Below are 57,671 nucleotides of genomic sequence, written 5' to 3' on the forward strand. Positions count from 1 at the left end.
GGCCCTTACGGGCCTTTTTTATATTCTGGTTTTTCTCACGCGATCCGCGTAAATCGACAACGTCTGCTTCAGCACGTCCAGCGTCACCGGCTTCGACAGACAGCTGTCCATGCCTGACTCCAGACAGCGCTGTTTCTCTTCCGCCAGCGCGTTCGCCGTTACGCCCACCACCGGCAGCGTCAGGCCCAGCTGTCGGATGCGCTGCGTCAGACGGTAGCCATCCATGTTTGGCATGTTGACGTCGCTAAGCACGATATCAATATGATTTTTACTCAGCACATTCAGCGCATCCACGCCGTCATTGGCCGTTTTGCACTGGTAGCCCAGCGATCCAAGCTGGTCAGCCAGCAGGCGGCGGTTAATCGGATGGTCATCCACCACCAGAATCATCATATCGTCATTCACCGACGCCAGAGAGTCCGGTGACGGCAACGCGCCTGCACCGTCGTTCTCTTCGAGCTCCACTTTGTAGATGCGCGCCAGCAGGCTCAACAGCTCGTGCGGCGTTGCGACACTGTGTACCCATTCCCCAGGCGCACGCTCGACAGGAATGCCAATGTGGCGACGACAGAAGAGCACCGCCCCTCTCCCCTGCCACGGCTGTTCCGGCATCTCGTCGGCGATCAGCACATCGTCAACATCCGGCGTTTGACCTTCATAGCGACACACTCTCACTCCGCTGTGGGCAAGCATCGCCGTCAGGTAGTCATTCAGCGAGGCGTTATGCACCGCCAGCCAGCAGCGCTTGTCGCTCAGCCCGTCCACCGTCGCTTTTGCCGGATACTGCGCCGAATAGAGCGGAATGCGGATGGTGAACTGGCTGCCCATGCCGGGCTCGGTATCCACGGAGATATCACCGTCCATCATGCTGACGAGCTTCTCACAAATCGCCAGCCCCAGTCCGGTCCCCTGGAAGTTACGCTGCACGCCGGTCCCGACCTGGAAGAATGGGTCGAACAGGCGAACCACTTCCTTCGCCGGGATGCCGACGCCCGTGTCGCGCACGCGAATGCTCAGGTAATCCCCCGCCCGGCAGACGTGCAACACGATACAGCCAACATCCGTGAATTTAATGGCGTTGCTGAGCAGGTTAGAGATGACCTGCTGCAGGCGCATCGGATCGCCGTGCAGCGTCAGCGGCACGTCCGGTTCGATAAAGCAGTAGAGCCCCAGCTGTTTACGCACCACCAGCGGCAGATAGTTGGCGCTGATATGGTTCATGACCTCGCGCGGCGAGAACTCCCGCGGCTCGATTTTCAGCTGCTCAGACTCAATTTTAGAGAAGTCGAGAATATCGCTGATGATTTTCAGCAGCAGGCTGGAGGAGTTGTTCATCGCCGTCACCAGCCTGTCGACCCCTTTCGGCAGCTCTTTGGTCTGCAGCAGGTCGAGGTTACCAATGATCCCGTACAGCGGCGTTCGCAGCTCGTGGCTGACGGTGGCAAGGAACATGGATTTCGACTGGCTGGCCTGCTCCGCGGCCTGCGCCATCTCCTGTAGCGACTCTTCCATCTTCACGCGCGCGGAAACATCCACCAGCACGCAAATCGCCACGTTTTCATTGCGATAGCGGGAATGGACAAAGCTGATCTGCAGGTTGGTGTGCGTGCTGGTGAGCACGTCGACAAAGTTAACCTGCTGACCGCAGATAATCTGCGTCAGCCTCTGCCGGTCTTCATGCGTCAGCATGTTCAGGTAGTTATGCGCCAGTTCGTTACTCAGGATATTGGTCCCGTCCTGGGTGCGCAGAATACAGATCCCCACCGGCGCCGAAGCGACAATCTTGCGGTTAAACTGCTCGTGTTCCTCGAGCCGCTGGGCGTCACTTTCGGCGGGAATAAAGATTTTCCGCTCATACATGCGCGCCAGCGTAAACAGCGCGCCACCCGCGATCAGGTTCAGCAGAATCGCATTCATGATGAGAATGCGTATGCGCTCAAGCACCATATCCACCGGCACCGAGTAGACAATGCTCAGCGAGGATGGCAGCAGGCTTTTTTTCAGCACCAGCTCGCGGAAGCCGGAGGTGTAACCAAACCATGACCGCTCCTGCATCCAGTGCGGTTCAACGTTTAACCGGTTATCCGGCCCGGCGAGTGAGATCAGCTGATGGCCGTTTTCATCCAGAATGGTCACCCCCATGGGCAGGCTGCCTGGGGTGAAGAAGTTTTCCATGCGGATGGTCTGCTCAATCCCCAGCAGCGCCTGCAGGCGATTGCCGAGATACACCGGCGTCAGAGCGTAGAAATAGCCCACGCCCGGGCGCGGGCCCTGGCTAACCCAGAAGATGTTATTCCCGCGCTCGTCCTGCGGCGCATTGCGATATTTCACAATACGCTCATGCAGGCTCTTCAGCGCATCGTCACGCTCAACGGGCACATCACGCAGGCCAAAGTCAGCCATGCAGAGATTTTCACTGCCAATCAGGAATACGCGATTCAGGTCGTAGGCGGCGGAGAAATTGTCGCGCCAGTAGCGCATAAACCAGGCAAGAGACTCCAGCGACCCGCGCCAGGTATTGCTCATGGTGGAGCAATCGGAGTCCGGGAACAGCGGCTGGAAGTCCGGGACTTCGGTTTTGTCATTACGCCCCCGAAGCGCAAGGATGCCGTTTTCCGCCGTCAGACGATTTTCGGCAATATACTTCAACTCCTTCATCACGTCAGACGTTCGCTGAATGTAGCGCTGGGCCTGGTCGGAGCTTAAGTTAAACTCCTGGCGGATCTCCGCTTCTTTCTGGTGCAGCGCGTTAACGATGTAAAACACCGAGAACAAGGCCACCAGCAGCCAGAGCAAGAGCGCCAGCGCCCGAAACAGATAGCGAGAGACTTTCAGCGTAGTACGAAAGGAGACGAGGTATTTCAAAGGGGCGAGGCTCCGCCGTCGGGGTCAAAAGAATGTGGTTAAGGTAGCGGTAAACGCGCCGGGTCGCAACGTTGACTTATCTGCTTCTGCAAAAGAAAAGGGCCGGAATCCGGCCCTTTTTGCTTCAGGAGTGATTACTCGTCAGCATCATCCGCTGCGTCATCGTCAGTGTCGGCTTCCGGCGCGATATCATCATCGCCTTCCGCAACGCTACCGTCGATGGAATCGAGCTCTTCGTCATCCACCGGCTCAGCAACGCGCTGCAGACCCACCACGTTTTCATCTTCCGCGGTACGGATGAGGATCACGCCCTGGGTGTTACGCCCCACCACGCTGATCTCAGACACGCGGGTACGCACCAGCGTACCGGCATCGGTGATCATCATGATCTGGTCGGCATCGTCTACCTGCACCGCGCCCACAACGGAACCGTTGCGCTCGGTCACTTTAATAGAGATAACGCCCTGCGTGCCGCGAGACTTGGTCGGGTATTCGCTTTCTGCCGTACGTTTACCGTAGCCATTCTGCGTCACGGTCAGGATTGCACCTTCGCCGCGCGGAACGATCAGGGAAACGACGCTGTCTTCGCCCGCCAGTTTGATACCACGAACGCCCGTAGCGGTACGACCCATTGCACGGACGGCGTTCTCTTTAAAGCGCACCACTTTACCGGCCGCAGAGAACAGCATCACTTCATCGGAACCGGAGGTCAGATCCACGCCGATCAGCTCGTCGCCTTCGTTCAGATTCACCGCAATGATCCCGGCGGAACGTGGGCGGCTGAACTCGGTCAGGGCGGTTTTCTTCACGGTACCGCTGGCGGTCGCCATAAAGACGTTCACGCCCTCTTCGTACTCGCGTACCGGCAGGATGGCGGTGATACGTTCGTTCGCTTCCAGCGGCAGCAGGTTAACGATTGGACGACCACGTGCACCGCGGCTTGCTTCCGGCAGCTGATAGACTTTCATCCAGTACAGACGACCGCGGCTTGAGAAGCAGAGGATCGTGTCATGGGTGTTTGCCACCAGCAGGCGGTCAATAAAGTCTTCTTCTTTAATACGTGCCGCAGATTTACCTTTACCGCCACGACGCTGTGCTTCGTAGTCGGTCAGCGGCTGATACTTCACATAGCCCTGGTGAGACAGGGTGACCACCACGTCTTCGCGATTGATCAGGTCTTCAATGTTGATATCAGAGCTGTTTGCGGTGATTTCGGTGCGGCGCGCATCGCCGAACTGATCGCGGACCAGTTCCAGCTCTTCACGGATCACTTCCATCAGGCGATCTGCGCTACCCAGGATATGCAGCAGCTCGGCAATCTGTTCCAGCAGCTCTTTATATTCATCGAGCAGTTTTTCGTGCTCAAGGCCGGTCAGTTTCTGCAGACGCAGATCCAGAATCGCCTGCGCCTGCTGTTCAGTCAGGTAGTACTGACCGTCACGCACGCCGAATTCAGGCTCCAGCCACTCAGGACGCGCCGCGTCATCGCCCGCACGTTCAAGCATGGCGGCCACGTTACCCAGCTCCCATGGACGCGCAATCAGGGCTGCTTTCGCTTCTGCCGGGGTCGGCGCACGGCGAATCAGCTCAATAATAGGGTCGATGTTGGCCAGTGCAACGGCCAGCGCTTCAAGGATATGGGCACGGTCACGCGCTTTGCGCAGTTCGAAGATAGTACGGCGGGTCACCACTTCACGGCGGTGACGCACGAACGCGCTCAGGATCTCTTTCAGGTTCATGATCTTCGGCTGACCATGGTGCAGCGCAACCATGTTGATGCCGAAGGAGACCTGAAGCTGAGTCTGGGAATACAGGTTGTTCAGCACAACCTCGCCCACCGCGTCGCGTTTAATCTCAATCACGATGCGCATACCGTCTTTGTCAGACTCGTCACGCAGCGCGCTGATGCCTTCAACGCGTTTTTCTTTTACCAGCTCGGCGATTTTTTCAATCAGACGCGCTTTGTTCACCTGATACGGGATCTCGTGAACAATGATGGTCTCACGGCCGGTCTTAGCGTCTGCTTCCACTTCGGCGCGGGCACGGATGTAAATCTTGCCGCGTCCGGTGCGGTACGCTTCTTCAATACCGCGACGACCGTTGATGATCGCCGCCGTCGGGAAGTCCGGGCCCGGGATGTGTTCCATCAGCCCTTCAATGCTGATGTCTTCATCGTCGATATAGGCCAGGCAGCCGTTGATCACTTCGGTAATGTTGTGCGGCGGAATGTTGGTTGCCATACCGACCGCGATACCAGACGAACCGTTAACCAGCAGGTTCGGGATCTTGGTTGGCATCACATCTGGGATGCGCTCGGTGCCGTCGTAGTTATCGACGAAATCAACGGTCTCTTTTTCCAGGTCGGCCATCAGCTCATGAGCGATTTTCGACATACGGATTTCCGTATAACGCATCGCCGCAGCGGAGTCGCCGTCGACTGAGCCAAAGTTACCCTGACCATCTACCAGCATGTAACGCAAGGAGAATGGCTGCGCCATACGAACGATGGTGTCATAAACGGCGGTATCACCATGCGGGTGATATTTACCGATAACGTCACCGACGACGCGGGCAGATTTTTTATAGGCTTTATTCCAGTCATTGCCCAATACGTTCATGGCGTATAGTACGCGACGGTGTACCGGCTTCAGGCCATCGCGGACATCCGGCAGCGCACGGCCAACAATGACCGACATCGCATAGTCCAGATAGGAGCTCTTCAGCTCTTCCTCGATGTTAACCGGTGTAATTTCTCTCGCAAGGTCGCTCATCTAACCGCTATCCCTCTACTGTATCCCGGATTCAAAGGTCGCAAATTATAACACAGCCGAGGTGATTGAGGTAAACCTATACGCTTTATTCACGGGGATTGCCTGATATACTCCTTTGTCTTGCTAAATAAGGAGTAAAAGCGCCCATGAATGCCGAAAAATCCCCGGTGGCTCACAACGTTGACCACGAAGAGATTGCCAAATTTGAAGCGGTGGCGTCCCGCTGGTGGGATCTCGAAGGTGAGTTCAAACCGCTGCATCGCATTAACCCGCTGCGTCTGGGCTATATCGCGGAGCGTTCCGGCGGTCTGTTCGGTAAGAAAGTGCTCGACGTCGGCTGCGGCGGCGGCATCCTGGCGGAGAGCATGGCGCGCGAAGGGGCCACCGTCACCGGCCTGGATATGGGCTTTGAACCGCTGCAGGTGGCCCGTCTTCACGCGCTGGAGTCCGGTATACAGGTGGAATACGTGCAGGAAACCGTGGAAGAGCACGCGGCGAAACACGCCCATCAGTACGATGTGGTGACCTGCATGGAGATGCTGGAGCACGTTCCCGATCCGCAGTCGGTGGTGCACGCCTGTGCAAAACTGGTGAAGCCGGGCGGCCAGGTCTTCTTCTCAACCATCAACCGCAACGGTAAAGCCTGGCTGATGGCCGTGGTCGGCGCAGAGTATGTGCTGCGCATGGTGCCGAAAGGGACGCACGACGTGAAGAAATTCATCAAGCCAGCCGAGTTGTTAAGCTGGGTTGATCAGACGTGGCTCAAAGAGCAGCACATCACCGGCCTGCACTACAATCCGCTGACCGATAAATTCAAGCTCGCACCGGGCGTTGATGTTAACTATATGTTGCACACCACCGCCAAAAACGACTAACGTCATTCGTTATTCTTATAAAGATTGCGCGACATCATGTTGCGCAATTCTGACCTCTCGTTGAAGAAATCAGCACTCGATCAAATTTTGAATTTTTTTTCTTAATTATTGACATGTCTTCCAGGCCTTACGGTACGAGGACTTAGCCTTTTTTACCCTTTCACAACCTCAATTTAACGTCAAAATCAACCCTTGTGCTGAAAAGATTCGATACTAGAATACTCACCATATAGCGTTTTTCTTATCGCAAACCCCCTATATGTAGTATTTATCCACAGAGTTAGTCACAAGACGGATCTGTGGATAAGCGGGGGATATTTTTTTATTTCACGGACAGGTAAACCCCACATGAATCAGAGTCTGCTGGTGACAAAGCGCGACGGTACTACCGAGCGTATCAATCTGGACAAAATCCATCGAGTTCTCGACTGGGCAGCAGAAGGACTGAACAACGTATCTATCTCCCAGGTTGAACTGCGTTCCCACATTCAGTTCTACGACGGCATCAAAACGTCTGATATCCACGAAACGATCATTAAAGCGGCGGCTGACCTCATCTCCCGCGAAGCACCGGATTATCAGTACCTCGCTGCACGTCTGGCGATTTTCCACCTGCGTAAAAAAGCCTACGGCCAGTTTGAGCCGCCGAAGCTTTACGATCACGTAGTGAAAATGGTTGAGCTGGGCAAATACGACACGCATCTGCTGGAAGACTATACGGAAGAAGAGTTCGAGCAGATGAACGGGTTTATCGATCACTGGCGCGACATGAACTTCTCCTACGCGGCGGTGAAGCAGCTCGAAGGCAAATACCTGGTTCAGAACCGCGTAACCGGTGAGATCTACGAAAGCGCCCAGTTCCTCTATATTCTGGTGGCCGCCTGCCTGTTCTCTAACTACCCGCGTGACACCCGTCTGGAATACGTGAAGCGTTTCTACGATGCGGTTTCCACGTTCAAGATTTCGCTGCCGACGCCAATCATGTCTGGCGTGCGCACCCCTACCCGTCAGTTCAGCTCCTGCGTACTGATCGAGTGTGGTGACAGCCTGGATTCCATCAACGCCACCTCCAGCGCCATCGTGAAATACGTTTCCCAGCGTGCCGGTATCGGCATCAACGCCGGTCGCATCCGTGCGCTGGGCAGCCCGATTCGCGGCGGTGAAGCGTTCCACACCGGCTGTATTCCGTTCTACAAGCACTTCCAGACGGCAGTAAAATCCTGCTCTCAGGGCGGCGTGCGCGGCGGTGCAGCGACCCTGTTCTACCCGATGTGGCACCTGGAAGTGGAAAGCCTGCTGGTTCTGAAGAACAACCGCGGCGTGGAAGGCAACCGCGTGCGTCACATGGACTACGGCGTGCAGATCAACAAGCTGATGTACACCCGTCTGCTGAAAGGTGAGGACATCACCCTGTTCAGCCCGTCCGACGTTCCGGGCCTGTATGACGCGTTCTTCGCCGATCAGGACGAGTTCGAGCGTCTGTACACCAAATACGAAAAAGACGACAGCATTCGTAAGCAGCGCGTGAAGGCGGTAGACCTGTTCTCCCTGATGATGCAGGAACGTGCCTCTACCGGCCGTATCTACATCCAGAACGTGGACCACTGCAACACCCACAGCCCGTTTGACCCGGTGGTTGCGCCAGTGCGCCAGTCCAACCTGTGCCTGGAGATCGCCCTGCCGACCAAACCGCTGGAAGACGTGAACGACGAAAACGGCGAAATCGCGCTGTGTACGCTGTCCGCGTTCAACCTGGGTGCGATTAAGAGCCTGGACGAGCTGGAAGAGCTGGCCGTGCTGGCAGTTCGCGCGCTTGACGCCCTGCTGGACTACCAGGATTACCCAATCCCGGCCGCTAAACGCGGTGCAATGGGCCGTCGCACCCTGGGTATCGGCGTGATCAACTTCGCCTACTGGCTGGCGAAAAACGGCAAGCGTTACTCCGACGGCAGCGCCAACAACCTGACGCACCAGACGTTCGAAGCGATTCAGTACTACCTGATGAAAGCGTCCAACGAGCTGGCGAAAGAGCAAGGCGCGTGCCCGTGGTTCAACGAAACCACCTACGCGAAAGGCATTCTGCCAATCGACACCTACAAGAAAGACCTGGATGCGATTGTCAGCGAGCCGCTGCATCTCGACTGGGAAGGCCTGCGCGAGTCCATCAAGACCCACGGCCTGCGTAACTCCACGCTCTCTGCCCTGATGCCGTCCGAGACCTCGTCGCAGATCTCCAACGCCACCAACGGTATTGAACCGCCGCGCGGCCACGTCAGCATCAAAGCGTCGAAAGACGGCGTGCTGCGTCAGGTGGTGCCGGATTACGAAACGCTGGGTAACAACTACGAGCTGCTGTGGGAAATGCCAAACAACGACGGCTACCTGCAGCTGGTGGGTATCATGCAGAAGTTTATCGACCAGTCGATCTCTGCCAACACCAACTATGACCCGACGCGCTTCCCGTCCGGCAAGGTACCAATGCAGCAGCTGTTGAAAGACCTGCTGACCGCCTATAAATTTGGCGTGAAAACGCTGTACTATCACAACACCCGTGACGGTGCGGAAGACGCGCAGGACGACATGGTGCCGTCAATTCAGGACGATGGCTGCGAAAGCGGCGCATGTAAGATCTAATGTAAATGCCGGGTGGCGCTACGCTTACCCGGCCTACGATTTTGTTTGCCCGACTGACAAAATCTCTCACAGGACACACTCATGGCTTATACCACCTTTTCACAGACGAAAAACGACCAGCTCAAAGAGCCGATGTTCTTCGGCCAGCCGGTCAACGTGGCACGCTACGATCAGCAAAAATATGACATCTTCGAAAAGCTGATTGAAAAGCAACTCTCTTTCTTCTGGCGCCCGGAAGAAGTGGACGTCTCCCGCGACCGTATTGATTACCAGTCGCTGCCGGATCACGAAAAGCATATCTTCATCAGCAACCTGAAGTACCAGACGCTACTGGACTCCATTCAGGGCCGTAGTCCGAACGTGGCGCTGCTGCCGCTGATCTCCATTCCTGAGCTGGAAACCTGGGTGGAAACCTGGGCGTTCTCCGAAACGATCCACTCCCGCTCTTATACCCACATCATCCGCAACATCGTGAACGATCCGGCGGTGGTGTTTGACGATATCGTCACCAACGAGCAGATCCAGAAGCGCGCGGAAGGCATTGCCCACTACTACGACGAGCTGATCGAGATGACCAGCTACTGGCATCTGCTGGGCGAAGGCACCCACAACGTGAACGGTAAAACCGTTACCGTGAACCTGCGCGCGCTGAAAAAACAGCTGTACCTGTGCCTGATGAGCGTCAACGCGCTGGAAGCGATTCGCTTCTACGTGAGCTTCGCCTGCTCCTTCGCCTTTGCCGAGCGCAAGCTGATGGAAGGCAACGCCAAAATCATCCGTCTGATCGCCCGCGATGAAGCCCTGCACCTGACCGGTACCCAGCACATGCTGAACCTGCTGCGCAGCGGTACGGACGATCCGGAGATGGCGGAAATCGCCGAAGAGTGCAAGCAGGAGTGCTACGACCTGTTCGTGCTGGCGGCCCAGCAGGAGAAAGAGTGGGCAGACTACCTGTTCCGCGACGGCTCCATGATTGGCCTGAACAAAGACATTCTGTGCCAGTACGTTGAGTACATCACCAACATCCGCATGCAGGCTGTCGGTCTCGACCTGCCGTTCCAGACGCGCTCTAACCCAATCCCGTGGATCAACACCTGGCTGGTGTCCGATAACGTGCAGGTGGCGCCGCAGGAAGTGGAAGTGAGTTCTTACCTGGTCGGTCAGATTGATTCTGAAGTCAACACTGACGACCTGAGCGACTTCCAGCTCTGATGTCACGCGTCACGTTAAGTCTTTCCGGCACTGAGGTACTGTGTCGGGAGGAGCACCCTTCTCTGCTGGTGGCGCTTGAGGCACATCAGGTAGAAGTAGAGTACCAGTGTCGTTCCGGCTACTGCGGCTCCTGCCGCTGCCGCCTGGTCGCCGGCCAGGTGGACTGGCTGACCGAACCGCTGGCCTTTATCAACGAAGGGGAAATTTTGCCCTGCTGCTGCCGGGCGAAAGGCGATATTGAGATCGAGATGTGATTGCGTCGGGTGGCGCTTCGCTTACCCGACCTACAAAACCGCAGTTCGTAGGCCGGGTAAGGCGCAGCCGCCACCCGGCAATTTCAGCGTTAATCCTTCAAAAAGCTCACCGCTTTATCCGGGAAATCCGTAAACAGTCCGTCCACGCCCGCCTGGTTATACAACACCTCATAAAGCTGATTCACGTCCGTGGCATACGGCGGCAGCTGGTCTGCACGCACGGTATACGGATGGACCTGCATCTTGCTGGCATGCGCCTCTTTTACCATCGCCGTCAGCTTCACGTGTCCCGGCGCTGAGCCTTCCGCCACCAGCATGTGGTAATCCGGCCCGATGCCGTCGGCGTACTGCGCAATCTGCTTCATCGCACCCGGCTTAAACATCCAGTCGTAGTTATAGTTAACCCACTTCCCGTCCGGCTGCTTCTCCTGGGTTTCATTCCAGTCGGTATAGGCAATCAGCTGTACCAGATTGAGATCCATCCCCATCTTCGGTTCCAGCTCGGTTTTGATGCGCTTCAGTTCGGCGGCGTCAAAACACTGCAGGTAGACTTTGTCCTTCTTGCTGGTGTAGCCGTACTGCTTCAGCACTTCCAGCGTCTTCGCGGCAATGTCTTTCCCTTCCTGATGGTGGAACCACGGCGCTTTGATCTCCGGGTAGATACCGATGTTTTTACCGGTGGAGTGGTTCAGGCCCTGAACAAATTCAATCTCTTCCTGGAAGGTATGAATGCGGAAGTCAGATTTGCCCATCGGGAAACGGCCCGGATAGACCTGCACCTTCTTGCCGTTTTCAATCTCGAAGCCTTCGGTAAACTTCAGGGAGCGAATCTCCGCCAGCGTGAAGTCGATGGCGTAGTAGCGGCCATCCTTACGGGCGCGGTCCGGGAAACGCTCCGCCACGTCCGTCACGCGGTCCAGATAGTGGTCATGCAGGACGACCAGCTGGTCGTCCTTCGTCATCACCAGATCCTGCTCCAGATAATCCGCGCCCTGGGCATAGGCCATCGCTTTCGCCGGCAGGGTATGCTCCGGCAGATAGCCGCTGGCGCCGCGGTGGGCGATAACGATTTTATCCGCCGCCAGCGCCGAGCCGGTCATCAGGCCCGCCAGCAGCAGGCCGGCTGTTACGTAAGATAATTTCATGGCATTGCTCCTTATTGACGACGCGCCTGCACTTCCGCGTGGTGACGTTTCTCACCGATCATCACAACAATCAGCAGCAGTACCGCCAGCACGCTACCGCCGATCATCACCATAAAGCCGCCGTCCCAGCCGAAGAAGTCAACGGTGTAGCCCACGATGGCGCTTGCCGCGACCGAACCGCCCAGATAGCCGAACAGACCGGTAAAGCCTGCCGCCGTGCCTGCCGCTTTTTTCGGTGCCAGCTCCAGCGCGTGCAGACCGATCAGCATTACCGGACCATAAATCAGGAAGCCGATGACGATCATGCAGGCCATATCTACTGACGGGTTGCCCGGCGGGTTGAGCCAGTAAACGACGGTGGCAATGGTCACCAGGGTCATAAAGAACACGCCCGTCGCACCGCGGTTGCCTTTGAACACCTTGTCCGACATCCAGCCGCAAAGCAGCGTGCCCGGGATCCCGGCATATTCATACAGGAAATAGGCCCAGGACGACTTATCCAGCGCGAAGTGCTTCACCTCTTTCAGGTAGGTCGGGGACCAGTCGAGGATGCCGTAGCGCAGCAGGTAAACGAACACGTTCGCCACCGCGATGTACCACAGCAGCTTGTTCGGCAGGACGTACTTCATGAAGATCTGTTTTGCGGTCAGCTCTTCTTCGTGCTCCTTGCTGTAATCATCCGGATAGTCGTTTTTGTACTCTTCAATCGGCGGCAGGCCGCAGGACTGAGGCGTGTCACGCATCAGCGCAAAAGCGAAAATCGCCACGACGATGGCGCCAAAGGCAGGCATATAGAGCGCAGCGTGCCAGTCGTTGAACCAGGCCATCCCCAGCAGGAACAGCAGCGGCGGAATACCGCCACCCACGTTATGCGCACAGTTCCACACCGACACGATGCCGCCGCGCTCCTTCTGCGACCACCAGTGCACCATGGTGCGCCCACAAGGCGGCCACCCCATCCCCTGGAACCAGCCGCAGAGGAACAGCAGCACGAACATAATCGCAATACTGGACGTCGCCCACGGCACAAAGCCCATGAACAGCATCACCGCCGCGGCCAGAATCAGACCGGCGGGCAGAAACACGCGCGGGTTAGAGCGGTCCGACACCGAACCCATGATGAATTTGGAAAAACCGTAGGCGATTGAGATCCCCGACAGCGCGAACCCCAGATCGCCGCGGGAGAAGCCCTGCTCCACCAGATACGGCATGGCGAGCGCGAAGTTTTTACGTACAAGGTAGTACGCAGCGTACCCGAAGAAGATCCCCAGGAAGATTTGCCAGCGCAGACGGCGGTATAGCGGATCAATTTCTGCCTCTGGCAGACGCGCCCGATGCGGCGCAGGTTTGAAGATACTGAGCATAACAGCCTCCGTGGCCTTGAATTGAATGAGCAGGTGGCTCGCACCTGAATTCCAGAGGCGGGGATGTTAAGAAATCACGGTGATTGTTACTGTGAATCAACGCACAGATTGTTACAGAAATATGACAGAATGCGCAAAAAAGCGCATGAAATCACGTTTTACTTTCGAATTTCGCGCGTTTATGTTCGAAATCAAACAAACCGCACGATTGATATGGCTAAATGATAAAAAAACGAACATAGAGGGTAAACAATGACCATTCACGATCCTCGCTACAGCGATGTGATAATCATTGGCGGTGGCGCAACCGGCGCCGGGATCGCACGCGATTGCGCCCTTCGCGGCTTAAGCGTCACGCTGCTGGAGCGTCACGATATCGCCACGGGCGCAACCGGGCGTAACCATGGCCTGCTGCACAGCGGCGCGCGGTATGCGGTTACCGACGGTGAATCCGCGCGCGAATGTATTGCTGAAAACCAGATCCTCAAGCGTATCGCCCGCCACTGCATTGAGCCGACCGACGGCCTCTTTATTACCCTTCCCGAAGATGACCTCGCCTTTCAGGAGACCTTTATTACCGCCTGCAATACAGCGGGCATTCAGGCTGAGGCCATGGACCCGGCGCTGGCACGGCGGCTGGAACCGTCGGTCAACCCGGCGCTGATCGGCGCGGTGAAGGTGCCTGACGGCACCGTTGATCCCTTCCGCCTGACCGCCGCCAATATGCTGGACGCCCGCGAACATGGCGCGCACATCCTGACCGGGCACGAAGTGACCGGGCTTATCCGCGAAGGTCACCGCATCTGCGGCGTGCGGATCGTTGATACACAATATAACGAACACAGCGAGCTGTATGCCGCCGTGGTGGTCAACGCGGCGGGGATCTGGGGGCAGCGCATCGCGGAATACGCGGACCTGTCGGTGCGCATGTTCCCGGCGAAAGGCTCGCTGCTGATCCTCGACCACCGCATCAATAACCACGTGATCAACCGCTGCCGCAAACCGTCTGATGCCGATATCCTCGTCCCGGGCGACACCATTTCGTTAATCGGTACCACCTCAACCCACGTCGACTACAGCGAGATTGACTATAACCGCGTAACCGCCGAAGAGGTGGACATCCTGCTGCGCGAAGGGGAAAAACTGGCCCCGGTGATGGCCCAGACGCGAATTCTGCGCGCCTACGCGGGCGTGCGTCCGCTGGTCGCCAGCGACAACGACCCGAGCGGGCGTAACGTCAGCCGGGGTATCGTGCTGCTCGATCACGCCGCGCGCGACGGCATGGACGGGTTTATCACCATCACCGGCGGCAAGCTGATGACCTACCGCCTGATGGCCGAGTGGGCGACCGATGCCGTCTGCCGCAAGCTGGGCAATACCGAACGGTGCGTGACGGCAGAGCAAGCCCTGCCCGGCTCGCGTCAGTCCACCGAAAAAACGCTGCAAAAAATTATCTCCCTGCCCGCGCCGCTGCGCGGGTCCGCTATTTACCGCCACGGCGACAGAACGCCGCAGTGGCTCGGTGAAGGACGCCTGAGCCGCAGCCTGGTATGCGAGTGCGAAGCCGTCACCGCCGGTGAGGTGCAGTACGCGGTGGAGAGCCTGACGGTCACAAGCCTGCTCGATCTTCGCCGCCGTACCCGCGTCGGAATGGGGACCTGTCAGGGCGAGCTGTGCGCCTGTCGTGCCGCCGGACTGCTGCAGCGTTTTCACACCACCACCGCCACCCAGTCGCTCGATCAGCTCAGCGCGTTTTTAAACGAGCGCTGGAAAGGCATTCAGCCTGTCGCCTGGGGCGATGCCCTGCGCGAAAGCGAATTTACCCGCTGGGTCTACCAGGGGCTTTGCGGTCTTGAGAAGGAGCAACGCGATGAAATTTGATACCGTCATCGTCGGCGGCGGGCTGGCAGGCCTGCTCTGCGGCATCAAGCTCACGAAGCAGGGGCTGCGCTGCGCCATTATCACACGGGGCCAGAGCGCCCTGCACTTCTCGTCGGGCTCGCTGGATCTGGTGGACGAAGCGTGCCGCGATACGCTGCCGCCGGAGCACCCGTATCACCTGATTGGCGCGCAGCACATTGACCGCTTTGCGCTGGAAACCGAAGCGCTGCTGGCGGACTGCGGCGCGCGTCTTAAGGGAAGCGCCCGGCTCAATCACCAGCGCGTCACGCCGCTCGGCACCCTGCGCTCTGCCTGGCTCAGCCCGGAAGAAGTGCCCGTAGCGCCCTTCAATGCCGCACGCGTGCGGGTCGTGGGCATTAGCGGCTTTCTGGATTTTCAGCCTCATCTCGCGGCGGCGTCACTCAGTCGCCAGGGCGTCAATGCCGAAACGGCAGAGATAGAGCTACCTGAACTGGATGTCCTGCGCGACAACCCGAGCGAGTTTCGCGCGGTGAATATCGCCCGTTTTCTGGATAACGAGGACAAATGGCCGCTGCTGTATGACGCGCTCAGGCCGCTCGGCGACGGCTGCGACGCCCTGCTGATGCCCGCCTGCTTTGGTTTACGCGATAACCGGCTCTGGCGCTGGCTCTCGGATCGGCTGCCCTGCTCGCTCGGCCTGCTGCCCACGCTGCCCCCTTCCGTACCCGGCATTCGCCTGCATACCCAGCTCCAGCGCCAGTTTGTCGCGCAGGGCGGCGTGTGGATGGCCGGTGATGAGGTGAAAAAAATCACCCTGACCGACGGCGCGGTGAGCGAAATCTGGACGCGTAACCACGACGATATTCCGCTTCGTGCCCGCTATACGGTGCTGGCAAGCGGCAGCTTCTTCAGCAACGGGCTGCTGAGCAGCCGGGAGGGCATCCGGGAAGCCATTATGGGGCTGGATGTTCGCCAGCGAGCCTCCCGCGCGGACTGGTATCAGAGTGATTTCTTCTCGCCGCAGCCCTGGCAGCAGTTCGGCGTGATTGTCGATAGCCAGCTGCATCCGCAACTTTCCGGTAAGCCCGTCAGTAATCTCTTTGCCATCGGCTCGCTGCTGGGCGGGTACGATCCCATTGCCCAGGGATGCGGTGGCGGGGTCTGCGCCGTCACGGCGCTGTATGTGGCAGAGCAGATTAGCCAGCGTACGGAGGCTGAACAATGAACGACACCCGTTTTGAAAGCTGCATTAAATGCACGGTGTGTACCACCGTCTGCCCGGTCAGCGGCGTGAACCCACGCTATCCCGGGCCAAAGCAGGCCGGACCGGACGGCGAGCGTCTGCGTCTGAAGGACGGCAAGCTGTACGACGAGGCGCTGAAATACTGCATTAACTGCAAACGCTGCGAAGTCGCCTGCCCGTCGGATGTTAAAATCGGCGATATTATCCAGCGCGCCCGGGCGCGCTACAGCACGCAAAAGCCGACGCTGCGGGACGCGATCCTGAGCCATACCGATCTGATGGGCAGCGTCTCGACGCCCTTTGCCCCGCTGGTGAATGCCGCGACCTCGCTCAAACCGGTGCGCCAGCTGCTGGATGCCACGCTGAAGATAGATCATCACCGCAGCCTGCCGAAATATTCTCACGGCACCTTCCGCCGCTGGTACAAATCCGTCGCGGCACAACAGGCGCAGTACGCCGACCAGGTGGCCTTTTTCCACGGCTGCTATGTGAACTACAACCACCCGCAGCTGGGTAAAGATCTGCTGAAGGTGCTGAACGCCATGGGAACGGGCGTTCAGCTACTGAACAAAGAGAAGTGCTGCGGCGTACCGCTGATTGCCAACGGGTTTACCGATAAAGCGCGCAGGCAGGCTCAAAGCAATGTCACCTCCCTGCGCGAAGCGATTGTCGATAAAGGGATTCCGGTGCTGGCGACCTCGTCCACCTGTACCTTCACCCTGCGCGACGAGTACCCGCATCTGCTGGACGTGGATAATACCGGCCTGCGCGAGCACATCGAGCTGGCGACACGCTTCCTGTGGCGCAAGCTGGATAGCGGGCAGACGCTGCCGCTGGGGACATTACCGCTGAAGGTGGTCTATCACACGCCGTGTCATATGGAGAAAATGGGCTGGTCGCTCTATACGCTTGAGCTGCTGCGGCTTATTCCAGGCCTGGAGCTGACGGTGCTGGATTCGCGCTGCTGCGGGATTGCGGGAACCTACGGCTTTAAGCGTGAAAACTACGAAACGTCACAGGCGATTGGCGCCCCGCTGTTCCGCCAGATTGAAGAGAGCGGCGCGGATATCGTGGTAACGGACTGCGAAACCTGCAAGTGGCAGATTGAGATGTCCACCAGCAAGCGCTGCGAGCATCCAATCACCCTGCTGGCGAAGGCGCTGGGCTGAACATGGCCGGGGCGAAAGGCCCCGGCACAGGTTTTACTCGATGAACAGCGACTCGACCACATGGATCCAGCCGTGCTCGCTGGCCACCTCTTTGCCATTCAGCCAGCGGCGCAGCATGTTCAACGCCATCATGGCGCAAACCTCCTGACGCACCGCCAGGCTGTGGCGGGTGATGCTCATTTTTACCCGCAGGGCCCAGGTGCCTTCCGGCGTCGCCAGCGCGAAGTTAAGGTATTCCTCGTCCAACCCGCCGACAAACAGCGCCAGACCGGCAAAATGCTTCACCCTTCTCTCGGAAGCCCAGCGGGCGGTTTGCGCCAGGGTCTCCTGCTGGAACGGCACCACTTCGCTGGCCAGCAGCGGCGCATTGACGCGCGACAGCTGCAGCGCCAGCAGGCCACCGGTGAACTGCTCGCTTAAGGTCACGCTCAGCTGACGCGACTGCAGATGCGTCGCAATCTGCGCCGGTAGCCCTTTCGTTCCTTCAAAGATCAGGCTTTCGCCCGCCACGCGCTGCACCTCGGGCCACAGAGCCAGCATCGCCTCTTTCTGCTCGGCCGGGCCTGTCAGCTTAAGCTCAATGATCGGCATGGAGGAGCGGTAGCCCATGGAGACGCCCGGCGGCAGCGGGAGAGGGTCAAGGCTCTGGGCCAGATCGCTTTCAGAGCGGCCAAAAGTGGTCAGACGCAGGCACAGCGGCGGTTCAGGCAGGGTAAAACGATCGCGAAGGCGCGGCAGGATCTGCTGCTCGACCATCACTTTAAATTCTGAGGGCACGCCCGGCGTAAAGAACATCAGGCAGCGGTTCAGCTGCATGGCAAACCCACACGCGGTACCCACCGGGTTATCGACCAGCTCGGCGCTGGCGGGAATTTCAGCCTGTTTGCGGTTGCTGGGGGCCATGATGCGGCCACGTTCGGAGAAAAAGCGCTCCATCTGCGAAAGCCACGCCTCGTGCAGCACCAGCCCTTCGCCTTTAGCGGTCGCGGCAGCCAGCGCGCTGAGATCGTCGCTGGTAGGGCCGAGCCCACCGTTCACAATCAGCACGTCGCAGTGTTCGCTGCGCTCGCGCAGAATAGCGACCAGCGACTCAAGATTGTCGCCCACCGTATTGCGGCGCGTTAACGGTAATCCTTGCTCAAAGAAAAGATCGGCAAGCCAGGCGGCATTGGTATCAATAATTTGTCCATGCAGCACTTCGTCGCCGGTGGATAACATCTCCACGTTAATCATTATGTTCTCCCGCTTATTTGGTCAAAACACTATAGCGCAAACGCGGGGTGGAGAAGAGAGAAACTGGCGCGGCAGGATGCCGCGCCGGAGTGGATTAGAAGCCTGCGCTGACGCCCACGTACGGGCCGTCGGCCAGCGCGTTGTCGCGGTTGCCGTCTTTACCGGCCAGGTTCAGATAGCGATAGCCCGCTTCGATGGTAATCGGACGCATGATGGTCCAGCGCGCGCCGGCGTTGGCCTCTTCATAGCTTTCGATACCGCTTGAGAGGGAGTCCGGCGAGTAGTAGTACTCACCAAACAGGCCGAAGCTGTCGCCAATTTTCCACTGCAGGCCGCCGCCCACTGCCGCCGCGTACCCTTCGTCACCGTCATTTGGGTTGGTATAGATACCTTTACCGCCGACGGTGGCCAGGAACGGGCCAAGAGGAATGTTGAGACCCAGGCCGAGGCTGGCCGCGTCGCCGTCGTCATCGTTATGCGTCCAGCCGCCGGTCATCGCCAGACCGGAAGTCTCGGTACCCATGCCAAAGCCCAGGTGGGTATAATCCTGACCCGCCGAGCCGTTAATGCTGATGGCGTTAGCCGCCGCAGATACAACCATCAGGCCGAAGCCCAGTAATGCCACTTTTTTCATTGTCGTGATCCCGCACAATTATTATAAAGAAGTCCCAAAACCGCGAGATTTTAACCGGAGTCTCCCGGGGATCAAGCACTCTGCGTGCGGCAGAACGGTAGATTGTAACTAATTGAAACGGCTACTATCCCTTCAGCGATGCGTTTACCCACTGCTGCAGCGCGCGGCGTGAGACTTTGATGCCGCCATTTTTGAGTTCGGTCGGCAACAGCAGCCAGCGGACGGGTTGCTCAAAACGCGCCACCTTATCCCTGACCCAGTCAGGCAAACAGGTGATATCTGTTCCCGGCTCGCACTCCACCACCGCCACCGGACGTTGCCCAAACTCGGCGTCGTCCAGCGGAACGATAAACACCTGGTTAATCTGCGGATGGCGGGCGATAACCCGCTCAAGGCTTTCCGGCTGGATCCCTTCTCCGCCGCTAAAGAAGAGGTTGTCCATGCGGCCCAGGATCGTCAGGCGGCCGTCATGCCATTCACCGCGATCGCGAGTGGCGAACCATCCCTGCGCGTTGGTCAGCGGAATCAGTTCACCGCCCCGCCAGTAGCCTGAGGCCATACTCTCTGCCCGGATCCAGACCTCACCGTTAACCACCTGCACCTCTCTGCCCGGCAGCGCATAGCCTACGTCCGGCTCGCCGTCCGCCGCTTTCGCGCAGACGGTAGAGGCAAACTCGGTCAGGCCGTAGCCGCAGAAGGTGTGAATCTCCTGCTCTCGCGCCTGCTGCGTCAATTCAACAGGGATGGCGGCCCCGCCCAGCAGCACCGCTTTCAGTGCGACAGGCTGGTGGGCATTAAGCAGGCGCCAGAGCTGGGTCGGCACCAGCGAGGCGTGCGTACAGCCGCGCAACGCCTGCGCCAGCGGCTGTTTCTCGCGCACGGTTAACCGCGCGCCGGCCTGCAGCCAGCGCCATAAAATCCCCTGCCCGGAAACGTGAAACAGCGGCAGCGAAAGCAGCCAGTCGTCGTCTTCACCGTAGGGCATCAGCGACAAAACGCCGCTCGCGCTGGCGAGATGGGCGGCGCAGGTATGCACCGCCGCTTTCGGCAGCCCGGTGGAGCCGGAGGTCAACGTCATGGACGCCAGCCGCGCAGGCTGCCACGCAACGCGATATTCACCCGCGCGCTCGCGCATGCTCAGGGCAGGAAGACCGTCGTAGCTGCCGTCCAGCGCCAGCGCAAAGCGCAGCGTCATCTGCGGGAGCAACACGTCCAGCAGCGGGCGCGGCAGCTGCGGGTTAACGGGAAGAATGCGCGCCCCGCACTGGAGCAGCGCCAGCCACGCCAGCAGGGTTTGCGGGTGATTATGGGCCAGCAGCAGCACGCCGTGGCCCTCCTCCACGCCCTGGAGGTGAAACTCTGCCGCAAGGCGGTCGACGCGTGTGCACAGCTGTTGCCAGCTCAGCACCTCGTCGTTCAGCCTGAGGGCCGGTTTATCAGCAAACTGCGCGCGCCAGTGCCGCCACGGCCAGTCGGTAAAACTCATCGCAGCGGCTCCAGCGCCGCGACGTAGAGGCACGGCAGCGCGCTGTCCGGCCACGTGCGGATAAGCTGAGCCTGCATCAGGTTCAGCGTGTCGAGACCAGGGATCGTGCCCGGCGTTAGCCAGGCGGCAATGCGCGCCAGCTGGGTCAGCCCAAGGCTGGACTCGATCGACGAGCTGATGACCGCCGTAAGTCCAAGCGCGTGCGCCGCCGCGACCTGCTCGCGCACCTTTGCCAGGCTGCCGGTCAGCGTCGGCTTAATCACCACCGCGCTGACGCCGGGCTCGGCGACAAATTCAAAATCGTCCTCGCGCAGGCTTTCATCCCAGGCGATGGCTATCCCCGTTTCGCGGGCAAACGCGCGCGAATCGTCGCGGGTTTTGCACGGCTCTTCGAGGAAGGCAATGCGGCTGCGGTACGCCGGGTTGACGTACTTTGCAAACTGCTGCGCCTTGAGCGGCGTCCAGGCGCGGTTAGCGTCAAGACGCAGATGAAGGTCGGGGATCGCCTCCAGCAGCAGGTTGGCGACCATGCCGTCGCGCACCGCTTCGTAGAGACCGACTTTAATTTTCGCCACCTTCTCGCCCGGCATGGCGGAGAGCAGCGCGAACAGCTCGTCAGGATCGCCCGTACAGAGCGGTGCCGCGCGGTAGTTAGCCTCTTCCGGCAGGCTACCGTCCAGCTCCGCCAGCGCGCAGCTGATTCCAAAAGCCGCGGAAGGCACGTCCGGCAACGCCGGATCCGCCCCCTCGCGCCACGCGTCCGCCCACGCCAGCAATGCTGACTGCGCGTCCTCCAGCGACTCCAGGCTAAAGCCCGGCAGAGGCGAAATCTCGCCCCAGCCTTCCCGCTCGCCCTGCTGCAGATGCACCAAGAAGCCGTCACGGGTTTTTAACCGCCGTTCACGCAGCACCACGCCCGCGTCCATCGGTATCTGCCAGCGGTAAACCTGCGCGCGACGCATTACGGGTTCCGTTTGTATTTGCTGAAGTCCGGCTGGCGTTTTTCGTTAAACGCGTTGCGCCCTTCCTGACCCTCTTCGGTCATGTAGAACAGCATGGTGGCGTTGCCCGCCAGCTCCTGCAGACCCGCCTGGCCGTCACAGTCGGCGTTGAGAGCGGCCTTCAGGCAGCGCAGCGCCATCGGGCTGTTTTGCAGCATTTCACGGCACCAGCGCACGGTCTCTTTTTCGAGATCGGCAATCGGTACCACGGTATTCACCAGGCCCATATCCAGCGCTTCCTGAGCGTTGTACTGACGGCACAGGAACCAGATTTCGCGGGCTTTTTTCTGCCCGACGATGCGCGCCATGTAGGAGGCACCCCAGCCGCCGTCGAAGGAGCCGACTTTCGGGCCAGTCTGGCCGAAGACGGCATTCTCTGCCGCAATGGTCAGATCGCACATCATGTGCAGCACGTGACCGCCGCCGATGGAGTAGCCTGCCACCATCGCCACCACCGGTTTTGGACAGGTGCGGATCTGACGCTGGAAATCGAGGACGTTCAGGTGGTGGGTACCCGCATCGTCCCGATATCCGCCGTAGTCGCCGCGCACTTTCTGATCGCCACCGGAGCAGAACGCTTTATCGCCTTCGCCGGTCAGGACAATCACGCCGATGTTGTCGTCGTAGCGCGCATCCGCCAGGGCCTGAATCATCTCTTTCACGGTCAGCGGACGGAAGGCGTTACGCACCTGCGGACGGTTGATGGTGATTTTGGCAATGCCGTCGGTGGATTTGTGGTAACGAATGTCGGTGTAGCCTTCGGAGCAGTCCTGCCATTCAACCGGGGCGTAAAGCATGTTTTCATCAGGATAGATCATAGAGTGTCCTTTATTCGATAACGCAGTATCTGAGCCAGACTCGCGATAACCGCATCGGGATTTTCCCGGTGGGCGTTGTGTCCGGCATTGGGAATGGCATGGCGAACGGCGTTCACTTCCGCGGCCAGGGCCGCGAACTTCTCATCACGTTCGCCATAGAGATAATCAAAAGAGAAATCGCGTGCGCTCAGCGCGGCGCGCAAATCGGGCTGCACGGCCAGCGAGGTCGCCTCAAGCATCGTCGCCAGCGTCGCGCCGCTGTTCTGGCTGCGAAGGGTAATCAGCGCGTCGCGCTGGGCGTTCGTGAGAGAGGTGAACACGGGCTGTTGGTACCAGTCAGCGAACACCTTCTCCAGCGGTTCAGTGCGAAAACGCGTTGCCCAGCGATGGTCAGATGCCCGCCGCGCATGTCGCGCCTCGGCATCCTGCAGGCCCGGATGTCCGCCTTCCACCACCACGCCCTGCAGGCCCTCTGGCTGCTGGCAGGCATGGAACATCGCAATGCGGCCGCCGAGGGAGTACCCGATGAGCCAGAATTTCAGTATGTTGTAACTAAGCAAGGTTCGGGTGAGCAGCGTGCTCATCTCCTCAAACCCCACCACGCCCAGATCCCGGGATCCACCGTGACCCGGCAGATCCAGATACAGCCGGGGGTAATCGCTGAGCCCTTCACCGACCCTCTGCCACTCGCGGCAGTCCCCGGAAAAGCCGTGCAAAAAGACCAGCCAGGGATAGCCTGGTTTTCCGGCTCTCTGCACGCCAGAGAGGATCACAGCTGGCTCACCTGCGCCAGCAGGCTTTGCAGGGCCTGCGCACCGTCAGCATCGTTCACCACCAGCTCAATCAGCGTCGCACCCGGCTGCTTCCAGGCGCTGCTTAACGCCGCGTCCAGCTGTTCCCAGCTTTCCGGGCGATGGTATTTCAGGCTAAACATCGCCGCGGCATGTTCAAACTGCACGTTCTGCGGCATCAGATAGAAGCGCTCGCGGTCGCTCTGCGGTGTTGGCAGCAGGGAGAAAATCTGCCCGCCGTTGTTGTTGACCACAATCAGCACGAACGGGGCTGACGCCTGACGCAGCAGCGCCAGCGCGTTGAGATCGTAGAGCGCGGAGAGATCCCCCACGATGGCCAGCGTCGATTTCGCGCTGGCGCGCTGCACGCCCGCCGCCGTGGAGATCAGCCCGTCGATGCCGCTGGCACCGCGGTTGCTGTACACCGGGTAGCCCGCGGGCAGCTTCGAAAAAGCGTCAATCAGCCGCACGACCAGGCTGTTGCCGACAAATAGCTGCCCCTGCTCAGGCAGGCACTGGCGAATACGGTGCGCCAGCCCGGCCTCGCTAAACGCTTCACAGTGCGCTTTGGTCAGCTCCCACGCCCGGCGCGAAAGGTCCGGGATGGCCACCGCCCAGGGCTTGCGTTTTTCAGCCGGATGCAGCGTCAGCCAGGCGTCGATGCTGCTGACCAGACGACGCCCGCGGTGGTGAGCCGGGTCAAGCCGTCCTTCCAGCGAATCCACCAGCCAGTACTCTTCCGGCTCGCAGGTAGCCTGCCACTGCAGTAAGCGTTTGCCGGTCAAACTCGAGCCAAGCTGGACCACAATCTGCGCCTGCGCCAGTTCGGTGACCGCTTTGGCATTACCCAGCCAGAGGTCGGCGCACGGCAGCGGCTGACCGGTCTGGGAAAGCACGTCGCCTATCAGCGGCCAGCCGAGGGTTTGCGCCCATTCGGCAACCAGCTTGCCTTCGGCAGCGCTCATGCGCCCGGCGATCACCACGCCGCGCTTCTGTCGCCAGAAGAACCAGTCGCGCTGCTTCGCGCTCTCAAGATGCGTCTGCTCGCGCAGCCACGGTTTTTCACTCTCCCACCAGTCGCCAAGGGACTGCTGCCAGTCAAGGCCCGTGTCGTCCAGCTCACCGTAGAGCGGCTCGGCAAACGGGCAGTTGATATGCAACGCCCCGGCGCGCAACGTCTCCATGGCATGATCGACGGTGGAGACAAGCCAGCTTGCCGGAATATCCTGGGTGGGACGCGGTAACGAAATCGTCTGCGAAGGATGAGAAGCAAAGAGCCCCGGCTGGCGAATGGCCTGATTAGCACCGCAGTCGATAAGCTCAGGGGGACGATCGGCCGTCAGTAAGATCAGTTTTTCACCGGTTAACCCGGCTTCAATCAGGGCCGGATAGAGGTTCGCCACGGCGGTACCGGAGGTGACGATCACCGCCACAGGTTCTTTGCTGACTTTCGCCAGCCCGAGCGCAAGATGGCCGAGACCGCGTTCATCAAAGTGGGTGTGGTGAATCAACGCCCGGTTTTCAGCGGCCGCCAGCGTCAGCGGCGTTGAGCGAGAACCCGGTGCAATACACACGTGCCTGACGCCATGGCGCGTCAGGGCTTCAAGGATCACCGCCGCCCAGCGTCGGTTAAAAGAACTTACTGACATGAGATTGTCCGGTATCAAGAATGCGACACAGTATAAATAATAGAAAAAATTGGAATTTTGATATGAATCGGGATTGCGCGATTCAGTATTAATCCCTTAGGAGCAGAGAACGCAATCCGGCAGCTTTGTTTTCGATCTCCTGCCACTCCTGCTCCGGGTCAGATCCGCTGACAATACCGGCGCCGGCGTAGAGCCGCAGAGAGTCCTCCAGAACGCGCGCGGAGCGCAACGCCACGCAGAACTCACTCTGTTCGGGGGATAAATACCCGGCCGAACCGGCGTACCACTCGCGGTTAAAGGGCTCAACCTTCTGGATAAACTCGCGGGCTGGCTGTCGGGGTAATCCGGCAACGGCCGCAGTCGGCTGCAGCATAAGCAGACACTGCTCATCATCGGCCTGTTTGAGCTCGGTCCAGATACAGCGGCGCAAATGCTGCACTTTACGCAGGCGCACCACCTGGGCGGGCAGTACCTCAAGCGTCTGCGTATGATGCTGAAGACGCTGGCAGATATCTTCCACGACCAGCATATTTTCGCGCTGGTTTTTATCATCGTTCAGCAGCCACTCGCCGAGACGCTGCGCCTGACGATCGTCGGTATGACTGGCGACGGTGCCCGCCAGCGCTTCCGTGCGCAGCAGCTTGCCGCGCCGCCGCCAGAGACGCTCGGGCGTAGAGCCAAGAAACGCATTGCTGGCGTCGAATACCATGCAGAAATGGTAGCAATGTAAATTGAGGGCGCGGCTGGCCGCCATCAGCGCGACGGGGTTAACGCGCTGCGTGAACTGCAGATCGGTTGCCCGGGCGAGAACCACTTTTTCAAAATCACCGCGCGCGATGGTCTCTGTCGCCGTGCGGATAAGCTTCAGCCACTCGGCCTGCTGCGGCTGATGGGTTTCGTGCTCAACATGAACGGACAGCGGACGGATAGACCTCGCAGGACGGAGCTGCTGTAAAAAATCCAGCGCGACGCGGGCATCCTCCACAAGCGAGCGGTCGCTCCACAGCTGCAGGCGCAGCGTGGCGTTGCCGGCGGTGCGTCGCCAGAGCAGTCTCGGTAAAAAGAGGCTGCCCTGTTCGGGATTAAAGGCGTTCAGGCCGCAGATACGGGTATCACTTGCTGCGTTTTGCTCGCGCAAAAACTGCGTGGCTAACGCCAGAGAGGAAAATTGGGTGACCGCCCCCAGCGCGGCCAGCTCTTCATCGCCGTTACGCTGCTGCCAGTAAAACTGCGGATAACACTGCTGCTCGCCCAGCCAGGCGAGGGGATCGAAGGCGTCGTTTAACGGGAAAGAGACATCGAAATGACGTATGCCGGGTGTGGCGGGTAACGCTTGCGAAAGCTGGGTACGCAGTTGCTCCAGCGCGAGGAAAATCGAATTCACGCGAACCTCTCCCTGTTAAAACGTCATATTATACGGGGTACTGGCCATAAATAGCAGTACCCACGTATAGGGAGTGGTTAAGCGGCTTAACGACGGGCTAACAGCAGCCCCAGCACCAGACCTACGGCAGCACCCACGCCAATGCCCTGCCACGGTTTTTCATGCACGTAATCATCGGCACGATACACCGCTTTTTTGGCACGGTAGTAGTAAGTATCTGACGCATGGCTGACGCGGTTTTTCACTTCATGCAGCGCCTGCTCGGCACGGGCTTTTAGCTCAATATATTTCTGATCGGCAGGGTCGCCCGAGGAACGTAACACCTCTTCCAGCGTTTCGCTCAGCAAGGCCAGGTCATCGTCGATACGGGTATCCCAGGATTGAAATGACATATTTTTCTCCATGTTAGTACACCAGTCCGCTAACTATAGCCAACGAGATGCCATTACGCCTGTTTCGTTTCCCGCGCCATGCCGATGTGGGGAATGCCATCTTCGTCATACACTTCCGTTACCGGCGTGAAGCCAAAGTGGGCATAGAACGACTGCAGGTGCGCCTGCGCGCCCAGGTATAACGCCTTGTCCGGCCACTGTTTCCGGCACGCCTCCAGCGTTTTTTCCATCAGCTGATAGCCCAGCTTTTCGCCGCGCGCCTTGCCGCTGATGATGACGCGACCAATGACGACAGGCTCAAAATCGTCCTCGCTTTTCAGAATCCTCGCATACGCCACCAGCTCGTTATCCCGCCAGCCGAGAATATGGCGGTTCTCGCCAACGAGGTCATCGCCGTCGATGTCCTGATACGGGCAGGTCTGTTCCACAACAAACACTTCGCAGCGCAGCTTCAGCAGGGCATAAAGTGAATGAACGGTGAGTTCGCTATTATGTAAATCTTGCCACTGGATCATGTCAGTCTCCTTCCTGGGGTTCATCACGTTATACTAAACCCCTCCCCGTTCGGCAAAGGGCTGATTGCGTTATGGAACTGATTTTTCTGGGTACGTCCGCTGGCGTGCCAACCCGCTCACGGAACGTGACGGCGATACTGCTGGATCTTAAGCACCCCACCCGCGGCGGGCTGTGGCTGTTTGACTGCGGTGAAGGGACGCAGCATCAGCTGTTACACACCGCTTATCACCCCGGCAAGCTGGATAAAATTTTTATCACCCATCTGCATGGCGACCATCTGTTTGGCCTTCCCGGCCTGCTGTGCAGCCGCTCGATGGCCGGTAACGCCAACCCGCTAACGATTTACGGGCCTGCGGGTATTCGTGAATTTGTTGAAGCTACGCTGCGCCTGAGCGGGTCGTGGACCGATTATCCGCTAGAGGTCGTTGAGATTACCGAAGGCCTGGTATTCGATGACGGGGATTATATCGTCACCGCCTCCCCGCTCAATCATCCTGTGGAGTGCTACGGCTATCGCATTGAGGCGCATGATAAACCCGGCGCGCTGGATGCCGCCGCGCTGATGGCCGACGGCGTAAAACCTGGGCCGCTGTTTCAGCGTCTGAAGCACGGAGAGAGCGTGACGCTGGAGGACGGGCGCGTTATTAACGGCCAGGATTATCTCGCCGCACCGCAGCCCGGCAAAAAACTGGCGATTTTTGGCGATACGGCTCCGTGCCCGGCGGCGCTCACGCTGGCCCAGGGCGTGGACGTGATGGTGCATGAAGCCACGCTCGAAACGGCGATGGAAGAGAAAGCCAACAGCCGGGGCCACAGCTCCACGCGTCAGGCGGCGCAGCTTGCCCGTGATGCGGGCGTCGGGAGACTGATCGTCACCCACGTCAGCTCGCGCTACGACGCGCGGGGATGCGCAAGCCTGCTGGCAGAGTGCCGCACGCTGTTCCCGGAATGTGAGCTGGCCGAAGATTTCGCTCAGGTCAGCGTTTAGTCCTTCATTTTTCCCTCAGGATGCCGATAACGATTAAAAGGTCAGCATTTCTCTCGAGGGTAGAATGGATAATTTCCAGAAAGATATTGATGACAGGGCGAATCTGACCCTGTCGAACCGTTTTGAACTGTTGCTGTTCCGTCTTGGCACCTCTCTGAACGAAAATAAATCCGAGCTGTTTGGCATTAACGTCTTTAAGCTGCGTGAAATTGTGCCGATGCCGGAATTCACGAAACCCGCCGGGATGAAGTCACCGCTGATGGGGATGGTGAATATTCGCGATCAGGTGATCCCGGTGATTGACCTGGCCGCCGTGGCGGGCTGTAAGCCCACCACCGGGCTGAACATCCTGCTGATCACCGAGTATGCGCGCAGCGTGCAGGCATTTGCCGTGGAATCGGTTGAGAACATCATGCGTCTGGACTGGAAGCAGGTGCACGCGGCGGAAACCGCTGTTAGCGGTCGCTACATCACCAGCATCGCGTGTCTTGACGAGAAGACCGATACCAACGATCTGGCGATGGTGCTGGACGTTGAGCAGATCCTGTATGACATCACCCCGGCTAATCACGATCTGCACGCCACGAACCTGAAGACCACCAAATTCCATATCAAACCGGGCGCTGTCGCCATCGTCGCGGAAGACTCCAAAGTGGCGCGCTCGATGCTGGAGAAAGGTCTGCAGGCGATGGAGATCCCGGCGCAGCTGCATATCACCGGCAAAGAGGCGTGGGAAAAAATTGGCGTGCTGGCGGCACAGGCTCAGGCGGAAGGGGTTCCCATCACCGATAAGATCGCTCTGGTACTGACCGACCTCGAAATGCCGGAGATGGACGGCTTTACGCTGACGCGCAAAATCAAAACCGACCCGTTCCTGAAGGACATTCCGGTGGTGATCCACTCTTCCCTCTCCGGCAACGCCAACGAAGACCATATTCGCAAGGTGAAGGCGGATGGGTATGTGGCGAAGTTTGAGCTGAACGAGCTGTCGTCGGTGATTGAGGAAGTGCTGGACCGCTCGATGAAGAAGATTGACGGGCCGTTGATTAGCAGGAAGCAACTGGCTTAGTCGGGTGGCGCTCCGCTTACCCGACCTACAAAACCCGTAGGCCCTGCAAGCGGAGCGCCGCTGGGCAAACCATAAAAAAACCCGCCGAGGCGGGTTTTTTGTTTTTACATCAGCGGCATTGCTCGCTGCACGATATCAATCAGCGGCTGCGGATAGATACCGAAGATCAGCACCAGCAGCGCGGAGATAAGCACTACGATACCCCCGGCGCTGTACTGCCAGTTGGATGGCGCATCACGGTTGAGCTGCTGAGGTGCGCTCAGGTACAGGCTCACTGCCACACGCAGGTAGTAGTAGAGACCAATCGCGGAGCCGATAACCACGCCCGCAGTCAGCCACCACAGGTGCGCCTGCACACCAACAGCCAGCACGTAGAACTTACCGATAAAGCCAAGCGTCATCGGGATACCTGCCAGAGAGAGCATCATCACGGTCATTACCGCGGACAGGATCGGACGGTGCCAGAACAGACCACGGTAGGAGAACAGTGAATCGGCATCTGGGCCACGGTACGGGCTGGACATCAGGCTCACTACGCCGAAGGCGCCGAGGCTGCTGAACAGGTAGCCGGCCAGATACACGCCCACGGCTTCCATCGACATCTCACCGCTCTGCAGCGCAATCAGCGCCACCATCAGGTAGCCCAGATGAGAGATAGATGAGTAGCCCAGCAGGCGCTTGATGTTGGTCTGGCTCAGCGCCATCAGGTTACCGAAGATGATGGAGACGAACGCGATAATGCCCAGCACCACGCGAACCGCTTCGCTGTCACCCACCGGCGCGTACAGGAACAGACGCATAACCACACCGAAGATAGCGATTTTGCTCGCCGTCGCCAGGAAGGTCGACACAGGAGCCGGAGCGCCCTGGTATACGTCTGGCGTCCACAGGTGGAACGGCACCAGAGAGAGTTTGAAGCCGAGGCCAACAATCATCATGCCCAGACCCGCCAGCAGCAGCGGCTCATGCAGCATGCCGTCGCCGAGGCTCTTGCCGAGCGCCATGAAGGAGAGATTACCGGACTGTGCGTACAGCAGCGCAATACCAAACAGCAGGAACGAGGACGCAGCAGCAGACAGAATGGTGTACTTGATGCTTGCTTCCAGCGAGCGCTTCTGACGGAAGGCGTAACCAATCAGGCCGAACAGCGGCAGAGAGATCAGCTCAATGCCGAGGAACAGCGCGGCCAGGTGGTTCGCATTCGCCAGCAGAATGCCGCCCAGCGCGGCTATCAGAACCAGCAGGTAAAACTCTTCTTTATTGTCGTTGTAGCCTTCGAGCCACGGGTACGCAAAGGTACAGGTTGCCAGGCTCGCCAGCAGCACCAGACCGGTATACAGCATGGCGTAACCGTCAACGCGCATCAGCGGGGTGACGTCCATCGCCCCACCCTGGCCAACAAACCAGAGAGAAACTAACGCGGCGTTCAGGCCGATGACCGACAGCGTGGCATTCAGGAAGTGATTGCGTCGCCACGCAATGGAGAGCATCACAACCACCACCGTCAATCCGACGATCAGCAGCGGTAGCAGCGCGATCAGTTGTTGTGGAGTTATTGTCATGGCGAATTACGGCCTTGTAGTAGAAGCAGAATTAACAAACCACTGCTGGATGTTACCCATCGCGCTATGCGAGGTATCCAGAATCGGCTGCGGGAAGAAGCCCAGCAGCACCAGCAGTACGACCAGCAGCAGGATGATGAACAGCTCGCGCAGCGACATCCCCGGCAGTTCTTGTGCAGCAATTTCGCTCTTCGCTTTACCGAAGTAAGCGCGGTGCAGCATCGCCAGCGAGTAGACGGAAGCGAACACCAGACCAAAGGTGGAGATCACGGTAATCACCGGTACCACTTTGAAGCTGCCGAACAGAATCATAAATTCGCCGACGAAGTTACCGGTACCCGGCATCCCCAGGGTGGCAACAGCGAAGAACATGGAGAGCGCTGGCAGCCACTTAATTTTGCTCCACAGACCGCCCATCATGCGCATGTCGCGGGTATGCAGACGTTCGTACAGCTGGCCGCACAGGATGAAGAGACCGGCTGCGGACAGACCGTGCGCAATCATCTGGATCACCGCGCCCTGGTACGCCAGCTGGCTGCCGGTGTAGATAGCAATCAGCACGAAGCCCATGTGGGAAACGGAGGTGTAGGCAATCAGACGCTTGATGTCGTACTGCGTGAAGGCCATCCAGGCACCGTAGAAGATACCGATCACACCCAGCCACATGGCAATCGGTGCGAACTCTGCGGAGGCATTCGGGAACAACGGCAGAGCGAAACGCAGCAGACCGTAGGCCGCCGTTTTCAGCAAAATGCCCGCCAGGTCAACGGAACCCGCCGTTGGTGCCTGAGAGTGCGCGTCTGGAAGCCAGCCGTGCAAAGGAACCACCGGCATTTTCACCGCGAACGCGATGAAGAAGCCCAGCATCAGCAGGTATTCAACGCCGTGGGACATCGGGGTCTTCAGCAGCTCTTCGTAGTTGAAGGTCCAGGTGCCGGTCGCGTTGTGGTGAACAAACACCAGCGCCAGAATAGCAATCAGCATCACCAGACCACTCGCCTGGGTATAGATGAAGAACTTGGTTGCCGCCGTGATACGCGTTTTACCGTCGGACGCCTTGTGGCCCCACAGCGCGATCAGGAAGTACATCGGCACCAGCATCATCTCCCAGAAGAAGAAGAACAGGAACATGTCGATGGCAAGGAACACGCCGATCACACCGCCCAGGATCCACATCAGGTTCAGGTGGAAGAAGCCCTGGTATTTTTCGATTTCACGCCAGGAGCAGAGTACCGCCAGAACGCCGAGCAGACCGGTCAGCACCACCATCAGCAGCGACAGACCGTCAATCGCCAGGTGGATCGTAATCCCGAAACGCGGGATCCACGGCAGGATGAACTCAGACTGCCACTGCGGAATGCCCGCAGACTGGGTCAGTGAGTAACCGCCCTGCAACCATAGTTGCAGGCCAAGCGCGAGCGTCAATCCCATGGTGATCAGCGCGATCCAGCGCGGCATCTTCACGCCAAAGCGTTCAGTCTGCCAGCACAGGAAGCCGCCGATGAAGGGAATTAATATTAGCCAGGGTAGTAACATGGCGATTTACATTCCTTTTTAAGGCCCCCAGCAGGGGCCTGATTTTCAACGAATTCGAATAAAATTCACTTAACGATCAACGCAACACCATCAGCAGCGCCAGCACGACAACCGCACCGATGCTCATGGACGCCACATACCAGCGCAGATAACCGTTCTCGCTGTACAGCAGGCCTTTACCTGCAAAGCGGGAGAGGATCGCCGGGATATTCATCAGGCTGTTCAGTGGATCGCGTTTCAGCAGCCACGCAATGCCCAGGAACGGCTTAACGAAGATCATGTCGTACAGCCAGTCGAAGCCCCACGCGTTGTACCACCAGGTGCCCAGCAGACGGCCCGGCGCGCTGTTGGCAACGGCAGTCACCAGCGTACGTTTGCCCAGCCACAGCCATGCTGCAATCAGGATGCCCGCGATAGCGACCACACCGGAGGTGATTTCAAGCGTCAGAACGCGACCGTGCTCAAGCTCGGTTGTCGCCGGGAGTACGCCCTGCAGCGGTGGCACAATCATCGCGCCAACGAAGGTGGACAGTACCAGCAGCACAATCAGCGGCAGGTGATGGGTGATCCCCTTCCCTGCGTGAGCGTGAATTTGTTCTTTACCGTGGAATACGATGAAAATCATACGGAAGGTATACAGGGAGGTCATGAACGCACCGACCAGACCCGCAACCATCAGATTGATATGACCATTCGCCATGGCACCCGCAAGGATTTCGTCCTTACTGAAGAAGCCCGCGGTGATCAGCGGCAGTGCCGCCAGCGCCGCGCCGCCCACCAGGAAGCAGACATAAACCAGCGGGATGGACTTACGCAGTCCGCCCATCTTGAAGATGTTCTGCTCGTGGTGGCAGGCCAGGATCACGGAACCAGATGACAGGAACAGCAGCGCTTTAAAGAACGCGTGCGTCATCAGGTGGAAAATGGCTGCGTCCCATGCCTGAACGCCGAGCGCCAGGAACATGTAACCAATCTGGCTCATGGTGGAGTACGCGAGAACGCGTTTGATGTCGGTCTGCACCAGCGCGGCAAAGCCTGCCAGCACCAGCGTGACCGCACCAACGATACCCACCAGATGCAGAATTTCCGGGGTCATCAGGAACAGACCATGGGTACGCGCAATCAGGTAGACGCCGGCGGTGACCATGGTCGCGGCATGGATCAGCGCGGAGACAGGGGTAGGACCCGCCATCGCGTCGGCCAGCCATGTCTGCAACGGCAGCTGCGCGGATTTACCCACGGCACCACCCAGCAGCATCAGCGTTGCCCACCACAGCATGTTGTTGCCTGCGGCGAAGTGCGCAGGCGCCAGTTCCACCATTTCGCGGAAGTTCAGCGTGCCCAGTTCGTTGTAGAGAATGAACAGCGCGAAAGCGAGGAAGACGTCACCCACGCGGGTCACGACGAACGCTTTCATGGCCGCTGCGCCATTCTTCTGATCGGTGTAGTAGAAACCGATCAGCAGGTAAGAACACAGACCCACGCCTTCCCAGCCCAGATACATCAGCAGCAGGTTATCGGCCAGAACCAATACCACCATGCTGGCGATAAACAGGTTGGTGTAGGCAAAGAAGCGGGAGTAACCCTCTTCACCGCGCATGTACCAGGAAGCGAACATGTGGATCAGGAAGCCAACGCCGGTGACCACGGAGAGCATGGTCAGCGAGAGGCCGTCCAGCACCAGGTTGAAGCCGATGTTGAAATCACCGACCGACATCCAGGTCCACAGCGGCACGCTGAATGGCTGACGTCCGTTGTTAAAGAAGTCGATACCCGCATACGCCGTCACCAGCGCAGCCAGGCCGATAGAGCCAATGCCCACAGTTGCAGACAGATTCTCAGACCAGCGGCCGCGAGAAAACGCCAGCAGCACGAAGCCAATCAGCGGAAAAATAATGGTTAAGGCAAGCATGTTCATCCACGCAACTCACTTACTGAATCGATGTTCAGGTTCTGGCGGCGACGATGGAGCTGCAGCAACAGCGCCAGGCCAATACTCGCTTCGGCAGCCGCGAGGCTGATGGCGAGAATGTACATCACCTGACCATCGGTCTGGCCCCAGTAGCTTCCGGCGACCACGAAGGCCAGCGCGGAGGCGTTAATCATGATTTCCAGACCGATCAGCATAAACAGCAGATTGCGGCGGATAACCAGACCGGTCAAACCCAGGACGAATAAAATCGCAGCGAGGATCAGTCCATGTGTTAAGGGGATCATGCGCGCTCCTCCATTTTTCTTTTCGCGCGGTCGTCAGTGCGGTTGCTCAGCACCTCGCCAGCACGCTCTTCGCGGCCAACGTGGAAAGCAACCACCAGACCTGCCAGCAGCAGCATTGAGGCCAGTTCAACCGCCAGAACGTATGGGCCAAAGAGCGTAATACCGACCTCTTTCGCGCCAATTGGCGTCCCGTCGATGCCCTGATCGTTTACGCCCAGAATGGCGTAAACGATCACCACCAGCATGATGGCCGACAAAATTGCCGGGCCAATCCACACCTGCGGTTTTAACCACTGACGTTCCTGCTCAATTTCAGAGCCGCCCAGGTTCAGCATCATCACCACAAACACGAACAGCACCATAATGGCCCCGGCGTAGACGATGATTTCCAGCGCACCGGCGAAGTGCGCGCCCAGTGCGAAGAACACCCCGGAAATGGCCAGCAGCGAGATGATTAAGTACAGCAGCGCATGCACCGGATTGGTGTGCGTGATCACTCGCAGCGTAGCCAGGATGGCGATAAGGCCACAGATATAAAAAGCGAATTCCATTGCCCTCTCCTTACGGTAACAGGCTCTTGACGTCGATAGGCTTAGCTTCGTTCTCTGCTTCGCCCTTATCTTTGCCGTCGATTGCCATACCCGCCATCCGGTAGAAGTTATATTCCGGGTATTTGCCCGGACCGGAAATCAGCAGATCCTCTTTCTCGTACACCAGATCCTGACGCTTGTACTCACCCAGCTCGAAGTCTGGAGTCAGCTGAATCGCCGTGGTTGGGCACGCTTCTTCACACAGACCGCAGAAAATGCAGCGTGAGAAGTTGATGCGGAAGAACTCAGGGTACCAGCGGCCGTCTACCGTCTCTGCTTTCTGCAGAGAAATACAGCCTACCGGACACGCTACCGCACACAGGTTACAGGCAACGCAGCGCTCGGAACCGTCCGGATCGCGCGTCAGCACGATACGGCCACGGTAGCGCGGCGGCAGATATACCGGCTCTTCCGGGTACATCCGGGTTTCGCGTTTGGCAAACGCGTGCAGGCCGATCATCCAGATACTGCGTACCTGGGTACCGAAGCCTACCAGTAATTCTTTTAAGGTCATGGTCTATAGCCCCTTATGGCTGCTGCCAGAGAATGACAGCGGCCGTTACCAACAAGTTGACGAGCGTCAGCGGCAGGCACACTTTCCAGCCGAAGGACATTACCTGGTCATAACGCGGACGCGGTAACGCTGCGCGAATCAAAATGAACATCATCATGAAGAACGCGGTTTTCAGCGCGAACCAGATGAACGGCGGTAAGAACGGGCCATGCCAGCCACCGAAGAACAGCGTTACCATCAACGCGGAAATGGTGACGATACCGATGTACTCGCCCACGAAGAACAGACCGAATTTCATACCGGAATATTCAATGTGGTAACCGTCGGCCAGTTCCTGTTCGGCTTCTGGCTGGTCAAACGGGTGACGGTGACACACCGCCACGCCCGCGATAGCAAAGGTAATAAACCCAAAGAACTGCGGGATAACGTTCCAGATGTCGGCCTGGTTATTGACGATGTCGGTCATGTTGAATGAACCGGCCTGCGCCACCACGCCCATCAGGGAGAGACCCAGGAACACTTCGTAGCTCAGGGTCTGCGCGGAAGCACGCATCGCACCCAGCAGCGAGTATTTGTTGTTGCTGGACCAGCCTGCGAACAGCACCGCGTAAACCGCGAGGCCTGCCATCATCAGGAAGAACAGAATGCCGATGTTCAGGTCAGCGACCACCCAGGTCGGGCTGACCGGAACGATAGCAAACGCCAGCAGCAGCGAGGTGAAGGCGATCATCGGTGCCAGAGTAAAGATCACGCGGTCCGAGAAGCGCGGGATCCAGTCCTCTTTAAAGAACATCTTGATCATGTCCGCGACCAGCTGGAGTGAACCACCCCAGCCCACGCGGTTCGGTCCGTAACGGTTCTGGAACAGACCGAGCAGACGGCGTTCACCAAAGCTCATGAACGCGCCGCAGGTGACCACCACCAGCAGGATAACAATCGCTTTCAGAATGCTCAGCAGGATGTCGATAAGATCCGGCGTTAACCAACTCATGCTTTTGCCTCCTGCAGATTATCAAGACGCGCACCCGCCAGTACCGGCGCGATGCCAGGCATACCCATCGGCAGACCCACCTGCCCTGCTGTCAGACCTTCGGAGATAATCAGCGGCAGGCTGATTGTCTGGCCGTCATAGCTAAAGGCAATGTTTGCGCCAGCGTTAACGCCAAGCTTCGCGGCATCCGCCGGGTTGAGCTTGATGTACGGCTGCGGCATACGGGTCTGGAAGACCGGAGAACGCTGAGACAGCTCGTCGCTACCGAACAGATGGTAGTACGGCGCGATACGCCAGTTGCCGTCCTGCGCCTGGAAGCTCGCCGGTACGGTGGTAAAGAAGTCCAGACCGGTTTCGGAGGCTTCAATCAGACGCACGCCCGGATCGCCGTGGCGCAGGGAGCCGCCCACTTCAGCCTGGAACTTGTTCCATGCCTGCGGGGAGTTCCAGCCCGGCGCCCATGCGAATGGGATTTGCGAACGCGGCGCAGACGGCTGGTTGTTCCCTTCCATGGAGAAGGCGAACATGGTGTCTTTATCCTGCGGCTGGCGCGGTTCGTGCACGCTGATGTTGGCGCGCATCGCGGTACGGCCGCTGTAGCGGTGCGGTTCACGCGCCAGTTTCTGGCCGCGGATGCGGAAGCTTGCTTCAGGCGCGGCATCTTTAATGCCTGCCAGCTGAGGCAGTTTTTCGACTACCGCGTCGATAACGTGGTCGAGCTGCGTCCAGTCCACTTCACGGCTCTGCACGGTGCTGTGCAGGGAGTGCAGCCAGCGCCAGCTTTCCAGCATCACGGTGTTGCTGTCGTAGTACGCCGGGTCATAAACCTGGAAGAAACGCTGCGCGCGGCCTTCGTTGTTGATTACGGTACCGTCGCTTTCTGCGAAGCTTGCCGCAGAGAGCACCAGGTGCGCTTTGTCCATGATCGCGGTGCGCTGATGGTCAATGACCATCACCAGCGGCGCTTTGGAGAGTGCGGTGTCAACGCGAGCGGCAGAGGCGTGGCGGTGCAGGTCGTTTTCCAGCACCACAACGGCGTCAGCGGCACCGGATTCCAGTTCGCTTAACGCTTCTTCCAGCGAGCCGCCGCCGATCATGCCCAGACCGATGCTGTTCACCGCACGGGCAATCATGGTCACGCCGACGTCAGCACCGCGGCCCTTCAGGGCTTTGGCAACGTTGGCTGCCGCCTGAATGATCTCGGCGCTGCCGGCGTTAGTCCCGGAAACAATCAGCGGTTTCTTCGCACCCGCCAGAGCCTGAACAATCACGTCAACCTTGTTCTGCAGGTCGCGATCCAGTTCTACCGCCGGAGAGTTGCTGTCCAGCGCATGGGCAATCGCAAAACCGAGGCGCGCCTGATCTTCAACCGGCGCGCAGTAGGTCCACGCCGCGATGTCGTCCAGACGGGTGTTGTCGACGTTGGTCACAAACAGTGGATGCTTCGCGCGCTGCCCGATGTTCAGGATCGCCGCAATCTGCCAGTCGGCCACTTTCTGCGCGGCTGCCATTTCACGTGCTTTACCCTTCACCGCCTGACGAACCGCCAGAGCCGCGCGTGCGCCGGTCTGCGTCAGGTCTTCACCCAGCACCAGAACCGCATCATAGGATTCAATTTCGCGCAGCGCAGGGGTATGAATACCGCCTTCACGCAGCACTTTCAGTACCAGCTGCAGACGTTCCTGCTCGCCCTGGGCGATACCGGTATAGAAGTTTTCCGCGCCAACCAGCTCGCGCAACGCGAAGTTGCTTTCGATGCTGGCGCGCGGGGAGCCGATACCGATCACTTTCTTCGACTGGCGCAGAATATCGGCCGCGCCCTGCATCGCCTGTTCAGCGTTCAGGGTAATGAAGTCATCGCCACGGCGCTGAACCGGCTGACGCGGACGGTCTTTCAGGTTCACATAGCCATAGCCGAAACGACCGCGGTCGCACAGGAAGTAGTGGTTAACGGTGCCGTTGTAACGGTTTTCGATACGACGCAGTTCGCCGTAACGCTCACCCGGGCTGGTGTTACAGCCGAGGGAACATTGCTGGCAGATGCTTGGCGCAAACTGCATGTCCCATTTACGGTTGTAACGCTCGGAGTGGGTTTTATCGGTGAATACGCCGGTCGGGCAGATTTCTACCAGGTTACCGGAGAATTCGCTTTCCAGCACGCCGTCTTCCGGGCGACCGAAGTAGACGTTATCGTGCGCGCCGTATACGCCCAGATCCTGACCGTCCGCGTAGTCTTTGTAGTAACGCACGCAGCGGTAGCAGGCGATGCAGCGGTTCATTTCGTGAGAGATGAACGGCCCCAGGTCCTGGTTGCGGTGGGTACGCTTGGTAAAGCGATAGCGACGGAAGCTGTGGCCGGTCATCACGGTCATATCCTGAAGGTGGCAGTTACCGCCCTCTTCACAGACCGGACAGTCGTGCGGGTGGTTGGTCATCAACCATTCCACAACGCTTTCGCGGAACTGTTTCGCTTCTTCGTCATCAATCGAAATAAAAGTGCCTTCGGTGGCTGGCGTCATACAGGACATCACCAGGCGACCACGCGTGTCTTCCGCGTTTTGATATTGCTTCACCGCACACTGGCGGCAAGCACCGACGCTGCCCAGCGCCGGATGCCAGCAAAAGTACGGAATATCGAGGCCAAGAGACAGACAAGCTTCCAGCAGGTTATCCGCCCCGTTGACTTCGTATTCTTTGCCGTCTACATGAATCGTAGCCATTAGCATGCTTCCAGTTGGCTCGGTCGAAACCGAGCGTTAATCAAAATTCTTGTCGTTACCAGCGCGCTTTAAGCAGGTTCGGCTGAATCCCATTAATCGCATGGGTATTGCTGAACGGCTGCTTGATGCCTGCTTCGAACTCGTCGCGGAAATATTTGATCGCGCTCTGCAGAGGTTCGACGGCACCCGGTGCGTGGGCGCAGAAGGTTTTACCCGGACCTAAGAATCGACACAGTTGCTCAAGCGTCTCGATATCCCCAGGCTGGCCTTCGCCACGTTCGATTGCACGCAGGATCTTCACGCTCCACGGCAGACCATCACGACACGGTGTACACCAGCCGCAGGACTCGCGGGCGAAGAACTCTTCCAGGTTACGCACCAGCGAGACCATGCCGATCTCGTGGTCGACGGCCATCGCCAGCGCCGTACCCAGACGGCTGCCTGCTTTACCAATGCTTTCGAATTCCATTGGCAGGTCAAGGTGGGCTTCGGTCAGGAAGTCAGTCCCTGCCCCACCCGGCTGCCAGGCTTTAAATTTCAGGCCATCGCGCATGCCGCCGGCGTAGTCTTCAAGAATTTCGCGCGCGGTGGTACCGAACGGCAGTTCCCAGACGCCAGGATTTTTAACGCGACCGGAGAAGCCCATCAGCTTGGTTCCGGCATCTTTGCTTGAAGAGATGCCCTGATACCATTCCACGCCGTTGGCGAGAATCGCAGGAACGTTACACAGGGTTTCGACGTTGTTTACGCAGGTCGGTTTACCCCATACGCCGGAGCTTGCCGGGAACGGTGGCTTGGAACGCGGGTTCGCGCGGCGGCCTTCCAGGGAGTTAATCAGCGCGGTTTCTTCACCGCAGATGTAACGCCCTGCACCGGTGTGCACGAACAGCTCGAAGTCAAACCCGGTGCCCAGGATGTTTTTGCCCAGCAGTCCCGCTTCGGTCGCTTCCGCAATCGCGCGACGCAGGTTTTCCGCCGCTTCGATGTACTCACCGCGCAGGAAGATGTAGCCACGGTACGCTTTCAGCGCGAACGCGGAGATCAGCATGCCTTCCACCAGCAGGTGCGGCAGCTGTTCCATCAGCAGGCGGTCTTTATAGGTGCCCGGCTCCATTTCATCGGCGTTACACAGCAGGTAACGGATGTTCATGGATTCGTCTTTCGGCATCAGGCTCCACTTCAAACCGGTGGAGAAACCTGCGCCGCCGCGCCCTTTCAGGCCGGAGTCTTTCACCGCATTAACGATGTCATCCGGCGCCATGCCGCCAAGGGCTTTACGCGCACCGGCATAGCCGTTTTTGCTCTGGTATTCGTCGAGCCATACCGGCTGTTTGTCATCGCGCAGACGCCAGGTCAGCGGATGCGTCTCAGCAGTACGAATTACAGTTTTCATTTGTACTGCTCCAGCAGGTCAGGAATCGCTTCCGGCGTCAGATGGCTGTGAGTGTCCTCATCAATCATCATGGTCGGCCCCTTGTCGCAGTTACCCAGGCAGCAGGTTGGCAGCAGAGTAAAGCGTCCATCGAACGTGGTCTGGCCCGGCTTGATATTGAGCTTCTTCTCAATCGCAGCCTGAATGCCCTGATAACCGGTGATGTGGCAGACAACGCTGTCACAGTAGCGGATCACATGGCGGCCAACCGGCTGACGGAAGATCTGGCTGTAGAACGTAGCTACGCCTTCTACGTCACTTGCCGGAATACCCAGCACTTTCGCAATCTCGTAGATCGCCCCATCCGGCACCCAACCACGCTGTTTCTGTACGATTTTCAGCGCTTCAATGGACGCCGCACGCGGGTCTTCGTAGTGGTGCATCTCGTGCTCAATGGCGGCACGTTCTGCTTCACTCAGCTCAAAAGCCTCGGTTTGTGGTTGTTGATTCTCGTGCATAATTAGCGGTCCACATCTGACATAACAAAATCGATACTACCCAGATACACAATCAGGTCGGAGACCAGACTGCCGCGGATGGCGGACGGGATCTGCTGCAGGTGCGCAAAGCTCGGGGTACGCACGCGGGTACGGTAGCTCATGGTGCTGCCGTCACTGGTCAGGTAGTAACTGTTAATACCCTTGGTCGCTTCAATCATCTGGAAGGATTCTTGCGCCGGCATGACCGGACCCCAGGAAACCTGCAGGAAGTGGGTGATCAGGGTTTCGATATGCTGCAGCGTGCGCTCTTTCGGCGGCGGCGTCGTCAGCGGATGATCCGCCTTGAACGGGCCTTCCGGCATGTTGTTGAGGCACTGCTCAAGGATGCGCAGACTCTGGCGCAGCTCTTCTACTTTCAGCATCACGCGGGTGTAGCAGTCGGAAACACCGCCGCCCACCGGGACTTCAAAGTCGAAGTTCTCATAGCCAGAGTAAGGACGGGCTTTACGCACGTCGAAATCAATACCGGTCGCACGCAGACCTGCACCTGTCGTACCCCATTCCAGCGCTTCTTTCGCACCGTAGGCAGCAACGCCCTGGGAACGGCCTTTCAGGATGGTGTTGCGCAGCGCGGCTTTCTCGTAGGACGCCAGACGTTTTGGCATCCAGTCGAGGAATTCACGCAGCAGACGGTCCCAGCCGCGCGGCAGATCGTGTGCCACACCGCCGATACGGAACCAGGCCGGGTGCATACGGAAGCCGGTAATCGCTTCGACCAGATCGTAGATTTTCTGACGGTCGGTAAAGGCGAAGAAGACCGGGGTCATCGCGCCGACGTCCTGAATGAACGTGGAGATGTACAGCAGGTGGCTGTTAATACGGAACAGCTCTGACAGCATGACGCGAATCACGTTAACGCGATCCGGCGTAACGATACCCGCCAGTTTCTCAACGGCCAGCACGTATGGCATTTCGTTGACGCAGCCGCCGAGGTACTCGATACGGTCGGTATACGGAATGTAACTGTGCCAGGACTGACGCTCGCCCATCTTCTCAGCACCACGGTGGTGGTAGCCGATGTCCGGTACGCAGTCGACAATCTCTTCGCCATCAAGCTGAAGAATAATACGGAATGCACCGTGCGCAGACGGGTGGTTCGGACCGAGGTTAAGGAACATGAAGTCCTCGTTGTCGGTACCGCGCTTCATGCCCCAGTCTTCCGGCTTGAAGGTCAGCGCTTCCATCTCCAGATCCTGCTTGGCTTTGGTCAGCTCAAACGGATCGAATTCGGTGGCACGTGCCGGGTAGTCTTTACGCAACGGATGGCCTGTCCAGGTCTGCGGCATCATGATGCGCGTCAGGTGCGGGTGGCCGTCAAAGGTCATGCCGAACATTTCCCAGGTTTCACGCTCGTACCAGTTGGCGTTCGGGAAAAGTTTGGTGATCGTCGGCAGATGCATGTCGTTTTCAGACAATGCCACCTTGAGCATGATATCCGTATTACGGTCTATTGAGATCAGGTGGTAGAAAACGGAAAAATCCGCAGCAGGGAGACCCTGGCGGTGGGTACGCAGACGTTCATCCATGCCGTGTAAGTCAAACAGCATGACGTACGGTTTTGGCAATTTCTTGAGGAAATCGACAACTTCCAGCAATTGCTCACGCTTCACCCAAACAACGGGTACCCCGGTGCGGGTAGCCTGAACAGTAAAGGCATCCGGCCCAAAACGGTTGCGCAGTTCGCCAATGACGGGGTCATCCAGATGATCCCTTGTCTGCCAGGCGGCTTCTTGCGCGGTTAAGTCGGTCATATTGTTCACCATTGCAAATGGTCCGTGGTGACTGTTGAGCCTGGCTTCGCGCTATTTGAGTAGTGATATGCGAAGGTGTTCTCCAGGCCTACAGGCGCAAATTAAATTTCGTCAGGCGTACGCAGATTGGTGACGGCAATACGTTCACCACGTTTACGCTCGCGCTCAGATTGCATGTTCGCGCGATACACACCCTGATCGCCAACAACCCACGACAGTGGGCGACGCTCTTTACCGATAGACTCCTGCAGCAGCATCAGCGCCTGCATGTAAGCTTCCGGACGTGGCGGACAACCCGGGATGTACACATCCACTGGAATAAACTTATCTACGCCCTGCACGACGGAATAAATGTCGTACATACCGCCAGAGTTTGCACATGCGCCCATGGAAATAACCCATTTAGGCTCCAGCATCTGGTCATAAAGACGCTGAATTACAGGTGCCATCTTAGTAAAGCACGTACCGGCTACCACCATCAGGTCAGCCTGACGTGGGGAAGCACGCAGTACCTCTGCCCCAAAACGCGCAACGTCATGCACCGCAGTGAATGACGTCACCATTTCAACGTAGCAGCAAGAAAGGCCAAAGTTGTATGGCCAGATGGAGTTCTTACGACCCCAGTTGACCATATCGTGCATGGCATGTTCGAGTTTGCCCATGTACACGCTTTTATTGACTTCTTGCTCCAGGGGGTCGGTTACGATCTCCTGTTTTTGCAGGGGGTAACGGTCATTCTCACCGTTAGGATCTATGCGGGTGAGCGTATAATCCATCTTATTGCCTCGCTGTTACTGCTGACGATTAGAGATACTGTTTTCCGGGTTGATGTGTTCACGGCGTGAACGCACAGGTGTCCAGTCCAGCGCGCCGATGCGCACCAGATAAACCAGACCGGCCAGTAGCACTAAAATGAAAATTGCGGCCTCGACAAAGCCCACCCAACCACTTTCGCGAATGGAGGTAGACCACGCGAAGAGGTAAAGCGCTTCCACGTCGAAGATGACGAAGAACATGGCTACCAGGTAGAACTTGGCAGACAGGCGTAAGCGAGCGGTACCTACTGAATCAATACCTGATTCGAAAGGTGTGTTTTTGTGCCTTGCGCGGGCGCGACCGCCCAGGAACCAGCCGCCGACTAACATCAGGCAGCACAGGCCAATGGCTACAATAAGAAAGATTGCGAATGCCCAGTGATGAGCGATGACTTCTGTGGATGTTGACATACTCATTGCTTACTCATCAAAAGTGATACCAACGACACTGCTCTTGCTGGCAGATGGGCATCACATCGATTCATGGGGAGGAACAAATAACCTTACACTAACTGTCAGAAATGAGACGTAGACAGCAAAATGATGGGGTTTTTTACTCCTTTCTATAACCTATTGTCAACTTTAACAAAGGTTTCTTCACATTAAATTACATCGAGCGATTCTCATTAACATTTGGTGCCCTTTAACCCTGGTGGGTGCATGACTTTCCGTCAAATGTATGTTGTTGAATCGTGTCCGTTTCGGAAGTAAAAAAAATAACCCTCCTATTTTGACAGGATTTGCCAACGATTCCTCCCCCCAAATAGGAGTATTTTCTTGATCTGAGACACGCTTTTGTTAATTCAACCTGGAAAACGGCAACATATTTCCTGTTTTTTTAACATGAGAGGGATGTGGATGAAGTTAGAACGGAAAACGGACAAGTTTTAAGCAAAAGCATTTAGCTTATTGATAAATACAGAATATCCTGAAAATCCATGCGCCATAAGCGGGTATTTTTGCTAAAAAAAAGCCACTGCATGTCAAAATCACACGAGTGGCTTTTTTTTACACTTACATTTTGTTACCAGAATTTTGAGCTATCGATCACTCAAAGTCCCCTTCAACGATCAGGGAGTCGTCCCCCCCTTCGGAGGTAACGCGCTCGAACTGCCACGGGTTATGGTAGTTTTCCATCGCCTCGAACACCACTTTGGCCAACTCGTTATGACTGGACGAATTGTGGCAGAGCAGATACTCCGTATCCGGCAGCGCAGGAAGACCATCGGATTTACCCAGAACGCGCAGATCGGGGCTCATCATCTCTACCGGACGGGCCGTTACACCCAGACCGGCCTTCACGGCGGCACGGACCGCTGGCAGCGTGGAAGCCACATACGCCAGACGCCACGGAATGTTGGCCTCATTCAGCGCCGTCAGCACCATATCGCGGAACGGGCTCGGGTCATCCAGTAAGACCAGTGGAACCGGCTCACCTTTTTGCAGCACGTATTCGGCTGCGCAATACCAGTGCGTAGGGGATGTACGCAGCGTCAGGCAATCAAACTGCCCGGGACGATGCGTCGTCACCACCAGGTCGACTTTATTCTCATTTAACATCTCAACCATAAAGGCATTACGCTTTACGCTAACGTCCAGCGCAAGCTTCGGATAAACCGAACTAATTCGATTGAGAAGAAACGGCAATATAGTATCCGCTGACTCATCAGATGCGCCTAACGTTAGCACCCCTTGAAGGTTGCTAAACATTAATGACATACATGCTTCATCATTAAAGCGAAGAATTTTCCTGGCATAACCCAGAAGCTGAATACCGTGTTCCGTTAAGAGCTTATTACGCCCATGACGCGCAAAAAGCTCTTTACCAACCAGTTGCTCCAGCCGCTGCATTTGCTGGCTGACGGCAGACTGAGTTCGGCAAACGGCGGCAGCAGCTGCTGCAAAAGTGTTGAGATCGGCGACCGCAACAAACGTTCTCAGCAGATCGAGGTCGAGATTCATTATCGGACGATTTGCATTTATCATATCAATTCACTTTCAGGTTGCTCGTGCGGAGCTGCCCGGGTTGAAGCTGTGTGTGTACAGTTAAGCAATTCCCTCTGAAGATTTTCCCTCGCATCCCGGCCCGGCAGACTGCCTGACAGATAGTTATTGTGCTGCTTTATATCAACAGTCAGAAAGCACGTTTCATGACGTTATTTTTATTCTCTTAAACGTTCAGGATATTTAGATGTTCGCAGGTTTATGTAAATTACATTAAAGGTGTAACACCTTTTCTGCCATCTTTATCGCAGCGCTGTCAACGTAGCAGGAGATGTTCGACACATTCCAGCCAGAGATAACTCTAACAATAACAATCAATTAATTCGGAAAACCAGTGTCAGATATACAAAAAGCTGGTATCTGACCTCTGCTTTCCTGAAAGACATCTTAACCCAAATCCACTTTATTTATAAGTCTTATTGCAATATTGAGGATTAAAGAAGAATGTTAAGCTTCTAAACTAATTTTATTAGAATTAACTAAAGTTGCATTTTTTAGGTTAATAATAAATAAATTTTAATTTAGATTAAGACCATTCATTAATGGCACTTAACATTAATTTCACATGAGTAACTTTTAGCCACAGCATGCTATTACAGGAACATGTATCAAGCATTCAGGTTTAACGAAATGTCACTCAGGGTGATTGCCACCTTTGCCCTGCTCGCCACTTATTTTTACCAGCACAATATACACAATTTTGACAAATGAATAGCACATTTAACCTAACATAGCACTGTGCGCACAACTTTACGCCAGCATAAAAGCGCACACGCAGCAAAAAAGATTTATCAAAATTTTGCCCCCGGCACAAAATCTTCTACTGCACACCCTTCAAAACGAAGCGAGGGGGGAGTACATTATTCCGTGCTGACTTCCACGGCAGGGAGTGGCAATAATAGCGAAAAGGTTAAAGGTTCATGTCCCCTATCGAAAAATCCAGCAAGCTAGATAACGTCTGTTATGACATCCGAGGCCCGGTTCTGAAAGAGGCAAAACGCCTTGAAGAAGAAGGCAACAAGGTTCTGAAACTCAACATTGGTAACCCTGCGCCATTTGGTTTTGAAGCGCCGGATGAAATTCTGGTTGATGTGATCCGCAACCTTCCTACTGCACAAGGCTATTGCGATTCAAAAGGACTTTACTCTGCACGTAAAGCCATCATGCAGCACTACCAGGCACGCGGTATGCGTGATGTTACCGTTGAAGACATTTATATCGGCAACGGCGTCTCTGAACTGATCGTGCAGGCGATGCAGGCGCTGCTGAACAGCGGGGATGAAATGCTGGTACCCGCGCCGGATTATCCGCTGTGGACGGCTGCCGTATCACTGTCCAGCGGTAAGGCCGTGCACTATCTGTGCGACGAGTCCTCTGACTGGTTCCCGGACCTCGATGATATTCGCGCGAAAATTACGCCCCGCACGCGCGGCATCGTGATCATTAACCCGAACAACCCAACGGGCGCGGTGTACTCAAAAGAGCTGCTGATGGAGATCGTCGAGCTCGCCCGCCAGCACAACCTGATCATCTTTGCCGACGAAATCTACGACAAGATCCTGTATGACGCGGCACAGCACCACTCAATCGCTGCGCTGGCCCCGGATCTGCTGACCGTCACGTTTAACGGCCTGTCTAAAACCTACCGCGTGGCCGGTTTTCGTCAGGGCTGGATGGTACTGAACGGTCCCAAAAAGCACGCCAAAGGCTATATTGAAGGGCTGGAGATGCTGGCCTCCATGCGTTTATGTGCCAACGTTCCGGCGCAGCACGCGATCCAGACGGCGCTCGGCGGCTATCAGAGCATTAGCGAGTTCATCGTTCCCGGTGGTCGCCTGTACGAACAGCGCAACCGCGCGTGGGAGCTGATCAACGATATCCCGGGCGTCTCCTGCGTGAAGCCGAACGGCGCGCTCTATATGTTCCCGAAAATTGACGCGAAGCGCTTCAATATTCACGACGACCAGAAAATGGTGCTCGATTTCCTGCTGCAGGAAAAAGTGCTGCTGGTTCAGGGTACGGCGTTTAACTGGCCGTGGCCGGATCACGTGCGTATCGTGACGCTGCCGCGCGAAGACGATCTCGAAATGGCCATCAGCCGCTTCGGGCGCTTCCTGTCCGGTTATCATCAGTAACGCTGGCTTTCTGCCGGGTGGCGCTGCGCTTACCCGGCCTACAACACCTTCAAATTTGCATCTTCCCTCCCCTCCCCGCACAATGAACGCCTGTCGCAGTGAAGACAAAAGGTAACCTATGAGCCAGAGTCATTTCTTTGCCCACCTCTCCCGCCTGAAACTCATCAACCGCTGGCCGCTGATGCGCAATGTCCGCACGGAAAATGTGTCAGAGCACAGTCTGCAGGTTGCGATGGTCGCTCACGCGCTGGCCGCCATTAAAAACCGCAAATTCAACGGTCAGGTCAATCCAGAGCGCATCGCCCTGCTGGCGATGTACCACGATGCGTCAGAAGTGCTGACCGGCGACCTGCCTACGCCGGTGAAATATTTCAACTCGCAGATTGCGCAGGAATATAAGGCCATCGAGAAGATTGCCCAGCAGAAGCTGATTGACATGGTGCCGGACGAGCTGCGCGACATCTTTGAGCCGCTCATTGATGAGCATCAGTACACGGAAGATGAAAAATCGCTGGTCAAACAGGCCGACGCGCTCTGCGCCTACCTGAAGTGCCTGGAAGAGCTGTCTGCGGGAAATAACGAATTTTTACTGGCAAAAACGCGTCTGGAAAAAACGCTGGAATCCCGCCGCAGCGAAGAGATGGACTACTTTATGCAGGTGTTTGTACCGAGCTTCCATTTATCGCTGGATGAGATTAGCCAGGATTCTCCGTTGTGATTTTTTCGCCGGGTGACGGCTTCGCCTTACCCGGCCTACATTTCTGCGCTCACGCTAAAACGGGAACAGGACCGGTATCAACACCACGCATACCAGCATCACCAGCACGGTGAACGGCACGCCCAGCTTCACGAAATCACTGAACCTGTAATTCCCGGGCCCCAGTACCAGCGTATTCACCGGTGAAGAAACGGGCGTCATAAATGCCGCGGAGGCTGCCATTGCGACCATCATCGCAAAGGGATACGGCGACACGCCCATGGATTTGGCCATCGCCAGCGCAATCGGGGCCATCAGTACCGCCGTTGCGGTATTGGAGATAAACAGACCGATGGTGGCGCACATGATAAACAGACAGACCAGCATCATGTACGGCCCATACCCACCGCCAACGTCCATTAAACCTTTAACGATCAAATCCACCCCGCCGGTTTTTTGCAGCGCCAGGGCGAAGGGCATCATCCCGACGATGAGAATAATGCTCGGCCAGTGAATGGCTTTATACGCGCTTTCGGCGTCAATGCAGCGGAATTTGCCCATCAACAGGCAGGCGATAATGGCCGCGACCGGATTGGGGATCTCGTCGGTCAGCATCAGCGCCACCATCAGCACCAGACAAAAAATCGCGTGGGGCGCCTGGCTGTGCGCCGGGGAGGCGTCGCTCTCCTCGACAGGCATGTTGAGCACCACAAAATCGCGCCCTTTTTGCCCGAGCTGGCTAATCAGCTTCCAGTTACCGACAACCAGGAAGATATCGCCCAGCAGGATCGGCTCATCCACCACCGCCCCTTCCATCGCCACACCATCGCGCTTCAGCCCCACGACATTCAGGCCATAGCGGGTTCGGAACCCCATTTCCCGCACGGTTTTACCCAACAGTTCCGATTCCGGGATCAGCGATACTTCGGCCATGCCGACATCCAGCGCCTGATCGGAGAAGTACTCCCCGCGCAGCACCATCGGTTCCAGCTGCTGTTCGCTGCAAAACTCGCGCAGATCCACGTCCGCGGTGGACATATCAATCAGCAGGACGTCCCGCGCGCGGAATTCCGACACTCCGTTGACGTTGACGATCACCCGGCGAAAACGACGCCAGCGCTCTACGCCGATCACGTTCGCGCCATAGCGCTCACGTAGCTTCAGGTCGTCAAGGCGCTGTCCCACCATCGGCGATCCGGGGCGAATAGCCAGGCGGCGCGCGCGCCCGGTGAGGCGGTACTCTTTAATCAGATCGCGGAAGGTGCGTCGCTTCCACCCTTCTTTATTTTTGTCCTGTTTTTCACCTTTCAGGGCAAACCGGGTCAGCAGCATGTAGACCACGCCCAACACCAGAATGAACAGCCCAAGCGGGGTGACGCTGAAAAAACTGAAGCCCTGGAATCCTTCCCGGATAAGCTCGCTGTTGACGACCAGGTTCGGCGGCGTGGCCACCAGCGTCATCATGCCGCTGATCAAACCGGCAAAACTCAGGGGCATCATCAGGCGCGACGGTGAGATCTGCATCCGCATGGAGACGCTCAGCACCACCGGGATAAAGATGGCGACCACGCCCGTTGAGCTCATAAACGCCCCCAGCCCGGCGACGGTCACCATCAGGTAGATTAGCATTTTGGTTTCGCTGCTACCGGCCACCTTGACCAGCCACGACCCCATGATGGTTGCGACGCCAGTACGCACCAGCCCATCACCAATAATAAACAGGGCGGCAATCAGGATAACGTTAGGATCGCTAAACCCGGAGAAGGCTTCCGGCAGCGTGAGCGTACCGCTCAGCACAAACGCGACGATGACAAACAAGGCGACGGCGTCCATGCGCACCTTGCCCGTTGCAAAAAGAAGGATGGCGATTAAAAGCAGGCTCAGGACCCAAATCAGTTCACCGTTCACAACATGTCCTTGTCAGTGGGAGAGGAGAAATTGTGCCATAAAAAAGCCCCAGCAATGTGGGGCTATATCATGTGATTACATTTTTAGCGAGACGGTTACAACCCCGTCAGAGGCTTTCGAAACCGCCAGCGCCGTCAGTGAATCCAGCACAAGGTCTGCCTCCTCCAGGCGGGGGGATCCCGCCGGAACATTCACCGCGATAACGTGGCTTCCGGCGTTCAGCCCGGCCAGTACGCCAGCGGCCGCATCTTCTACTACCACACACTCTGCGGGGGCGAGGCCCAGCAGTTCAGCGCCCAGTAAAAACGAGTCGGGCTCCGGTTTACCGCGCTTAACGCGCTCCGCCGTGATAAACACTTCCGGCTTCGGTAAACCTGCCGCCTTATGACGGGCGTGGGCGACGGGAATGGAGCCTGAGGTGACGATAGCCCACGGGATCTGCGCTTCGTTCAGATGCTCAAGCAGTTCACGCGCGCCCGGTAAGGCAGTGATGCCGTCCGTATCCGTGGCTTCAATGTGTTCCAGGTATTTGAACTCCGCCTGAATGTCGTCCTCAGAGCGTCCGGCCAGGAAGTGCCGTAGCGAGGTGATGGCCTGTTTGCCATGGATAAAATTCAGCACGTCCTGATGGTCGATGCCATGTCGGTCAGCCCAATGGCACCATGAACGCTCCACAACCGGCAGCGAATCCACCAGCGTACCGTCCAGATCAAACAGAAAACCTCTACACTGCACACGCACCTCCGTCAGGCATTAATGATTTGTTGAATTTCGTTGCTGCTTAAATGGTACTGACGCGGGCAGGCGTGCCACGCGCTCAGCATACGCTGATATTTATCCCACATTGGGGTCTGCGCGTTGAAGCCGTGGGTGCCCGCGTCAAAGTGGGTATAACGCCCTTCTGTATTCACCATAAAGCGAACATAGCTCAGATAACGCGCTTCCGTTGCGGCATCAAAGCCTAAGAAGGTCACGCGGCGCTCGTCAATGGACTGCTGATCTTTGAGATTCGTCCAGGACACGTGCAGGGCGTGATACATCTCCATAATGTCGATCACGATGCGACAGGTTTCTTCTTTCAGCTCGCCAAACTCGCGGTCCAGTTCGCGCATTTGCAAACCAAAACCGCGTTCTACGATGGTTTGCAGGCGGCTGTAGCGCGCAGCGTTATCGGGATCAAGCATAGTCATCATCTTGTACTGGTTAGACAAAATCAGACGTTGAGCATGGGTCATTTCCATCTTTCGACTCCTGTAGCGCATTGCACTTTAAAAAAAAGACACGGTAACTGATTGTTACTGTGCCTTCTTTTCGTCGTCGTTTCGATGATCAATCACAAGTCATCGAGGAATGTTTTATCCAGTTGCTTAAAAGCGCGCTTTAACGTGTCTGCCAGCGCCTGGTAATCCGGCTTGCCTTCAACAGGGGCGAGCGCCTGCCCGGCCTCCTCCAGTTTTCCGCGCACTTCATAAAACCAGTGTAAAATAGAAGGGGGAAGCGGGGTGATGGAGCGTTTACCTAACCACCACAGGCCCTGCATGGGCAGGCTTAGCGCGAAGAGCGCCGTCGCGACGGCAGGACCAAGCTGCCCGCCTAACGCAATCTGCCAGCACAGCGTAAAGACAGCGACAGGCGGCATAAAGCGAATCGCATAGCGCGTGGCGCGGATGGTGCGATTCTCAATGAACATCGGCGCAAGGCGCTTTTCCATCGGCCACGTCTTTGCGTAATGCTGTCCCCGACGAAACAGACTAAAGAAATTTACGGACGGGTTCTCTGGTGTCGACATGGCTGTACCTCAACTTCACATATAAAAATTAAAATTTTCGTGCAAAACCACAACAAGCTATGACAACGTTCAAAATATTTTGTCATCTCTACCCCGTATCGGGTATCCTGTGCCAGCCTGATAGGGCCATAGACGAGAATCATTAACTCGTCAAATTATTGCATATTATGCCATTGGCTGAAAATTGTGCAAAATGGCATAAAATCATAGTTATTTCTTTCATCATGCCACAATGTTCGTTTGGCATGATGTTAATCATAAATGTCTGAGTCGTCATGCGTTACGCTGTTAGACTCACTGACGTTTTTTTAGCCACGTATCAATTATAGGTACTTCCATGTCGAGTAAGTTAGTACTGGTTCTGAACTGCGGTAGCTCCTCACTGAAATTCGCCATCATCGATGCGCTCAACGGTGACGAATACCTCTCTGGTTTGGCCGAATGTTTCCATCTGCCTGAAGCACGTATCAAGTGGAAGATGGACGGCAGCAAACAAGAAGCGGCTTTAGGTGCAGGCGCCGCTCACAGTGAAGCGCTGAACTTTATCGTTAACACTATTCTGGCACAAAAACCAGAACTGTCTGCTCAGCTGACTGCGATTGGTCACCGTATCGTCCACGGCGGCGAAAAATACACCAGCTCCGTCGTGATCGACGAATCTGTGATCCAGGGCATCAAGGACTCTGCGTCCTTCGCACCGCTGCACAACCCGGCTCACCTGATCGGTATCGCTGAAGCGCTGAAATCCTTCCCGAATCTGAAAGACAAAAACGTGGCCGTATTCGACACCGCGTTCCATCAGACCATGCCGGAAGAGTCTTACCTCTATGCCCTGCCATACAGCCTGTACAAAGAACACGGCGTACGTCGTTACGGCGCGCACGGCACCAGCCACTTCTATGTGACTCAGGAAGCCGCAAAAGTTCTGAACAAGCCGGTTGAAGAACTGAACATCATCACCTGCCACCTGGGCAACGGTGGTTCTGTTTCTGCTATACGCAACGGTAAATGTGTTGATACCTCCATGGGTCTGACCCCGCTGGAAGGTCTGGTGATGGGTACCCGTTCCGGTGACATCGACCCGGCGATCATCTTCCACCTGCACGACACCCTGGGCATGAGCGTTGACGACATCAACAAAATGCTGACCAAAGAGTCTGGCCTGCTGGGTCTGACCGAAGTGACCAGCGACTGCCGTTACGTTGAAGACAACTACGCAGAGAAAGAAGACGCTAAACGTGCAATGGACGTTTACTGCCACCGTCTGGCGAAGTACATCGGCTCTTACACTGCGCTGATGGAAGGCCGTCTGGACGCGGTTATCTTCACCGGTGGTATCGGTGAGAACGCGGCAATGGTTCGTGAACTGTCCCTGGGCAAACTGGGCGTTCTGGGCTTCGACGTTGATCACGAGCGTAACCTGGCTGCCCGCTTCGGCAAGTCTGGCTTCATCAACAAAGAAGGCACCCGCCCTGCTCTCGTTATCCCAACTAACGAAGAACTGGTGATTGCGCAAGACGCGCACCGCCTGACTGCCTGATTCCACACCGCCAGCAATGCTGGCGGTGCTGTTTTGTAACCCGCCCAATCGCGGCGGTAACGAAAGAGGATAAACCGTGTCCCGTACTATCATGCTGATCCCTACCGGAACCAGCGTCGGCCTGACCAGCGTCAGCCTTGGCGTTATCCGTGCTATGGAACGCAAAGGCGTTCGTCTGAGCGTCTTTAAGCCTATCTCCCAGCCACGTGCCGGTGGTGATGCGCCAGACCAGACCACCTCCATTGTTCGTAAGAACTCCAATCTGCCAGCGGCTGAACCGCTGAAGATGAGCCACGTTGAATCTCTGCTGTCCAGCAACCAGAAAGACGTGCTGATGGAAGAGATCATCGCCAACTACCATGCTAACGCGCAGGACGCGGAAGTGGTGCTGGTTGAAGGCCTGGTCCCGACGCGCAAACACCAGTTTGCCCAGTCTCTGAACTTTGAAATCGCGAAAACCCTGAACGCAGAGATCGTTTTCGTGATGTCTCAGGGCACCGACACCCCGGAGCAGCTGAACGAGCGTATCGAACTGACGCGCAGCAGCTTCGGCGGTGCCAAAAACACCAACATCACCGGCGTGATCGTGAACAAACTGAACGCACCGGTGGATGAACAGGGCCGCACTCGCCCTGACCTGTCCGAGATCTTCGACGACTCTTCTAAAGCGAAAGTTGTCAAAGTTGACCCGGCTAAGCTGCAGGAATTCAGCCCGCTGCCAGTTCTGGGCGCGGTGCCATGGAGCTTCGATCTGATTGCCACCCGTGCAATCGACATGGCGCGTCACCTGAACGCCACCATCGTTAACGAAGGCGACATCAACACCCGCCGCGTGAAGTCTGTGACCTTCTGTGCGCGTAGCATTCCGCACATGCTGGAACACTTCCGCGCAGGTTCTCTGCTGGTGACCTCAGCAGACCGTCCTGACGTTCTGGTTGCAGCCTGCCTGGCCGCGATGAACGGCGTGGAAATCGGTGCGATCCTGCTGACCGGTGCCTACGAGATGGACCCACGCGTCAGCAAGCTGTGCGAACGCGCGTTCGCCACCGGCCTGCCGGTCTTCATGGTGAACACCAACACCTGGCAGACCTCCCTGAGCCTGCAGAGCTTCAACCTTGAAGTACCGGTTGATGACCACGAGCGTATCGAGAAAGTGCAGGAATACGTTGCGGGCTACATCAACGCAGACTGGATCGAATCCCTGACCGCGACCTCCGAGCGCAGCCGTCGTCTGTCACCTCCTGCATTCCGTTACCAGCTGACCGAGCTGGCGCGTAAAGCAGGCAAACGCGTTGTTCTGCCAGAAGGCGATGAACCACGTACCGTTAAAGCGGCTGCTATCTGTGCAGAGCGCGGCATCGCGACCTGCGTGCTGCTGGGTAACCCGGATGAGATCAACCGCGTTGCGGCGTCTCAGGGCGTTGAGCTGGGCGCTGGCATCGAAATCGTTGACCCGGAAGTGGTTCGCGAAAGCTACGTTGCTCGTCTGGTTGAGCTGCGTAAGAGCAAGGGCATGACCGAAGCCGTTGCGCGCGAACAGCTGGAAGACAACGTGGTGCTGGGCACGCTGATGCTGGAGCAGGACGAAGTTGACGGTCTGGTTTCCGGTGCGGTTCACACCACGGCGAACACCATCCGTCCACCGCTGCAGCTGATCAAAACCGCACCGGGCAGCTCTCTGGTTTCTTCCGTGTTCTTCATGCTGCTGCCTGAACAGGTTTACGTTTACGGCGACTGCGCGATCAACCCGGATCCAACCGCAGAACAGCTGGCCGAAATCGCTATCCAGTCCGCGGACTCTGCGATTGCCTTCGGTATCGAACCTCGCGTAGCGATGCTCTCCTACTCCACCGGTACCTCTGGTGCAGGTAGCGACGTAGAGAAAGTGCGTGAAGCGACCCGTCTGGCGCAGGAAAAACGTCCTGACCTGATGATCGACGGCCCGCTGCAGTACGATGCCGCCGTTATGGCTGACGTTGCGAAATCCAAAGCGCCGAACTCGCCGGTTGCAGGTCGCGCTACCGTGTTCATCTTCCCGGATCTGAACACCGGTAACACCACCTACAAAGCGGTACAGCGTTCTGCAGACCTGATCTCCATCGGGCCAATGCTGCAGGGCATGCGCAAACCTGTGAACGACCTGTCCCGTGGCGCGCTGGTTGACGATATCGTCTACACCATCGCGCTGACGGCGATCCAGTCTTCGCAGCAGCAGTAATTGTAAGGTCTTGCCGGATGGCGCTTCGCTTATCCGGCCTACAGGACCGTAGGCCCGGTAAGCGTGAGCGCCACCGGGCAACAAAAAGGCGACCACAAAGGGTCGCCTTTTTTATTACAGCAGCTCCCGCGCCGCCGACACAATGTCATGCGCCGTCAGGCCATACTCCTTCTGCAGGAAATCCTGCGTCCCCACCTGACCGTAACGCTCCTTGACGCCCACCCGCCGCATCGGTACCGGGCAGGTTTCCACCAGCACTTCCGCCACCGCCGACCCCAGCCCATTGTGAATGCTGTGGTTTTCACAGGTCACAATCCGTCCGGTTTTCTCGGCGTAGTTTTTCACCAGCATCCGGTCGATGGGCTTCAGGGTAAACATGTCGATGACCACCGCGCTTACCCCCTCCTGCTCAAGCTGGCGCGCCGCTTCCAGCGCTTCCGCCACCATGATGCCGTTGGCAATCAGGGTAATATCGGTCCCCTCGCGCAGCACGTTGCCTTTGCCGATGGTGAAGGTTGAGCCCGGGGCATACACGCTCGGCGCCTGCTTACGAATGGTCCGCACCCAGTAGAAGCCTTCGAGATCGATAAGCTGGCGCAGCACGTCCTCGAACATCACCGCGTCGGTCACCTCCAGCACCACCGAGTGCGCCAGACCGCGTACGATGCCCATATCCTCAAACGACATATGCGTGCCGCCGTTGTGGCAGGCCGTCACGCCTGCATCCGAGGCAATCACCTTCACGTTGTTGCGCTGATAGTCCAGGGACATAAACAGCTGGTCGAAGCAGCGACGGCTGGCAAACGCGGTAAAAGTGTGCACGAACGGCTTGCGCCCTGTGAGCGACAGCCCGGCCGCCGTCCCGATAACGTTCGCCTCCATAATGCCGCAGTTAATCACGTGCTGCGGATAATCGCGCGCCACGCCGTCCATCGCCATCGAGCTCATCAGGTCGGCTTCCAGAGCGATAATCTCGCTTCCTGCCTCAATCTGCTTTGCCACGAAGCCCGCGTAGACCTTACGCATCTCAACGGCGTCTTTCTCTCCTGCCGGTGCAACCTTAATCATGTGAAGCCTCCAGTTGGCGAATCGTCTCGTTGAGGGCCGCTTTGCTCTCCGCGGTCAACCGCAGGTGGTGCGAATTGCTGAGCTGCTCCAGGTACGGCACCCCCTGCCCTTTGATGCTGTCGAGGATGACGACTAACGGACGCGCATCGGCAGCCGGGACACGCGACGTTACTGCCAGCAGACCCGGAACGTCGTCGCCCTTCACCGTCGCCACGTCAAAGCCAAAGGCGCGGAATTTCCCCTCCAGATCGAACGCGCTGATGATCTCGTCCAGCTCGCCGTCGAGCTGCTGTTTGTTCCAGTCCACGAACACCGTCAGGTTGTTCAG

The 57,671-nt window shown here is 57.4% G+C and carries 47 protein-coding genes (1 of these 47 running past the window's edge); 13 read left to right on the top strand and 34 right to left on the bottom strand.

The features are described 5' to 3' along the window. Nucleotides 1-18: 18 nt before the first annotated feature. Nucleotides 19-2,865 carry a two-component system sensor histidine kinase RcsC gene (gene rcsC, locus N037_RS21305; protein WP_032643390.1) on the bottom strand — a complete coding sequence of 949 codons (2,847 nt, stop codon included), beginning with the start codon at nt 2,863-2,865 and terminating at the stop codon, nt 19-21. Between the two features lie 134 nt (nt 2,866-2,999). Then, entirely contained in the window at nt 3,000-5,636 is a 2,637-nt protein-coding gene (gene gyrA, locus N037_RS21310) for a DNA topoisomerase (ATP-hydrolyzing) subunit A (protein ID WP_023336385.1), read from the bottom strand. A 146-nt stretch (nt 5,637-5,782) separates the two neighbouring features. On the opposite strand from gyrA, the gene ubiG reads away from it, so the two are divergent. From ubiG to yfaE, 4 genes are all read left to right on the top strand, one after another. After that, a complete protein-coding gene (gene ubiG / locus N037_RS21315) occupies nt 5,783-6,511 on the top strand; it encodes a bifunctional 2-polyprenyl-6-hydroxyphenol methylase/3-demethylubiquinol 3-O-methyltransferase UbiG (protein ID WP_023336386.1) in 729 nt (242 codons plus the stop codon). Nucleotides 6,512-6,859: 348 nt separating this feature from the next. Beyond that, nucleotides 6,860-9,145: a class 1a ribonucleoside-diphosphate reductase subunit alpha gene (gene nrdA / locus N037_RS21320; RefSeq protein WP_023312513.1), complete on the top strand. Its 2,286-nt coding sequence runs from the start codon at nt 6,860-6,862 to the stop codon at nt 9,143-9,145. Between the two features lie 81 nt (nt 9,146-9,226). Beyond that, entirely contained in the window at nt 9,227-10,357 is a 1,131-nt protein-coding gene (gene nrdB, locus N037_RS21325; RefSeq protein ID WP_014884611.1) for a class Ia ribonucleoside-diphosphate reductase subunit beta, read from the top strand. Beyond that, nucleotides 10,357-10,611, top strand: a complete 255-nt coding sequence (yfaE, locus tag N037_RS21330) for a class I ribonucleotide reductase maintenance protein YfaE (RefSeq protein ID WP_008500234.1) — start codon at nt 10,357-10,359, stop codon at nt 10,609-10,611. The genes nrdB and yfaE overlap by 1 nt, the downstream gene beginning before the upstream one ends. Nucleotides 10,612-10,700: 89 nt before the next feature. Here the strand turns inward: yfaE and glpQ are convergent, their stop codons facing one another. Continuing rightward, a complete protein-coding gene (gene glpQ, locus N037_RS21335; RefSeq protein ID WP_032643393.1) occupies nt 10,701-11,756 on the bottom strand; it encodes a glycerophosphodiester phosphodiesterase in 1,056 nt (351 codons plus the stop codon). 11 nt (nt 11,757-11,767) lie between these two features. After that, nucleotides 11,768-13,120 (bottom strand): glycerol-3-phosphate transporter, encoded by a 1,353-nt coding sequence (glpT, locus tag N037_RS21340; protein ID WP_023336388.1) that lies wholly within the window; start codon nt 13,118-13,120, stop codon nt 11,768-11,770. Between the two features lie 252 nt (nt 13,121-13,372). Here glpT and glpA point away from each other — a divergent pair, with 252 nt between their 5' ends. The 3 genes from glpA to glpC are packed head-to-tail and all read left to right on the top strand — an operon-like array spanning nt 13,373 to nt 17,395. Beyond that, a complete protein-coding gene (gene glpA, locus N037_RS21345; RefSeq protein ID WP_032643395.1) occupies nt 13,373-15,001 on the top strand; it encodes an anaerobic glycerol-3-phosphate dehydrogenase subunit A in 1,629 nt (542 codons plus the stop codon). Further along, nucleotides 14,991-16,208 (top strand): glycerol-3-phosphate dehydrogenase subunit GlpB, encoded by a 1,218-nt coding sequence (gene glpB, locus N037_RS21350; protein ID WP_032643398.1) that lies wholly within the window; start codon nt 14,991-14,993, stop codon nt 16,206-16,208. Before glpA ends, glpB begins: the two co-directional genes overlap by 11 nt. Next, complete coding sequence (glpC, locus tag N037_RS21355) at nt 16,205-17,395, top strand: anaerobic glycerol-3-phosphate dehydrogenase subunit GlpC (protein ID WP_032643401.1); 1,191 nt, start codon at nt 16,205-16,207, stop codon at nt 17,393-17,395. The genes glpB and glpC overlap by 4 nt, the downstream gene beginning before the upstream one ends. Nucleotides 17,396-17,428: 33 nt before the next feature. Here the strand turns inward: glpC and N037_RS21360 are convergent, their stop codons facing one another. The 10 genes from N037_RS21360 to N037_RS21405 all read right to left on the bottom strand — a co-directional run bounded on the left by N037_RS21360 (nt 17,429) and on the right by N037_RS21405 (nt 27,298). Beyond that, nucleotides 17,429-18,628, bottom strand: coding sequence for a nicotinamide mononucleotide deamidase-related protein YfaY (locus tag N037_RS21360; RefSeq protein WP_032643403.1), 1,200 nt, complete (start codon nt 18,626-18,628; stop codon nt 17,429-17,431). A 94-nt stretch (nt 18,629-18,722) separates the two neighbouring features. Then, nucleotides 18,723-19,262, bottom strand: coding sequence for a YfaZ family outer membrane protein (locus N037_RS21365; protein ID WP_028016260.1), 540 nt, complete (start codon nt 19,260-19,262; stop codon nt 18,723-18,725). 124 nt (nt 19,263-19,386) lie between these two features. After that, a complete protein-coding gene (gene menE, locus N037_RS21370) occupies nt 19,387-20,748 on the bottom strand; it encodes an o-succinylbenzoate--CoA ligase (RefSeq protein ID WP_032643407.1) in 1,362 nt (453 codons plus the stop codon). Continuing rightward, nucleotides 20,745-21,710, bottom strand: coding sequence for an o-succinylbenzoate synthase (menC, locus tag N037_RS21375; RefSeq protein ID WP_032643409.1), 966 nt, complete (start codon nt 21,708-21,710; stop codon nt 20,745-20,747). Before menC ends, menE begins: the two co-directional genes overlap by 4 nt. Continuing rightward, a complete protein-coding gene (gene menB / locus N037_RS21380; RefSeq protein WP_032643410.1) occupies nt 21,710-22,567 on the bottom strand; it encodes a 1,4-dihydroxy-2-naphthoyl-CoA synthase in 858 nt (285 codons plus the stop codon). The genes menC and menB overlap by 1 nt, the downstream gene beginning before the upstream one ends. Next, nucleotides 22,564-23,340: a 2-succinyl-6-hydroxy-2,4-cyclohexadiene-1-carboxylate synthase gene (menH, locus tag N037_RS21385; protein ID WP_032643411.1), complete on the bottom strand. Its 777-nt coding sequence runs from the start codon at nt 23,338-23,340 to the stop codon at nt 22,564-22,566. Before menH ends, menB begins: the two co-directional genes overlap by 4 nt. Continuing rightward, a complete protein-coding gene (menD, locus tag N037_RS21390; RefSeq protein WP_032643412.1) occupies nt 23,337-25,007 on the bottom strand; it encodes a 2-succinyl-5-enolpyruvyl-6-hydroxy-3-cyclohexene-1-carboxylic-acid synthase in 1,671 nt (556 codons plus the stop codon). Before menD ends, menH begins: the two co-directional genes overlap by 4 nt. An 88-nt stretch (nt 25,008-25,095) precedes the next feature. Continuing rightward, on the bottom strand, nt 25,096-26,391 hold the full coding sequence (menF, locus tag N037_RS21395) for an isochorismate synthase MenF (protein ID WP_032643414.1): 1,296 nt from the start codon (nt 26,389-26,391) through the stop codon (nt 25,096-25,098). 86 nt (nt 26,392-26,477) lie between these two features. Further along, nucleotides 26,478-26,783, bottom strand: a complete 306-nt coding sequence (gene elaB, locus N037_RS21400) for a stress response protein ElaB (protein WP_008500219.1) — start codon at nt 26,781-26,783, stop codon at nt 26,478-26,480. Between the two features lie 53 nt (nt 26,784-26,836). Next, entirely contained in the window at nt 26,837-27,298 is a 462-nt protein-coding gene (locus tag N037_RS21405) for a GNAT family N-acetyltransferase (RefSeq protein ID WP_032643416.1), read from the bottom strand. A 71-nt stretch (nt 27,299-27,369) separates the two neighbouring features. Between N037_RS21405 and rbn the strand changes: the two genes are divergently transcribed. Both rbn and N037_RS21415 read left to right on the top strand, forming a co-directional pair. Further along, complete coding sequence (rbn, locus tag N037_RS21410) at nt 27,370-28,287, top strand: ribonuclease BN (RefSeq protein WP_023336401.1); 918 nt, start codon at nt 27,370-27,372, stop codon at nt 28,285-28,287. Between the two features lie 64 nt (nt 28,288-28,351). Then, nucleotides 28,352-29,356, top strand: a complete 1,005-nt coding sequence (locus N037_RS21415; protein ID WP_032643418.1) for a chemotaxis protein — start codon at nt 28,352-28,354, stop codon at nt 29,354-29,356. A 104-nt stretch (nt 29,357-29,460) separates the two neighbouring features. On the opposite strand, the gene nuoN is transcribed toward N037_RS21415, so the two are convergent. The 14 genes from nuoN to lrhA form a co-directional block, all read right to left on the bottom strand. After that, nucleotides 29,461-30,918 (bottom strand): NADH-quinone oxidoreductase subunit NuoN, encoded by a 1,458-nt coding sequence (gene nuoN / locus N037_RS21420; RefSeq protein WP_014884632.1) that lies wholly within the window; start codon nt 30,916-30,918, stop codon nt 29,461-29,463. 6 nt (nt 30,919-30,924) lie between these two features. Continuing rightward, nucleotides 30,925-32,454: an NADH-quinone oxidoreductase subunit M gene (gene nuoM / locus N037_RS21425; protein ID WP_023336403.1), complete on the bottom strand. Its 1,530-nt coding sequence runs from the start codon at nt 32,452-32,454 to the stop codon at nt 30,925-30,927. A 76-nt stretch (nt 32,455-32,530) separates the two neighbouring features. Continuing rightward, nucleotides 32,531-34,372 (bottom strand): NADH-quinone oxidoreductase subunit L, encoded by a 1,842-nt coding sequence (nuoL, locus tag N037_RS21430; RefSeq protein WP_032643421.1) that lies wholly within the window; start codon nt 34,370-34,372, stop codon nt 32,531-32,533. Next, a complete protein-coding gene (gene nuoK / locus N037_RS21435) occupies nt 34,369-34,671 on the bottom strand; it encodes an NADH-quinone oxidoreductase subunit NuoK (protein ID WP_003861496.1) in 303 nt (100 codons plus the stop codon). Before nuoK ends, nuoL begins: the two co-directional genes overlap by 4 nt. After that, nucleotides 34,668-35,222, bottom strand: coding sequence for an NADH-quinone oxidoreductase subunit J (gene nuoJ, locus N037_RS21440; RefSeq protein WP_023336404.1), 555 nt, complete (start codon nt 35,220-35,222; stop codon nt 34,668-34,670). The genes nuoK and nuoJ overlap by 4 nt, the downstream gene beginning before the upstream one ends. Before the next feature lie 10 nt (nt 35,223-35,232). Continuing rightward, nucleotides 35,233-35,775 carry an NADH-quinone oxidoreductase subunit NuoI gene (gene nuoI, locus N037_RS21445; RefSeq protein WP_003861491.1) on the bottom strand — a complete coding sequence of 181 codons (543 nt, stop codon included), beginning with the start codon at nt 35,773-35,775 and terminating at the stop codon, nt 35,233-35,235. A 13-nt stretch (nt 35,776-35,788) separates the two neighbouring features. Further along, on the bottom strand, nt 35,789-36,766 hold the full coding sequence (gene nuoH / locus N037_RS21450; RefSeq protein ID WP_008500211.1) for an NADH-quinone oxidoreductase subunit NuoH: 978 nt from the start codon (nt 36,764-36,766) through the stop codon (nt 35,789-35,791). Further along, nucleotides 36,763-39,486 carry an NADH-quinone oxidoreductase subunit NuoG gene (nuoG, locus tag N037_RS21455; RefSeq protein WP_032643424.1) on the bottom strand — a complete coding sequence of 908 codons (2,724 nt, stop codon included), beginning with the start codon at nt 39,484-39,486 and terminating at the stop codon, nt 36,763-36,765. The genes nuoH and nuoG overlap by 4 nt, the downstream gene beginning before the upstream one ends. A gap of 55 nt (nt 39,487-39,541) precedes the next feature. Then, the gene (gene nuoF, locus N037_RS21460; protein WP_023312536.1) at nt 39,542-40,879 is read right to left on the bottom strand and encodes an NADH-quinone oxidoreductase subunit NuoF; all 1,338 of its coding nucleotides are present in this window, start codon (nt 40,877-40,879) and stop codon (nt 39,542-39,544) included. Then, entirely contained in the window at nt 40,876-41,376 is a 501-nt protein-coding gene (gene nuoE / locus N037_RS21465) for an NADH-quinone oxidoreductase subunit NuoE (protein WP_006176513.1), read from the bottom strand. The genes nuoF and nuoE overlap by 4 nt, the downstream gene beginning before the upstream one ends. 2 nt (nt 41,377-41,378) lie before the next feature. Then, the gene (gene nuoC, locus N037_RS21470; protein WP_023312537.1) at nt 41,379-43,181 is read right to left on the bottom strand and encodes an NADH-quinone oxidoreductase subunit C/D; all 1,803 of its coding nucleotides are present in this window, start codon (nt 43,179-43,181) and stop codon (nt 41,379-41,381) included. Between the two features lie 89 nt (nt 43,182-43,270). Further along, entirely contained in the window at nt 43,271-43,945 is a 675-nt protein-coding gene (gene nuoB / locus N037_RS21475; RefSeq protein WP_003861482.1) for an NADH-quinone oxidoreductase subunit NuoB, read from the bottom strand. A gap of 15 nt (nt 43,946-43,960) precedes the next feature. Next, on the bottom strand, nt 43,961-44,401 hold the full coding sequence (nuoA, locus tag N037_RS21480; protein ID WP_003861475.1) for an NADH-quinone oxidoreductase subunit NuoA: 441 nt from the start codon (nt 44,399-44,401) through the stop codon (nt 43,961-43,963). Between the two features lie 630 nt (nt 44,402-45,031). After that, nucleotides 45,032-45,970, bottom strand: coding sequence for a transcriptional regulator LrhA (gene lrhA / locus N037_RS21485; protein ID WP_021241557.1), 939 nt, complete (start codon nt 45,968-45,970; stop codon nt 45,032-45,034). Nucleotides 45,971-46,908: 938 nt separating this feature from the next. Here lrhA and alaA point away from each other — a divergent pair. Beyond that, nucleotides 46,909-48,123, top strand: a complete 1,215-nt coding sequence (gene alaA / locus N037_RS21490; RefSeq protein WP_008500204.1) for an alanine transaminase AlaA — start codon at nt 46,909-46,911, stop codon at nt 48,121-48,123. Between the two features lie 118 nt (nt 48,124-48,241). Next, nucleotides 48,242-48,841 (top strand): 5'-deoxynucleotidase, encoded by a 600-nt coding sequence (gene yfbR, locus N037_RS21495; RefSeq protein WP_023312539.1) that lies wholly within the window; start codon nt 48,242-48,244, stop codon nt 48,839-48,841. Nucleotides 48,842-48,895: 54 nt separating this feature from the next. On the opposite strand, the gene N037_RS21500 is transcribed toward yfbR, so the two are convergent. The 4 genes from N037_RS21500 to yfbV all read right to left on the bottom strand — a co-directional run bounded on the left by N037_RS21500 (nt 48,896) and on the right by yfbV (nt 52,517). Continuing rightward, a complete protein-coding gene (locus N037_RS21500; protein WP_032643426.1) occupies nt 48,896-50,728 on the bottom strand; it encodes an SLC13 family permease in 1,833 nt (610 codons plus the stop codon). Nucleotides 50,729-50,803: 75 nt separating this feature from the next. After that, the gene (locus N037_RS21505; protein ID WP_032643428.1) at nt 50,804-51,463 is read right to left on the bottom strand and encodes a sugar phosphatase; all 660 of its coding nucleotides are present in this window, start codon (nt 51,461-51,463) and stop codon (nt 50,804-50,806) included. Nucleotides 51,464-51,474: 11 nt separating this feature from the next. Beyond that, complete coding sequence (locus tag N037_RS21510) at nt 51,475-51,969, bottom strand: YfbU family protein (RefSeq protein WP_008502874.1); 495 nt, start codon at nt 51,967-51,969, stop codon at nt 51,475-51,477. 92 nt (nt 51,970-52,061) lie between these two features. Next, a complete protein-coding gene (gene yfbV, locus N037_RS21515) occupies nt 52,062-52,517 on the bottom strand; it encodes a terminus macrodomain insulation protein YfbV (RefSeq protein ID WP_023312543.1) in 456 nt (151 codons plus the stop codon). 337 nt (nt 52,518-52,854) lie between these two features. On the opposite strand from yfbV, the gene ackA reads away from it, so the two are divergent. Further along, nucleotides 52,855-54,057, top strand: a complete 1,203-nt coding sequence (ackA, locus tag N037_RS21520) for an acetate kinase (RefSeq protein ID WP_023336408.1) — start codon at nt 52,855-52,857, stop codon at nt 54,055-54,057. 76 nt (nt 54,058-54,133) lie between these two features. Further along, complete coding sequence (gene pta / locus N037_RS21525; RefSeq protein ID WP_032643430.1) at nt 54,134-56,275, top strand: phosphate acetyltransferase; 2,142 nt, start codon at nt 54,134-54,136, stop codon at nt 56,273-56,275. Between the two features lie 114 nt (nt 56,276-56,389). On the opposite strand, the gene N037_RS21530 is transcribed toward pta, so the two are convergent. Together N037_RS21530 and N037_RS21535 are read right to left on the bottom strand one after the other, a co-directional pair. Beyond that, a complete protein-coding gene (locus tag N037_RS21530; RefSeq protein ID WP_032643431.1) occupies nt 56,390-57,343 on the bottom strand; it encodes a transketolase family protein in 954 nt (317 codons plus the stop codon). Further along, nucleotides 57,336-57,671 carry the 3' portion of a transketolase gene (locus N037_RS21535; protein ID WP_032643433.1) on the bottom strand. The gene runs 495 nt beyond the window's last position, so the window shows 336 of its 831 coding nt (coding positions 496-831); its start codon lies off the right edge, out of view; its stop codon occupies nt 57,336-57,338. The genes N037_RS21530 and N037_RS21535 overlap by 8 nt, the downstream gene beginning before the upstream one ends.

The sequence above is a fragment of the Enterobacter sp. EGD-HP1 genome (genome assembly GCF_000733275.2).
GTDB lineage: Bacteria > Pseudomonadota > Gammaproteobacteria > Enterobacterales > Enterobacteriaceae > Enterobacter.

What these genes read in the sequence shown, in the direction of transcription:
- gyrA (WP_023336385.1), bottom strand. Translation starts at nt 5,636, where the DNA reads ATGAGCGACCTTGCGAGAGAAATTACACCGGTTAACATCGAGGAAGAG.
- ubiG (WP_023336386.1), top strand. Translation starts at nt 5,783, where the DNA reads ATGAATGCCGAAAAATCCCCGGTGGCTCACAACGTTGACCACGAAGAG.
- nrdA (WP_023312513.1), top strand. Translation starts at nt 6,860, where the DNA reads ATGAATCAGAGTCTGCTGGTGACAAAGCGCGACGGTACTACCGAGCGT.
- nrdB (WP_014884611.1), top strand. Translation starts at nt 9,227, where the DNA reads ATGGCTTATACCACCTTTTCACAGACGAAAAACGACCAGCTCAAAGAG.
- yfaE (WP_008500234.1), top strand. Translation starts at nt 10,357, where the DNA reads ATGTCACGCGTCACGTTAAGTCTTTCCGGCACTGAGGTACTGTGTCGG.
- glpQ (WP_032643393.1), bottom strand. Translation starts at nt 11,756, where the DNA reads ATGAAATTATCTTACGTAACAGCCGGCCTGCTGCTGGCGGGCCTGATG.
- glpT (WP_023336388.1), bottom strand. Translation starts at nt 13,120, where the DNA reads ATGCTCAGTATCTTCAAACCTGCGCCGCATCGGGCGCGTCTGCCAGAG.
- glpA (WP_032643395.1), top strand. Translation starts at nt 13,373, where the DNA reads ATGACCATTCACGATCCTCGCTACAGCGATGTGATAATCATTGGCGGT.
- glpB (WP_032643398.1), top strand. Translation starts at nt 14,991, where the DNA reads ATGAAATTTGATACCGTCATCGTCGGCGGCGGGCTGGCAGGCCTGCTC.
- glpC (WP_032643401.1), top strand. Translation starts at nt 16,205, where the DNA reads ATGAACGACACCCGTTTTGAAAGCTGCATTAAATGCACGGTGTGTACC.
- N037_RS21360 (WP_032643403.1), bottom strand. Translation starts at nt 18,628, where the DNA reads ATGATTAACGTGGAGATGTTATCCACCGGCGACGAAGTGCTGCATGGA.
- N037_RS21365 (WP_028016260.1), bottom strand. Translation starts at nt 19,262, where the DNA reads ATGAAAAAAGTGGCATTACTGGGCTTCGGCCTGATGGTTGTATCTGCG.
- menE (WP_032643407.1), bottom strand. Translation starts at nt 20,748, where the DNA reads ATGAGTTTTACCGACTGGCCGTGGCGGCACTGGCGCGCGCAGTTTGCT.
- menC (WP_032643409.1), bottom strand. Translation starts at nt 21,710, where the DNA reads ATGCGTCGCGCGCAGGTTTACCGCTGGCAGATACCGATGGACGCGGGC.
- menB (WP_032643410.1), bottom strand. Translation starts at nt 22,567, where the DNA reads ATGATCTATCCTGATGAAAACATGCTTTACGCCCCGGTTGAATGGCAG.
- menD (WP_032643412.1), bottom strand. Translation starts at nt 25,007, where the DNA reads ATGTCAGTAAGTTCTTTTAACCGACGCTGGGCGGCGGTGATCCTTGAA.
- elaB (WP_008500219.1), bottom strand. Translation starts at nt 26,783, where the DNA reads ATGTCATTTCAATCCTGGGATACCCGTATCGACGATGACCTGGCCTTG.
- N037_RS21405 (WP_032643416.1), bottom strand. Translation starts at nt 27,298, where the DNA reads ATGATCCAGTGGCAAGATTTACATAATAGCGAACTCACCGTTCATTCA.
- rbn (WP_023336401.1), top strand. Translation starts at nt 27,370, where the DNA reads ATGGAACTGATTTTTCTGGGTACGTCCGCTGGCGTGCCAACCCGCTCA.
- N037_RS21415 (WP_032643418.1), top strand. Translation starts at nt 28,352, where the DNA reads ATGGATAATTTCCAGAAAGATATTGATGACAGGGCGAATCTGACCCTG.
- nuoN (WP_014884632.1), bottom strand. Translation starts at nt 30,918, where the DNA reads ATGACAATAACTCCACAACAACTGATCGCGCTGCTACCGCTGCTGATC.
- nuoM (WP_023336403.1), bottom strand. Translation starts at nt 32,454, where the DNA reads ATGTTACTACCCTGGCTAATATTAATTCCCTTCATCGGCGGCTTCCTG.
- nuoL (WP_032643421.1), bottom strand. Translation starts at nt 34,372, where the DNA reads ATGAACATGCTTGCCTTAACCATTATTTTTCCGCTGATTGGCTTCGTG.
- nuoK (WP_003861496.1), bottom strand. Translation starts at nt 34,671, where the DNA reads ATGATCCCCTTAACACATGGACTGATCCTCGCTGCGATTTTATTCGTC.
- nuoJ (WP_023336404.1), bottom strand. Translation starts at nt 35,222, where the DNA reads ATGGAATTCGCTTTTTATATCTGTGGCCTTATCGCCATCCTGGCTACG.
- nuoI (WP_003861491.1), bottom strand. Translation starts at nt 35,775, where the DNA reads ATGACCTTAAAAGAATTACTGGTAGGCTTCGGTACCCAGGTACGCAGT.
- nuoH (WP_008500211.1), bottom strand. Translation starts at nt 36,766, where the DNA reads ATGAGTTGGTTAACGCCGGATCTTATCGACATCCTGCTGAGCATTCTG.
- nuoG (WP_032643424.1), bottom strand. Translation starts at nt 39,486, where the DNA reads ATGGCTACGATTCATGTAGACGGCAAAGAATACGAAGTCAACGGGGCG.
- nuoF (WP_023312536.1), bottom strand. Translation starts at nt 40,879, where the DNA reads ATGAAAACTGTAATTCGTACTGCTGAGACGCATCCGCTGACCTGGCGT.
- nuoE (WP_006176513.1), bottom strand. Translation starts at nt 41,376, where the DNA reads ATGCACGAGAATCAACAACCACAAACCGAGGCTTTTGAGCTGAGTGAA.
- nuoC (WP_023312537.1), bottom strand. Translation starts at nt 43,181, where the DNA reads ATGGTGAACAATATGACCGACTTAACCGCGCAAGAAGCCGCCTGGCAG.
- nuoB (WP_003861482.1), bottom strand. Translation starts at nt 43,945, where the DNA reads ATGGATTATACGCTCACCCGCATAGATCCTAACGGTGAGAATGACCGT.
- nuoA (WP_003861475.1), bottom strand. Translation starts at nt 44,401, where the DNA reads ATGAGTATGTCAACATCCACAGAAGTCATCGCTCATCACTGGGCATTC.
- lrhA (WP_021241557.1), bottom strand. Translation starts at nt 45,970, where the DNA reads ATGATAAATGCAAATCGTCCGATAATGAATCTCGACCTCGATCTGCTG.
- alaA (WP_008500204.1), top strand. Translation starts at nt 46,909, where the DNA reads ATGTCCCCTATCGAAAAATCCAGCAAGCTAGATAACGTCTGTTATGAC.
- yfbR (WP_023312539.1), top strand. Translation starts at nt 48,242, where the DNA reads ATGAGCCAGAGTCATTTCTTTGCCCACCTCTCCCGCCTGAAACTCATC.
- N037_RS21510 (WP_008502874.1), bottom strand. Translation starts at nt 51,969, where the DNA reads ATGGAAATGACCCATGCTCAACGTCTGATTTTGTCTAACCAGTACAAG.
- yfbV (WP_023312543.1), bottom strand. Translation starts at nt 52,517, where the DNA reads ATGTCGACACCAGAGAACCCGTCCGTAAATTTCTTTAGTCTGTTTCGT.
- ackA (WP_023336408.1), top strand. Translation starts at nt 52,855, where the DNA reads ATGTCGAGTAAGTTAGTACTGGTTCTGAACTGCGGTAGCTCCTCACTG.
- N037_RS21530 (WP_032643431.1), bottom strand. Translation starts at nt 57,343, where the DNA reads ATGATTAAGGTTGCACCGGCAGGAGAGAAAGACGCCGTTGAGATGCGT.